Source organism: Psychromarinibacter halotolerans (assembly GCF_029168315.1).
In the GTDB taxonomy this organism is placed as follows: Bacteria; Pseudomonadota; Alphaproteobacteria; order Rhodobacterales; family Rhodobacteraceae; genus Psychromarinibacter; species Psychromarinibacter halotolerans.
In genome coordinates this window covers 55467-110748 of sequence record NZ_JARGYD010000007.1, presented here as the reverse complement: position 1 = coordinate 110748, position 55282 = coordinate 55467, and the positions used below count along the sequence as shown (strand labels likewise).

At 64.9% G+C, this 55282-nt stretch carries 55 protein-coding genes and 1 tRNA gene (1 of these 56 running past the window's edge); 25 read left to right on the top strand and 31 right to left on the bottom strand.

The window, feature by feature from the left end; translation table 11 throughout:
• The first annotated feature begins 519 nt into the window (after positions 1 to 519).
• Complete coding sequence (locus tag P1K30_RS17275) at positions 520 to 1782, top strand: Hint domain-containing protein (RefSeq protein ID WP_275634013.1); 1263 nt, start codon at positions 520 to 522, stop codon at positions 1780 to 1782.
• Positions 1783 to 1896: 114 nt separating this feature from the next.
• On the opposite strand, the gene P1K30_RS17270 is transcribed toward P1K30_RS17275, so the two are convergent.
• On the bottom strand, positions 1897 to 2253 hold the full coding sequence (locus P1K30_RS17270; RefSeq protein WP_275634012.1) for a hypothetical protein: 357 nt from the start codon (positions 2251 to 2253) through the stop codon (positions 1897 to 1899).
• Entirely contained in the window at positions 2250 to 2948 is a 699-nt protein-coding gene (locus tag P1K30_RS17265) for a DUF599 domain-containing protein (RefSeq protein WP_275634011.1), read from the bottom strand. The genes P1K30_RS17270 and P1K30_RS17265 overlap by 4 nt, the downstream gene beginning before the upstream one ends.
• An 87-nt stretch (positions 2949 to 3035) precedes the next feature.
• On the opposite strand from P1K30_RS17265, the gene P1K30_RS17260 reads away from it, so the two are divergent.
• The 6 genes from P1K30_RS17260 to P1K30_RS17235 all read left to right on the top strand — a co-directional run bounded on the left by P1K30_RS17260 (position 3036) and on the right by P1K30_RS17235 (position 9423).
• Positions 3036 to 4469, top strand: coding sequence for an FAD-linked oxidase C-terminal domain-containing protein (locus tag P1K30_RS17260; RefSeq protein ID WP_275634010.1), 1434 nt, complete (start codon positions 3036 to 3038; stop codon positions 4467 to 4469).
• A gap of 91 nt (positions 4470 to 4560) precedes the next feature.
• Complete coding sequence (glcE, locus tag P1K30_RS17255; RefSeq protein ID WP_275634143.1) at positions 4561 to 5679, top strand: glycolate oxidase subunit GlcE; 1119 nt, start codon at positions 4561 to 4563, stop codon at positions 5677 to 5679.
• A 74-nt stretch (positions 5680 to 5753) separates the two neighbouring features.
• Positions 5754 to 7052: a glycolate oxidase subunit GlcF gene (glcF, locus tag P1K30_RS17250; RefSeq protein ID WP_275634009.1), complete on the top strand. Its 1299-nt coding sequence runs from the start codon at positions 5754 to 5756 to the stop codon at positions 7050 to 7052.
• 63 nt (positions 7053 to 7115) lie between these two features.
• The gene (locus P1K30_RS17245) at positions 7116 to 7934 is read left to right on the top strand and encodes a trypsin-like serine peptidase (protein ID WP_275634008.1); all 819 of its coding nucleotides are present in this window, start codon (positions 7116 to 7118) and stop codon (positions 7932 to 7934) included.
• Positions 7931 to 8734 carry a trypsin-like serine peptidase gene (locus P1K30_RS17240; RefSeq protein WP_275634007.1) on the top strand — a complete coding sequence of 268 codons (804 nt, stop codon included), beginning with the start codon at positions 7931 to 7933 and terminating at the stop codon, positions 8732 to 8734. The genes P1K30_RS17245 and P1K30_RS17240 overlap by 4 nt, the downstream gene beginning before the upstream one ends.
• A 212-nt stretch (positions 8735 to 8946) precedes the next feature.
• Positions 8947 to 9423: an Hsp20 family protein gene (locus P1K30_RS17235; protein WP_275634006.1), complete on the top strand. Its 477-nt coding sequence runs from the start codon at positions 8947 to 8949 to the stop codon at positions 9421 to 9423.
• Between the two features lie 74 nt (positions 9424 to 9497).
• On the opposite strand, the gene P1K30_RS17230 is transcribed toward P1K30_RS17235, so the two are convergent.
• The 14 genes from P1K30_RS17230 to P1K30_RS17165 all read right to left on the bottom strand — a co-directional run bounded on the left by P1K30_RS17230 (position 9498) and on the right by P1K30_RS17165 (position 21741).
• Positions 9498 to 9893 carry an ester cyclase gene (locus P1K30_RS17230; protein ID WP_275634005.1) on the bottom strand — a complete coding sequence of 132 codons (396 nt, stop codon included), beginning with the start codon at positions 9891 to 9893 and terminating at the stop codon, positions 9498 to 9500.
• Between the two features lie 53 nt (positions 9894 to 9946).
• Positions 9947 to 10711 carry a metallophosphoesterase family protein gene (locus P1K30_RS17225; RefSeq protein WP_275634004.1) on the bottom strand — a complete coding sequence of 255 codons (765 nt, stop codon included), beginning with the start codon at positions 10709 to 10711 and terminating at the stop codon, positions 9947 to 9949.
• Positions 10712 to 10862: 151 nt separating this feature from the next.
• Entirely contained in the window at positions 10863 to 12812 is a 1950-nt protein-coding gene (locus tag P1K30_RS17220; RefSeq protein WP_275634003.1) for a vWA domain-containing protein, read from the bottom strand.
• Positions 12809 to 13348, bottom strand: a complete 540-nt coding sequence (locus P1K30_RS17215; RefSeq protein WP_275634002.1) for an RNA polymerase sigma factor — start codon at positions 13346 to 13348, stop codon at positions 12809 to 12811. The genes P1K30_RS17220 and P1K30_RS17215 overlap by 4 nt, the downstream gene beginning before the upstream one ends.
• 145 nt (positions 13349 to 13493) lie before the next feature.
• On the bottom strand, positions 13494 to 13931 hold the full coding sequence (locus tag P1K30_RS17210) for a molybdenum cofactor biosynthesis protein MoaE (RefSeq protein WP_275634001.1): 438 nt from the start codon (positions 13929 to 13931) through the stop codon (positions 13494 to 13496).
• A gap of 1 nt (position 13932) precedes the next feature.
• Positions 13933 to 14181 carry a molybdopterin converting factor subunit 1 gene (moaD, locus tag P1K30_RS17205; RefSeq protein WP_275634000.1) on the bottom strand — a complete coding sequence of 83 codons (249 nt, stop codon included), beginning with the start codon at positions 14179 to 14181 and terminating at the stop codon, positions 13933 to 13935.
• A complete protein-coding gene (gene pgsA / locus P1K30_RS17200; RefSeq protein ID WP_275633999.1) occupies positions 14178 to 14849 on the bottom strand; it encodes a CDP-diacylglycerol--glycerol-3-phosphate 3-phosphatidyltransferase in 672 nt (223 codons plus the stop codon). The genes moaD and pgsA overlap by 4 nt, the downstream gene beginning before the upstream one ends.
• 189 nt (positions 14850 to 15038) lie before the next feature.
• Entirely contained in the window at positions 15039 to 16919 is a 1881-nt protein-coding gene (gene uvrC / locus P1K30_RS17195; protein WP_275633998.1) for an excinuclease ABC subunit UvrC, read from the bottom strand.
• Between the two features lie 309 nt (positions 16920 to 17228).
• Positions 17229 to 18011, bottom strand: a complete 783-nt coding sequence (locus P1K30_RS17190) for an SDR family oxidoreductase (RefSeq protein WP_275633997.1) — start codon at positions 18009 to 18011, stop codon at positions 17229 to 17231.
• Positions 18012 to 18024: 13 nt separating this feature from the next.
• Positions 18025 to 18981 carry a calcium/sodium antiporter gene (locus P1K30_RS17185; protein ID WP_275633996.1) on the bottom strand — a complete coding sequence of 319 codons (957 nt, stop codon included), beginning with the start codon at positions 18979 to 18981 and terminating at the stop codon, positions 18025 to 18027.
• A gap of 6 nt (positions 18982 to 18987) precedes the next feature.
• Positions 18988 to 19149, bottom strand: coding sequence for a hypothetical protein (locus P1K30_RS17180; protein WP_275633995.1), 162 nt, complete (start codon positions 19147 to 19149; stop codon positions 18988 to 18990).
• A complete protein-coding gene (locus P1K30_RS17175; protein ID WP_275633994.1) occupies positions 19146 to 19946 on the bottom strand; it encodes a S49 family peptidase in 801 nt (266 codons plus the stop codon). Before P1K30_RS17175 ends, P1K30_RS17180 begins: the two co-directional genes overlap by 4 nt.
• Positions 19947 to 20050: 104 nt before the next feature.
• Entirely contained in the window at positions 20051 to 20812 is a 762-nt protein-coding gene (locus P1K30_RS17170; RefSeq protein WP_275633993.1) for an ABC transporter permease, read from the bottom strand.
• Positions 20809 to 21741: an ABC transporter ATP-binding protein gene (locus tag P1K30_RS17165; protein ID WP_275633992.1), complete on the bottom strand. Its 933-nt coding sequence runs from the start codon at positions 21739 to 21741 to the stop codon at positions 20809 to 20811. The genes P1K30_RS17170 and P1K30_RS17165 overlap by 4 nt, the downstream gene beginning before the upstream one ends.
• 200 nt (positions 21742 to 21941) lie before the next feature.
• Between P1K30_RS17165 and P1K30_RS17160 the strand changes: the two genes are divergently transcribed.
• Positions 21942 to 22781: a sulfotransferase family protein gene (locus P1K30_RS17160; RefSeq protein ID WP_275633991.1), complete on the top strand. Its 840-nt coding sequence runs from the start codon at positions 21942 to 21944 to the stop codon at positions 22779 to 22781.
• A 4-nt stretch (positions 22782 to 22785) separates the two neighbouring features.
• Here P1K30_RS17160 and P1K30_RS17155 read toward each other — a convergent pair whose 3' ends face one another.
• Entirely contained in the window at positions 22786 to 23412 is a 627-nt protein-coding gene (locus P1K30_RS17155) for a hypothetical protein (protein ID WP_275633990.1), read from the bottom strand.
• Positions 23413 to 23465: 53 nt separating this feature from the next.
• A complete protein-coding gene (deoD, locus tag P1K30_RS17150; protein WP_275633989.1) occupies positions 23466 to 24170 on the bottom strand; it encodes a purine-nucleoside phosphorylase in 705 nt (234 codons plus the stop codon).
• A gap of 82 nt (positions 24171 to 24252) precedes the next feature.
• On the opposite strand from deoD, the gene P1K30_RS17145 reads away from it, so the two are divergent.
• Together P1K30_RS17145 and P1K30_RS23940 are read left to right on the top strand one after the other, a co-directional pair.
• A complete protein-coding gene (locus tag P1K30_RS17145) occupies positions 24253 to 24729 on the top strand; it encodes an excalibur calcium-binding domain-containing protein (protein WP_275633988.1) in 477 nt (158 codons plus the stop codon).
• A 72-nt stretch (positions 24730 to 24801) separates the two neighbouring features.
• A complete protein-coding gene (locus P1K30_RS23940; RefSeq protein WP_338052383.1) occupies positions 24802 to 25233 on the top strand; it encodes a TFIIB-type zinc ribbon-containing protein in 432 nt (143 codons plus the stop codon).
• Between the two features lie 10 nt (positions 25234 to 25243).
• On the opposite strand, the gene P1K30_RS17135 is transcribed toward P1K30_RS23940, so the two are convergent.
• A complete protein-coding gene (locus tag P1K30_RS17135; protein WP_275633987.1) occupies positions 25244 to 25576 on the bottom strand; it encodes an EamA family transporter in 333 nt (110 codons plus the stop codon).
• Between the two features lie 160 nt (positions 25577 to 25736).
• Between P1K30_RS17135 and P1K30_RS17130 the strand changes: the two genes are divergently transcribed.
• Positions 25737 to 26009 carry a GlsB/YeaQ/YmgE family stress response membrane protein gene (locus P1K30_RS17130; RefSeq protein WP_275633986.1) on the top strand — a complete coding sequence of 91 codons (273 nt, stop codon included), beginning with the start codon at positions 25737 to 25739 and terminating at the stop codon, positions 26007 to 26009.
• A 7-nt stretch (positions 26010 to 26016) separates the two neighbouring features.
• Here P1K30_RS17130 and P1K30_RS17125 read toward each other — a convergent pair whose 3' ends face one another.
• The 3 genes from P1K30_RS17125 to uvrB all read right to left on the bottom strand — a co-directional run bounded on the left by P1K30_RS17125 (position 26017) and on the right by uvrB (position 30330).
• On the bottom strand, positions 26017 to 26415 hold the full coding sequence (locus P1K30_RS17125; protein ID WP_275633985.1) for a GFA family protein: 399 nt from the start codon (positions 26413 to 26415) through the stop codon (positions 26017 to 26019).
• 315 nt (positions 26416 to 26730) lie between these two features.
• Positions 26731 to 28119 (bottom strand): calcium-binding protein, encoded by a 1389-nt coding sequence (locus P1K30_RS17120; protein WP_275633984.1) that lies wholly within the window; start codon positions 28117 to 28119, stop codon positions 26731 to 26733.
• A gap of 42 nt (positions 28120 to 28161) precedes the next feature.
• Complete coding sequence (gene uvrB / locus P1K30_RS17115; RefSeq protein ID WP_275633983.1) at positions 28162 to 30330, bottom strand: excinuclease ABC subunit UvrB; 2169 nt, start codon at positions 30328 to 30330, stop codon at positions 28162 to 28164.
• Between the two features lie 560 nt (positions 30331 to 30890).
• On the opposite strand from uvrB, the gene P1K30_RS17110 reads away from it, so the two are divergent.
• From P1K30_RS17110 to P1K30_RS17095, 4 genes are all read left to right on the top strand, one after another.
• Positions 30891 to 31202 (top strand): ETC complex I subunit, encoded by a 312-nt coding sequence (locus tag P1K30_RS17110; RefSeq protein ID WP_275633982.1) that lies wholly within the window; start codon positions 30891 to 30893, stop codon positions 31200 to 31202.
• Between the two features lie 107 nt (positions 31203 to 31309).
• Positions 31310 to 31386 (top strand) — tRNA-Arg (locus P1K30_RS17105).
• A gap of 262 nt (positions 31387 to 31648) precedes the next feature.
• Complete coding sequence (locus tag P1K30_RS17100) at positions 31649 to 32305, top strand: DUF1007 family protein (RefSeq protein ID WP_275633981.1); 657 nt, start codon at positions 31649 to 31651, stop codon at positions 32303 to 32305.
• Positions 32296 to 33192, top strand: a complete 897-nt coding sequence (locus P1K30_RS17095; RefSeq protein ID WP_275633980.1) for a nickel/cobalt transporter — start codon at positions 32296 to 32298, stop codon at positions 33190 to 33192. Before P1K30_RS17100 ends, P1K30_RS17095 begins: the two co-directional genes overlap by 10 nt.
• 33 nt (positions 33193 to 33225) lie before the next feature.
• On the opposite strand, the gene P1K30_RS17090 is transcribed toward P1K30_RS17095, so the two are convergent.
• The 3 genes from P1K30_RS17090 to P1K30_RS17080 form a co-directional block, all read right to left on the bottom strand.
• Positions 33226 to 34521 carry an O-antigen ligase domain-containing protein gene (locus P1K30_RS17090; protein ID WP_275633979.1) on the bottom strand — a complete coding sequence of 432 codons (1296 nt, stop codon included), beginning with the start codon at positions 34519 to 34521 and terminating at the stop codon, positions 33226 to 33228.
• Positions 34518 to 35987, bottom strand: coding sequence for a GumC domain-containing protein (locus tag P1K30_RS17085; protein WP_275633978.1), 1470 nt, complete (start codon positions 35985 to 35987; stop codon positions 34518 to 34520). The genes P1K30_RS17090 and P1K30_RS17085 overlap by 4 nt, the downstream gene beginning before the upstream one ends.
• Positions 35988 to 36096: 109 nt before the next feature.
• Positions 36097 to 36708, bottom strand: a complete 612-nt coding sequence (locus P1K30_RS17080; RefSeq protein WP_275633977.1) for a response regulator transcription factor — start codon at positions 36706 to 36708, stop codon at positions 36097 to 36099.
• A 352-nt stretch (positions 36709 to 37060) separates the two neighbouring features.
• Here P1K30_RS17080 and P1K30_RS17075 point away from each other — a divergent pair, with 352 nt between their 5' ends.
• From P1K30_RS17075 to P1K30_RS17060, 4 genes are all read left to right on the top strand, one after another.
• Positions 37061 to 38467 (top strand): WecB/TagA/CpsF family glycosyltransferase, encoded by a 1407-nt coding sequence (locus P1K30_RS17075; RefSeq protein ID WP_275633976.1) that lies wholly within the window; start codon positions 37061 to 37063, stop codon positions 38465 to 38467.
• 23 nt (positions 38468 to 38490) lie between these two features.
• The gene (locus P1K30_RS17070; RefSeq protein WP_275633975.1) at positions 38491 to 39381 is read left to right on the top strand and encodes a UTP--glucose-1-phosphate uridylyltransferase; all 891 of its coding nucleotides are present in this window, start codon (positions 38491 to 38493) and stop codon (positions 39379 to 39381) included.
• Positions 39382 to 39489: 108 nt separating this feature from the next.
• Positions 39490 to 39999, top strand: a complete 510-nt coding sequence (locus P1K30_RS17065) for a putative pterin-binding protein (protein ID WP_275633974.1) — start codon at positions 39490 to 39492, stop codon at positions 39997 to 39999.
• Between the two features lie 42 nt (positions 40000 to 40041).
• Positions 40042 to 42600 carry a hybrid sensor histidine kinase/response regulator gene (locus P1K30_RS17060; protein WP_275633973.1) on the top strand — a complete coding sequence of 853 codons (2559 nt, stop codon included), beginning with the start codon at positions 40042 to 40044 and terminating at the stop codon, positions 42598 to 42600.
• On the opposite strand, the gene P1K30_RS17055 is transcribed toward P1K30_RS17060, so the two are convergent.
• Positions 42597 to 43826 (bottom strand): polysaccharide biosynthesis/export family protein, encoded by a 1230-nt coding sequence (locus P1K30_RS17055; protein ID WP_275633972.1) that lies wholly within the window; start codon positions 43824 to 43826, stop codon positions 42597 to 42599. The genes P1K30_RS17060 and P1K30_RS17055 overlap by 4 nt on opposite strands.
• 219 nt (positions 43827 to 44045) lie before the next feature.
• Between P1K30_RS17055 and P1K30_RS17050 the strand changes: the two genes are divergently transcribed.
• Genes P1K30_RS17050 through P1K30_RS17035 form a run of 4 tightly spaced genes read left to right on the top strand, consistent with a single transcriptional unit; the run spans position 44046 to position 48217 of the window.
• The gene (locus P1K30_RS17050; RefSeq protein ID WP_275633971.1) at positions 44046 to 45281 is read left to right on the top strand and encodes an oligosaccharide flippase family protein; all 1236 of its coding nucleotides are present in this window, start codon (positions 44046 to 44048) and stop codon (positions 45279 to 45281) included.
• A gap of 1 nt (position 45282) precedes the next feature.
• Positions 45283 to 46194 carry a glycosyltransferase family 2 protein gene (locus P1K30_RS17045; protein ID WP_275633970.1) on the top strand — a complete coding sequence of 304 codons (912 nt, stop codon included), beginning with the start codon at positions 45283 to 45285 and terminating at the stop codon, positions 46192 to 46194.
• A gap of 11 nt (positions 46195 to 46205) precedes the next feature.
• Positions 46206 to 47189 (top strand): glycosyltransferase family 2 protein, encoded by a 984-nt coding sequence (locus tag P1K30_RS17040; protein WP_275633969.1) that lies wholly within the window; start codon positions 46206 to 46208, stop codon positions 47187 to 47189.
• A gap of 23 nt (positions 47190 to 47212) precedes the next feature.
• Positions 47213 to 48217, top strand: a complete 1005-nt coding sequence (locus tag P1K30_RS17035; RefSeq protein ID WP_275633968.1) for a glycosyltransferase family 4 protein — start codon at positions 47213 to 47215, stop codon at positions 48215 to 48217.
• An 18-nt stretch (positions 48218 to 48235) separates the two neighbouring features.
• Here P1K30_RS17035 and P1K30_RS17030 read toward each other — a convergent pair whose 3' ends face one another.
• From P1K30_RS17030 to cyoA, 5 genes are read right to left on the bottom strand one after another with little or no spacing between them, the layout of a single operon-like run.
• A complete protein-coding gene (locus P1K30_RS17030) occupies positions 48236 to 48964 on the bottom strand; it encodes an SURF1 family protein (protein ID WP_275633967.1) in 729 nt (242 codons plus the stop codon).
• Complete coding sequence (gene cyoD / locus P1K30_RS17025; RefSeq protein ID WP_275633966.1) at positions 48961 to 49317, bottom strand: cytochrome o ubiquinol oxidase subunit IV; 357 nt, start codon at positions 49315 to 49317, stop codon at positions 48961 to 48963. The genes P1K30_RS17030 and cyoD overlap by 4 nt, the downstream gene beginning before the upstream one ends.
• A complete protein-coding gene (cyoC, locus tag P1K30_RS17020) occupies positions 49314 to 49961 on the bottom strand; it encodes a cytochrome o ubiquinol oxidase subunit III (protein ID WP_275633965.1) in 648 nt (215 codons plus the stop codon). Before cyoC ends, cyoD begins: the two co-directional genes overlap by 4 nt.
• A 4-nt stretch (positions 49962 to 49965) precedes the next feature.
• Positions 49966 to 51999, bottom strand: a complete 2034-nt coding sequence (cyoB, locus tag P1K30_RS17015) for a cytochrome o ubiquinol oxidase subunit I (protein ID WP_275633964.1) — start codon at positions 51997 to 51999, stop codon at positions 49966 to 49968.
• Positions 52000 to 52002: 3 nt separating this feature from the next.
• Positions 52003 to 53079, bottom strand: coding sequence for a ubiquinol oxidase subunit II (gene cyoA, locus P1K30_RS17010; RefSeq protein WP_275633963.1), 1077 nt, complete (start codon positions 53077 to 53079; stop codon positions 52003 to 52005).
• 195 nt (positions 53080 to 53274) lie between these two features.
• Between cyoA and P1K30_RS17005 the strand changes: the two genes are divergently transcribed.
• Both P1K30_RS17005 and P1K30_RS17000 read left to right on the top strand, forming a co-directional pair.
• Positions 53275 to 54552 (top strand): MFS transporter, encoded by a 1278-nt coding sequence (locus P1K30_RS17005; protein ID WP_275633962.1) that lies wholly within the window; start codon positions 53275 to 53277, stop codon positions 54550 to 54552.
• A gap of 480 nt (positions 54553 to 55032) precedes the next feature.
• Positions 55033 to 55282, top strand: partial view of a helix-turn-helix domain-containing protein gene (locus P1K30_RS17000; protein WP_275633961.1) — the start only. 842 nt of this gene lie beyond the right edge of the window; the window shows 250 of its 1092 coding nt (coding positions 1-250); it begins with the start codon at positions 55033 to 55035; its stop codon lies off the right edge, out of view.

Genomic DNA, 55282 nt, shown 5'->3' with positions numbered 1-55282 from the left:
CGGCTTTCGCCGGTGACAGGTTACCTTTGTATTTCGATAGACGCGGGCCGCCTAGGTGGCCCGCATGATGCGTATACTTGCGGCTTTTCCGTATGGACCGCCGTGATCTGAAGGCGTCAGTGCGGTGCTTGCGGTGACATTCTGATGTCGCAGGGTCATTAAATATATTGACAGAAGATTAATTCGTTAATCTGCGCGGCATAAATATCCGCAATCGGCGATCTATCACCTAGATAATCATTGAGTTTGAAACTAATTGATTCGTCTTCCGTATATCTTAATGAAAAATAAATCACGTCGGTTTGTTGATTGATTGTCGACAAAAATCCAAAGCATAGCGTTTTGGTATTCGCCTATTGCGTGTTTGGGCGGATACCCTGCGATTTTCCCGTGCATTTCCCGAAATTCATGGCCGATCCGGGGTCAGGCACGTTTTAATCCCATTAAGGCGAACAGCCGGCGACAGCGGCTTAGTTGGTTATGCAGAACCCGAAGTCCTTAGATGGGGGAGCGCGGTAAATGGTTACGATAAACGTCGATCTGGGATCCTCGGACCGGAAAATCGATCGTGGATGTGCGTCTGACGGCGATGTCGTCGTCATAAACTCTCTTGGGTCGCACACGCTTACCGTCGACGCGGTCCATGTCGAGATCCGCGCCATTTCGGGGGCGAAACCCGGCGCCCACCCCACCTTTGCAGCGACGCAAGGTGCCTGCCTTTCGATGGATCATGGCCTGCTGGATGGCGGGGTGTTGTCGGGCGTCACCTATGCCTTGTCGGGCGGCGCGAACATCGCGCTGGACGGCGGCTTGGTCGATGTGGACCGCCCGCTTTTGCGGCATGCGATGGTCTCTTTCGCGGGCGACGAGGATGCGAACTTCAGCTACGACCCTGCGACCGGACCCGGTCTGCCGCCGATGGTGTTCGAGGCCTTCGGCCTGCCGTCCGCGCATCAGGTGGTGTTCGTCGGGCGCTGCGACCTGCAGTTCGCCTATGACCCGTCCAACTGCATCGGTGTCCTGCGGTCGGCCCCGCCGGTGGGACAGGCCGTGCAGTGCCGGATCGAGGACATGCCACAGGCCGAGGCCGACATGATCGCGGCGGACATCGCCGACCTGCAGCTAGAGGTCGCGGCAGAGCCCCAGCCCGTCGACCCGACGTTCGGAATGCCTGCCTGCCTTGCAGTCGGAACGCGCGTTCTGACGCCCACGGGCGACCGTGCGGTCGAGACGCTGAAAGCCGGTGACCCGGTCGTCACGATGGATCGCGGCGTCCAGCCGCTGCGCTGGGTCGGCCTGCGCCGGTGCGCCGTGTCGGACCCGAAAACTCGGCCCATTCGCATTAACGCTGGCGCACTTGGCGACGGCGCCCCGGTGCGGTCCTTGATCGTGTCACCCGGGCACCGCGTCATGCTGTCCTCTGGCATCGCCCGCAGCATGTTCGGCACCGAAGAGATGCTGATCCCCGCGTGGCGCCTGCTGGAGCTTCCCGGCATCGAGATCGCCCACGACGTGGCAGAAGTGCAGTATGTCCACCTTGTGTTCGACCGCCACGAACTGATTTTCGCCCAGCATGCTCCTGTCGAGAGTGTGCCCGCCACCGCATGTATCACTGGCGACATGTCGCCCGAGCAGGTGGCAGAGCTGATGGACGTCTTTCCAGAGATGTTCGAACTGGCTGCGTCGGCCCCCAGCACGGCACGGCCCGTGCCCGAAGGGCTTCGGCAAGAGCGGCTGGTCCAGCGGCACCGGGCGTATGGAAAGATGCCCCTGGCATCCTAGAGAAAGGCCCCCGCAAAAGAGGCCTTTACCAAGGGCGCCATCCCCATGGCGTCTGCTTCGAAACGGTCATCCCCATGGCCGTAAGACCCACCCCTCGGACCTGGGCCGCTTATTTCAGCGGTCCAGGTCCAACCGGTAGGGATCGTTCGCCCAGCCATCGACCGAACACCGCGGCCGGATCAGGACGTGGTCGATCCCGTCCGGGATCTCGACACCGGACAGCGACCGGGTGAACGGTTGTTCATCGACATGCGGATGCAGAAGCTCGCGAAACCCAAGCCGCGTGCCGTCGGGGGTAAGAACCTCCCACCCGTCAGCGTAATGGTCCCACCCGGTGTCCGGATGCGACAGCGTCACCGAGACGGTCCAAGTCCCGCCCGCATCCCTTAGCGTCGCGTTTTCGACGAGGGGGGTATCGGCCAGGACCGGGGTTCCAGTCACCAGCAAAAGCGGTAGAAAAAGCCGTCTCATTCTGGGGACTTCTGCATCAGGACAAGGCGGGATTGCGAGGCGAATTCGCGGCGCAGAAGCATCGCCACCGTCAGAACCGTCGCGCCGATCAGCGCCTCGGGGCCCAGCAGCCACGCGGCGGCGGCAAGGGCGAAATAGACCGCGCGCAGGCCGCGGTTGAAGCTGCGGGCCGCCGAGTTGGCGATATGCGCGGCCTGATCGGCGCGGTGGTAGGCGGCTTTGCCTTCGTCGTTCGGGGCGGCGCCCATGACGATCAGGCAATAGCCGAACAGCCGATACGACCAGATGAACTTGAACAGCGCGTTCGCAAGGAACAGCAGGATCAGCAGGATCTTCGCGTCCCAGATGATGTCGGGCGCATCTTCCAGCGACAGGTCTTCCGCGATGCCCAGAAGCTGTTCGCGGTTGCCGATCAGCGCCATGCCACCCCCGATGGCGATCAGGCAGGTCGAGGCGAAAAAGCTGGCGCCTTGCCGCAGGTTGCCCATGACCATTGAATCGAACACGCGGGGTGCGCGGGTGATGTAGTTTTGCAGCCAGATCTCGCGGTAGCGTTCCATCAGGATCGCGGTCGACGGACGGCTGGCGGGCGGTTTCTCGATCGCCCAAGCACATCCGTACCACGTCAGCAGGATCAAAAGGACGGCGGTGGCGTCGAGCAGATTGAAGAATTGGAGGCGGTCGATGAGTGTCATCCCGCGAACTTATCCTGTGGCCGTGTCCCTTGCCATAGTTGCCGCATGGGGAGTATCCCGGATACCGTCCCAGGGGAGGGTTTCGTCATGGAGATGCCACAGCCGCGCGCCGACATTCTTGCGAAGAAATCCCGCGTGGTGGACCGCCTGCTGGCGGTGCTGCCGGAAGACGCGGTGATCTTCGAAGAGCACGAGGTGCGCGCCTATGAATGCGACGCGCTGACCGCCTATCGGTGCCCGCCCCTTGCGGCCGTGCTGCCATCGTCGACGGCCGAGGTCTCGGCGGTGCTGAAGGTCTGCCACGAGGAGGACGTGCCGGTCGTGCCGCGCGGGTCGGGGACGTCGCTGGCCGGGGGCGCGCTGCCGACGGCGGACAGCGTGATCCTTGGCGTGGCACGCCTGAGCGAGGTGCTGGAGACCGACCTCGACAACCGGTTCATCCGGGTCCAGACCGGACGTACGAACCTTAGCGTGTCCGGTGCCGTGGCCGAGGATGATTTCTTCTACGCGCCCGATCCGTCGTCGCAGCTGGCCTGCGCCATCGCGGGCAACATCGCGATGAACTCGGGCGGGGCGCATTGCCTGAAATACGGGGTGACGACGAACAACCTGCTGGGCGTGACGGCGGTGCTGATGGACGGCACCGTGGTCGAGATCGGCGGCGGGCATCTGGACGCGGGCGGCTTGGACCTGCTGGGCGTGATCTGCGGGTCCGAAGGGCAGCTTGCCGTGGTGACCGAGGCGACGCTGCGCATCCTGCGCAAGCCCGAGGGCGCGCGTCCGGTGCTGCTGGGCTATGACAGTTCGGAAGTGGCGGGACAGGTCGTCAGCGACATCATCAAGGCGGGCATCCTGCCGGTCGCGATCGAATTCATGGACCGCCCTTGCATCCGCGCGACCGAGGATTTCGCCCACGCCGGCTATCCCGACTGCGAGGCGCTGCTGATCGTCGAGGTCGAAGGCTCTGACGCCGAGATCGACGACCAGTTGGGCGTCATCCTGCAAATCGCCCGCGCCTATGACCCGGTCGCGATCCGCGAAAGCCAGTCCGCCGAGGAAAGCGCCCGCATCTGGCTGGGCCGAAAGTCGGCCTTTGGCGCGATGGGGCAGATCAACGATTACATGTGCCTCGACGGGACCATCCCCGTCGACAAGCTGTCGCAGGTTTTGCACCGCATCGGGGAAATGTCGGCAGGCTACGGGCTGGAGGTCGCCAACGTGTTCCATGCGGGCGACGGCAACATGCACCCGCTGATCCTGTTCAACGCCAACCAGCCGGGGCAGCTGGAAAAGTGCGAGGCGCTGGGCGCCGATATCCTGCGCCTGTGCGTCGAGGTCGGCGGCTGTCTGACCGGGGAACACGGCGTGGGCATCGAAAAGCGCGACCTGATGGGGGTGCAATATGCCCCCGACGATCTGGAAGCGCAGATGCGGGTGAAGGACGTGTTCGATCCCGGCTGGCTTCTGAACCCCGCGAAGGTGTTCCCGCTGAAGGTCAGCGCGGCACGGCGGGCGGCCTGACGGCGCGGGTCTTCGGCTAGGACATTGCCCAGCCCCCGGGGCTGTGGCACATCGAACCATCACGCATATCCCGGAGGAGGGGACAGGCATGTTGCAGCCCGCGACCGAAGCGGATCTGGCAGAGGCGGTGAAAACCGCCACCGGCCCCCTGCGCGTGGTTGGCGGCGGCACCCGAGACATCGGCCGGCCCGTGGTGGGAACGGCGCTGTCGGTGACGGGACTGCACGGAATCGATCTATACGAGCCGGGTGCGCTGACCGTCGTCGTGCGGGCGGGAACGCCGCTGGACGACCTTGAACGCGCGCTCGCCGCCGAGAACCAGCGCCTGCCGTTCGAACCGATGGACCATCGTCCGTTGCTGGGCACCACGGGCACGCCGACGATCGGGGGCGTGGTCGCCGCCAACGTGTCCGGCCCGCGCCGGGTTCAGGGCGGCGCCTGCCGCGATTTCCTGCTTGGTGTCCGGTTCGTCGACGGCACCGGCACCGTCGTGAAGAACGGCGGTCGCGTGATGAAGAACGTCACGGGCTACGACCTTGTGAAGCTGATGGCGGGAAGTTGGGGCACCCTGGGCGTGCTGACAGAGCTGTCGTTCAAGGTGCTCGCCCGCCCCGAAACCGAAACGACCTTGGTGGCCGAGGGGCTGACCGCAGAGCAGGGCGTGGCGGCGCTGAGCCGGGCGCTGGGTTCGCCTTTCGACGTCAGCGGCGCGGCGCATGTCGGTGGCGGTCAGACACTGGTGCGGGTCGAGGGGCTGGACGGCTCGGTCCGGTATCGTGCCGGTCGGCTGGCCGAGCTTTTGCCGGGGTTCGAGACGGTCAGCGGCGACCAAAGCGCCGCCCTGTGGCGCGATGTGCGGGACGTGAACGTCTTCGCGGGGCGCGAGGGCGCGGTGTGGCGTGTCTCGGTCAAGCCGACGGACGGGCCGGTCCTTTCGGCTGCGCTGACGTCTGCGGGTGTGCCGCACGAGGCGCTGTTCGACTGGGGCGGCGGGCTTGTGTGGCTGCTGATGCCGTCGGTGTCGGCGGACACGGTGCGGCGCGAGGTGGCGGCGCTGGGCGGCCACGCGACGCTGGTGCGCGCCACGCAGGCGGACCGCGCGGCGGTGCCGGTGTTCCAGCCCGAGCCCGCCCCATTGGCGGCGATCACCACGGGGCTGCGGCAGCGGTTCGACCCGCGCGGCCTGCTGAACCCCGGCTTGATGGGATGAGCGCGGCAGCGGCCCCGCCACGGGACCGGACGTGACATTGGCCCCGGCGGCTGGCCGGGATGCGGAGTGCGAAGATGCAGACGACGTTTAGCGAAGACCAACTGAAGGATCCGGGCACGGCCCGCGCGAACGAGATCCTGCGCGCCTGCGTCCATTGCGGGTTCTGCACCGCGACCTGTCCGACCTATCAGGTGCTTGGCGACGAACTCGACAGCCCGCGCGGGCGGATCTACCTGATCAAGGACATGCTGGAAAGCGGCCGCCCCGCCGACGAGAAGACCGTCAAGCATATCGACCGCTGCCTGTCCTGCCTTGCCTGCATGACGACTTGTCCCTCGGGCGTGCATTACATGCACCTTGTGGATCACGCCCGCGCGCATATCGAGAAGACCTATCGCCGTCCGTGGCGCGACCGTGCGCTGCGCTGGGTGCTTAGCCGCGTGCTGCCTTATCCCGGACGATTCCGGCTGGCGCTGCTGGGGGCCAAGATCGGGCGGCCGTTCCGCCGCTTGCTGCCCGACCCGCGCCTGCGCGCGATGCTAGACATGGCGCCGAAGCAGGTCCCGCCCGTCAGCCGCAACGACGACCCGCAAAGTTTTCCGGCCCGGTCCGAGCGCACGCTGCGCGTGGCGCTGATGACCGGCTGCGCGCAGAAGGCGCTGAACACCGACATCAACGACGCGACCATCCGCCTGCTGACGCGATTGGGCTGCGAGGTCGTCGTGGCCAAGGGCATGGGCTGTTGCGGCGCGCTGGTGCACCACATGGGCCTCGAGGATGAAAGCCACGCGGCGGCAGCGGCCAACATCGGCGCATGGATGGCCGAGGATCGCGGCGCGGGGCTGGACGCCATCGTCATCAACACCTCGGGCTGCGGCACGACGGTGAAAGACTATGGCCACATGTTCCGCAACGATCCGGGGATGGCCGCCGACGCGGCGCGGGTGTCCGAGCTTGCGACCGACATCACCGAGCTTCTGGTGCGCATCGGGATTCCCGAGGGCGCGCCGAAGGACCTGCGCGTCGCCTATCACGCCGCCTGTTCCCTGCAACATGGCCAGAAAGTGACGACCGCGCCAAAGGATCTGCTGCGGAAGGCCGGATTCGAGGTCGTCGAACCCGCCGATCCGCACCTGTGCTGCGGCAGCGCGGGCACCTACAACCTGATGCAGCCCGAGATTTCCGGCAAGCTGAAGGCCCGCAAAATAAGGACGCTCGAGGCGAAGAAACCGAATCTCATCGCCGCCGGGAACATCGGCTGCATGATGCAGATCGGATCGGGCACCGATGTGCCGGTCGCCCACACCGTCGAACTTCTCGACTGGGCAACAGGTGGCCCGAAACCGCCATCATTGTTCACCACATCGACCTAATCGAGTCCGAAAACGGCCCTTAGCGGCGCTTACCCCTTAGCTTAACGAGCAAGGGGAAGCCCAATGAAACGCGGACTTATCTTTCTGATCCTGCTGGCCATCTGGGGTCACGACCTGAAGGCCGGGACCGAGTCGGAACTGCGCACTTTGCTGACCGGTGACGACAGCCGCGGCTGGAGCGGCGTTGGCCGTCTGAACTTTGCCGACGGCAGCTTCTGCACCGGCGCGCTGATCGCCCCCGATCTGGTGCTGACCGCCGCGCACTGCATGTACGATGGCGCCACCGGCCACCGCATCCCCGATGCCAACGTTGAATTTCTGGCCGACTGGCGCGGCGGTCGCGCCTCGGCCTATCGCGGTGTCAGCCGGTCTTTCGTGCACCCGTCGTTCAACCCCTCGGGCGAGGACTTCGTGGCCCGCGTGGCGCATGACCTTGCGCTGCTGGAACTGGACCAGCCGATCCGCAACACCACCGTCACGCCGTTCGACACCAACACGTCGCCCCACGCGGGCGAAGAGGTCGGCATCGTCAGCTACGCCTACGACCGCGCCGACAGCCCGTCGCTGCAAGAAGTCTGCAACGTGCTGGGCGAACAGGGTGCCTCGCTGATCCTGAGCTGCGACATCGACTTCGGCTCGTCGGGGTCGCCGGTCTTCGTGCTGCGCAACGGCGTGCCGCAGATCGTGTCGGTCGTGTCGTCCAAGGCCGAGATGAGCGGCCAGAAGGTCGCGCTGGGCATGAACCTGCAGGCGCCGCTGTCCGAGCTGATGGCGATGCGCGGTGCTGGCGACGGCGTGTTCGGCAATGCCGAGCCGGTCGTCCGCCGCCTGACCATGACCGAAACCCGCAACGACACGGGGGCAAAGTTCATCCGGCCATGATCTTGTTTCGACAGATTGCGATCGCCTTGGCGCTGGTTCTTTGCGGAACCGGCGCTTTCGCGCAGAACAGCGGCCTGATCCGCCTGACCGAACGCGACGACCTGTTCGGCTACGAAGCGGTGGGAAAGCTGCAACTGGACGACGGCTATTGCACCGGCGTTCTGATCGCACCGGACCTTGTCCTGACAGCGGCCCACTGCGTGATGGAACGCGATGGCACCCGCCGGACCGGTATGGTGTTCCGCGCGGGTCTGCGCGACGGTGTCGCCGTGGCCGAAGTGGCTGCCGAAAGTTCGGTTGTGCCGCCGGAATACGATCCGGGCGACCTGACCGCCCGCCGCATCGTCTATGACGCCGCTCTGGTGAAGCTTGAGACCGCGATCCCGGCGGCCTTCGCGGCGCCCTTCCTTGTCGACACGCCGTCCGGCCCCCGGGGAGAGGTCAGCGTCGTGTCCTACGCGCGGGGCCGTGACGACGCGCTGTCTCGGCAGGCGACCTGCCGGTTGCTGGGGCGGCAGACGGGGCTGATGGCTTTTGACTGCGACGTGACCTTCGGCGCCTCTGGCGCGCCGGTGTTCGAGAGGGTCGGGAACCGGGGGCGCATCGTGTCGCTGATTTCGTCCGGTATGCGGCTGAACGGCGAGACGGTCGCCTACGGGATGGACCTGCCGGTGCTGGTCGCACAGCTGAAACGGCAGCTTGCCAGCGGCGAGGGCGTCTGGCCAAAGCCGGGCTTTACATCGCGGCGCATCACGGTTGGCACGGACTCGGGCGGCGGGGCAAAGTTCGTCCGGCCCTAGACCGTCCGCGCGGGCATGATCTGACTTGCCGCGCGAAAAAATCTTCAACTGTCTATATATTTCAGGTGTTTGGGCGCCTGTCTGCGACCCTTGAAATGGCATTCTGCCCTAACCACATGTCTAGTGCCGGACGCCCAAAAGGGGCCGGCAGACAGGTCCGTCCCGTCGGGAGGACCACCCACATACAGTTATCGCTCAATGGAGGATGACCCATGCGTAACTTTGATCTTGCACCGCTTTACCGTGCAACCGTCGGCTTTGACCGCATCGCCGACCTTATGGACCGTGTCGTGGCCAGTGACGTGGCCCAACAGCCCGGCTACCCGCCCTACAACATCGAAAAGACCGCTGACGATGCCTATCGCATCTCGCTTGCCGTGGCGGGCTTCACCGACGCCGAACTGTCGGTCGAGGTCCGCGAAAACGCGCTGATCGTTGCTGCCAAGAAAGCGGACGAAGCGACCGACCGCACCTATCTGCATCGCGGCATCGCGACCCGTGCGTTCGAGCGCAAGTTCCAGCTGGCCGACCATATCCGCGTGAACGGCGCCGTGCATGAGAACGGCATGCTGCATATCGACCTTGTGCGCGAAGTGCCCGAGGCGCTGAAGCCGCGTCGCATCGCGATTGCGTCGTCCGCAGCCGTCGACGGCAAAGCGGTCGAGACTGAAGAGGTCTCGGTCAACTAAGCCGACACCAAGCTTTCGTGTGGAGAGGGGCGTGCCTTTCGGGGCGCGTCCCTTTTTCATTGGACCGCTGGCGACTAGTGCGTCTGAAGCTGCGCGGCGATGGCGTGGACATCGACGGTCGACCAGCCGCGCGTGATGCGGCCATCGTCGTAGTTGTAGAAGCCATTGGCGCTGAACAGCACCCGGCGCCCGTTGACCGGCAGGCCGTAGATCTTGCCGCAGGGCGTGCAGTTGAAGCACAACCGCACCGCGACCATCGGCGGCTCGACCACCATGAAATCGATTTCGTATTTCAAGTCGGGAACGTGTTCTAGGCGTTCGATGAACTTCGCTTGCATCTCGGCCATACTAAGAAGGCGCCCGTTGTACAGGACACTTTCGTGAAGGTGCTGACCAAGCGAGGTCCAGTCCTTCGCGTTGACGCACGCGATAAAGTCGCGAAAACGCCTGGCTAGGTCTTTCTGGGCCATTGTATTGTTCATTTATCCTGAGAAATTTGCAGCCGACGCCAATGATTTACACGTTAGACTGCAAGCCATCCTGTTTCTAGGGTCGTGGCCCAGTCTTCGCGGTTTTCAGCGCGCGCGGTGGCGGCCATGCGCGCCGGGTCGTAGGGAACGGCGTGCAGGGTGACCTGCCATTCGCCGTTCTTGTCCCGTGTAAGCTCTGCATAGCTTGCGTCGGGTGTCCCGGTTTGCATGACGTGCGGGACAGGGGTGTCGTCGTCATAGGCGGGCAGACCGACGCTGCCCGGGTTTACGATCAGCGGGCCGCCCGGAAGGCGGACGATCCGGGGCAGGTGGGTATGCCCGCACAGGACAAGCGACACGTCGATGTCCCCGGCAAGGGTGCGGATCCCGTCCAGCGGGCGCGGGCCCGTGGTGCCGTCGGCGCGGACCTCGTCCAGCCAATAGGTCTGGTCGTCGTGCGGCGTGGCGTGGCACAGCAGAATGTCGTCGCCCAACCGCGCGGTGGGGGGCAGCGTGCCAAGCCAGTCAAGGTGCCGAGGCTGAAGTTGCCGGTAGGCCACGGCGTCCGAGACGTGCATCTGTTCCGGCGACTGGTCCAGCAGATACCTGTCGTGGTTGCCGCGCACCGACAGCATCGGCCGCGCCAGCAGGATCTCGGCGGTTTCCGCCGCCGCCAGCGGGCCGCTGAAATGGTCGCCAAGGTTCACCACCGTCCCGATCCCGCGCCGGTCGATATCGGCCAGCACCGCCGACAAGGCGTCGGCGTTGCCGTGGATATCGGCGATGGCTGCAAAGCGGGTGGGTACAGGATCAAGCATGGCCGCCGATCTAAGCGCGGCGGCCCGATCCATTCAACTGGTGGAATACCTGACCTTCAAATGATCGTGGCCCCCTTTCCGGGACAGCGGAAAGGGGGCCGGCGAGGGCCGGGGGAGAGACGGCGACAAAGGGGCCCTCGCGATCAAAGGCCTATTGCGAAAGGCTTTCTGCAAGCCGCATGAGGTTGATCGCCTCGCGGCGATAGCCGAAGGGGTCGTCGCCCTGCGCCGAGGCCGCCAGCGCGATCGCGTCGTCATAGTCCCAAGTTCCGACGTAACGTCCTTCGCGCAAAAGCTGGCCAAACCCGGCGATGGCGGCGGCCCAGTTGGCGTCTTGGCTGGCGCTGGCCATGCCTTCGGTCACCGGAACCTCGATCAGGGTCGAGGCGGCTTCGCCCGGATCCTTGTAGCGCACCCGCAGGAACGCCAGTTCGTCGTTGCCGTCCGTTGCGGTGTCGGCGGCGCTGTCGTTCGCATAGCGCAGCGGGTCGTTCAGGATGGCCGGAGAGCCGACCGGCGTGATCTCGTACAAAGCGGTGACCGCATGACCGGCCCCGACCTCGCCCGCGTCGACGCTGTCGTTGTTGAAGTCCTCGCGCCGCAGGGCGCGGGTCTCGTAGCCGATCAGCCGGTATTCCGCGATCTGGGCCGGGTTGAACTCGACCTGTATCTTCACATCGTCCGCGATGGGGAACAGCGCGCCGGTCAGCTGATCCACCAGCACCTTCTGTGCCTCGTTCAGCGTGTCGATATAGGCGGCGGTGCCGTTGCCGGTCTGGGCCAGCGCCTGCATCGTCGCGTCCTGCAGATTGCCCCGCCCGAAGCCCAGCACCGACAGGTAGGTGCCGCTGTCGCGCTTGTCGGCGATGTAGTCTTCCAGCGCGTCGGGGTCGCTGAGACCGACGTTGAAATCGCCATCGGTGGCCAGCAGCACGCGGCCGACCTCGTCGTCCCCGGTCATCGCCTCTGCCACGGCATAGGCCTGTTCCAGCCCGGCCTGCCCGGCAGTCGAGCCGCCGGCCTCTAGCCGGTCCAGCGCCGCGAGGATCGTGTCACGCTCCGAGGCGGGCGTCGCCTCTAGCGCCAGCCCGGCAGACCCGGCGTAGGTGACAATCGCGACTTCGTCCTCGGGGCGCAGTTCGCTCAGCATCAGGCGAAAGCTTTGCTTCAGCAGCGGCAGCTTGTCGGGGTCCTGCATCGAACCGGACGTGTCGATCAGAAAGACGAGGTTCAGCGGCGGCCGGTCTTCGAGCGCGGGAAGCTGACCCTGCAGGCCGACGGTCATCAGCCGGGTGTCCGGGTTCCACGGCGTGTCGGCCAGCGTCACCGTCGGGCGGAAGGCAGTGCCGTCGGGGCCCGGAGCCGCGTAGTCGTAGGTGAAGTAGTTCACCATCTCTTCGATCCGCACGGCATCCGCCGGGGGCAATTGGCCGTTCATCAGAAAGTCGCGGATCACGGCATAGCTGGCGGTGTCGACATCGACCGAGAAGGTCGAAACAGGGTCCTCGGCCACGACCTTGACCGGGTTGGAGTCGGCGTTGGCGAAGGTTTCGGTGTCCGGCATCTCGGGCGCCACCCGGTCCATCGGGGCCGGTGCGATCAGCCCGCCGACCGGGGCCATGTCGGGCGCGATGGACGGGGCGGGCATCGGTTCCGCGACGATCTCGGCGGGGGCGGCGAAGGTCTCTGCTTCGGCCTCTTCCTGAAAAGTCTCGGTCAGCGACCGCCCCGAGGCGGCCGTGTCATCGGCTTCGCGCCGGGTCTCGACAGCCGGGGCAGGGGCAACCTCGGGCTGGGCAAGGTCGCCAAGGTCGGGGCCATCCTGCAGCATCGGGATCAGGGCGACGAGGCCCACGGCGACAAGGGCGGTAGAGGCGGTCAGACCCGCGCGGGATGTCAAAGCGGTCAGCATGTTTCGAACTCCTGCAACAAGACCCGCCCATCGTGGACGGTCAGGAGTAGGACGCGCCGCGCCCGCCGATCCTTGGGCGCGGTCGAAAATTTCTTGCGCACGGGCAAGGTCGCGGGCTTTCCGATCCGCGTCGGGATCGGGGGTCGCGTCCTGAAAGGCGCGTTTCAGGTCGTCGAGCGGATCGGTCATGCACTCAGCTCCTCATCCCGCATCGCCTTCAGGCGCTTGCGGATTTCCGAGAGCCGCCAGCTGACGGTTCCCTCGGATATGCCGAGGGCCTCGGCGGCTTCGGCATGTGTCATCTCGTCCCCCATCGTCAGCGCGGCGGTGTCGCGCAGGTCTTCGGGCAGGGCGCGCATCGCGGTCTGCAGCCAGTCGAGCCCCTCGGCCGTTTCGGCGTCGGCGGCGCGGCGGGCGATTTCCCAGTCGCCCCAGCCGTCGGCGGCCTTCGCCCGCGTCGCCGCGCGGCGGCGGGCATCATGGGCGGCGTTCACCGCGACGCGATACAGCCACGTCGTGAACTTCGCCTCGGCGCGGTATCCCCGCAGCTTGGCCGGAAGCGCAAGGCAGATGTCCTGCGTGAGGTCCTCGGCCAGCGGGCGGCTGCCGGACAGGCGGAAACAGACGCGGAACAGGCTGTCGTAGTGCCGCGCGAGCAGCGCCGAGAACGCGTCCCGGTCGCCGCCCGCGGCGGCGTTGGCCAGCTCGGTGTCTGTCGTCTTCATGCGCATCACGTTTGGTGAGACGTGTGCCGCCGGTCAATCCTTGGCGGGCTTGGTTGGAAAATTTAGCCCAAAGGGGGCGCTGCCCCCCGTCGCCTGCGGCGACGTCCCCCGAGGTATTTGGAAAGAGAAGAAGCAGGCGGCGCGATTACCAGCGCCGCAGCGCGTCCTCGTCCGCATCCTTCGCGGCGACCCAGTCGGCGCCGGTCTGGGTGACCTCGCGCTTCCAGAAGGGGGCGCGGGACTTGAGGTAGTCCATCAGGAATTCCGCGGCCTCGAAGGCGGCGGCGCGGTGCCCGGCGGCGGTGGCGACCATCATGATCTGTTCGCCCGGGGCCAGCGTTCCGAAGCGGTGGATCACCAGCGTCGCTTTCAGGTCCCAGCGGGTGGTGGCCTGTTCCACGATCCCGGCGATCGCCTTCTCGGTCATGCCGGGGTAGTGCTCGATCTCCATGTGGCGCAGGCCGCCGTCGTCGCGCACGAGGCCGGTGAAGCTGACCTGTGCGCCGATGTCGGTCCGCCCGGACGCGAACCCGGCAAGTTCCGCGCCAAGGTCGAAGGGGTCGGACTGGACCCGGACGGTCATGTCAGCCCCCCGTCATCGGCGGGAAGAACGCGACCTCGCGCACGCCGTCCAGCGGGGCGTCGAAGTCGGACAGTTCCTGATCCAGCGCGACGCGCAGGGCGGAGATGTCGGCGAAGGCGGCCTCGTACCGGGCCTCGCGGGCCTTCAGTTCCTCGACAAGCGCGGCGACGGTGGTGGCCGAGGTGTCGATCCGTTCCTTCGGCAGGCCGATGCGTTCGCGCACCCATGCGAAATAGAGCACGTCGATCATTTCGGCGCCCCTTCGCGGAAGAAGGGCAGCGATTTGCGGAAGTAGTCCCAGCCGGTCAGCAGCGTCAGCACCGCGGCGATCCACAGCAGGACGACGCCGCCCCACCAGCTGTACCACGCGGCGGCGACGTTCCATTGCAGGCCCACTGCATCGGGGATCGCGCCGGACATGATGCCGTCGATGGTGGCCGCGTCCATCCCGACGGTGCGGGCGATCATGTGGTGTTCGAAGATGCCTTTGGCGAACAGCACCGCGATGGCGACCATCTGCGCCATCGTCTTCCACTTCGCCAGCTTGGTGACCTTCAGCGTCGACGCCTGCGCGCCGAGGAATTCCCGCAGGCCCGAAACGAAAACCTCGCGGAACAGGATCATCGTGGCGGGCAGCAGAATCCACGGGTCCATACCCGAAAAGCCGGTGATCACCAGAAGCGCGATGACGACCATCGCCTTGTCCGCGATCGGGTCCAGCATCGCGCCGAAGCGGCTTTCCTGTTTCCAGAGCCGGGCAAGGTAGCCGTCGAACCAGTCGGTGACCGCTGCGCTGATGAACAGCAGCATCGCGAACCAGTCCGCCCACGGGCGCACGAAGTAGAGGAACATGATCGCCACACCCGGCGCTGCCAGCAGCCGGAGTACGGTCAGGATATTGGGGATCGTCCAAGCCATGACGACTTACCTAGCTCCTTCCGGGGGGGCTGGAAAGGTGTCTGCGGTGTCGAGTGACGTGGAATTGTGGACGGGCCCGGTGTGGTGCCGGGACCGTTCGTCGCATCTGCGGGATTATTCCGCGTTCAGGCGGACGCCACTGGCTCGCGTTGCCGGTGAGACGTCCGCATTGCGGCACGCGGCCCCGGTTTACGATTTCTCGTGGAAGAAGTCGTAGATCGCCTCTGCCAGTTGGCCCGAGATGCCGTCGACCGCCTTCAGGTCCGACAGATTGGCGCGGCTGACGGCCTTGGCCGAGCCGAAATGCGCCAGAAGCGCGCGCTTGCGCGTTGCGCCGACGCCGGGCACTTCGTCCAGCGGGTTTGCCATCTGGGCCTTGGCGCGTTTCGCCCGGTGGGTGCCGATGGCGAAGCGGTGCGCCTCGTCCCGCAGGCGCTGGACGAAGTACAGCACCGGGTCGTTGTGGCGCAGGGCGAAGGGTCGGGTGCCGATGCGGTGGAATTCCTCTTTGCCCGCGTCGCGGTCGATCCCCTTGGCGACACCGACCATCGCGATGTCCTCGACCCCCATCTCGGTCATGATCGAGTGCACCGCCGACACCTGCCCGGCGCCGCCGTCGATCAGCAAAAGGTCCGGCCACATGCCGCGGTCGCGATCGGGGTCTTCTTTCAGCAGGCGCTTGAACCGGCGGGTCAGGACCTCTTTCATCATGCCGAAGTCATCGCCCGGGGTCAGGTCGTCGCCCTTGATGTTGAACTTGCGGTACTGGTTCTTCATCAGCCCCTCGGGCCCCGCGACGACCATCGCGCCGACCGCGTTGGTGCCCTGGATGTGCGAGTTGTCGTAGACCTCGATCCGCTGCGGCGGGCCATCCAGCCCGAAGCTTTCGGCGATGCCGTCCAGCAGCTTCGCCTGCGTCGCGGTTTCGGACATCTTGCGGGCAAGGCTTTCGCGCGCGTTGCGCAGGGCGCCGGCCACAAGCTCGGCCTTTTCGCCGCGCTGGGGCACGAGGATCTCGACCTTGTGGCCCGCCTTCTCGGCCAGCGCCTCGGACATCAGGTCGCTGTCCTCGATGTCATCCGACAGGATCAGCTGACGCGGCGGTTCCTTGTTGTCGTAGAACTGGCCGATGAAGGCCTGCAGGACCTCTGCCGCACTTTCGGTGCCGCCCAGCCGGGGGTAGTAATCGCGGTTGCCCCAGTTCTGGTTGGCGCGGATGAAGAACACCTGCACGCAGGCCTGCCCGCTTTCCATGTGCAGTGCGATCACGTCCGCCTCGGCCACGCCGCGCGGGTTGATGCCCTGACTGGACTGGACCTGCGTCAGCGCGCGGATTCGGTCGCGCAGGGCAGCGGCGCGCTCGAACTCCATATCGTCGGACGCCTTCTGCATCTCGGCGGCCAGTTCTGACTGCACTTTGGTGGACTTGCCCTGCAGGAAGCGTTCGGCGTCGGACACCAAGGCGGCATACCCCGCTTCGTCGATATGGCCGACGCAGGGGGCGCTGCACCGTTTGATCTGGTACAGCAGGCAGGGCCGCGTGCGGCTTTCGAACACCGAGTCCGTGCAGTTGCGCAGCAGGAAAACCTTCTGAAGCTGGTTCAGGGTCCGGTTCACGGCACCGGCGCTGGCGAAGGGGCCGTAGTAGGCGCCTTTTTCCTTCTTCGCGCCGCGATGCTTGGTGATCTGCGGAAAGGCATGGTCCTTCGTCACGAGGATGTTCGGGAAGGATTTGTCGTCGCGAAGCAGCACGTTGTAGCGCGGCTTGAGCTGCTTGATCAGGTTCTGTTCCAGCAGCAGCGCCTCGGTCTCGGTGCGCGTGGTGAGGAACATCATCGAGGCCGTCAGCTGGATCATCCGCCAGATGCGCGGGCTGTGGCCGGACCCGCGAGCATAGTTCGAAACCCGCGCCTTTAGGTTGCGCGCCTTGCCGACGTACAGGACTGCCCCCTTGGCATCCAGCATCCGGTAGACCCCCGGCGACGCGTCGAGAGTCTTCAGGTACGACTGGATGACAGAGGCGCCCGTGGGCTTGGTTTCCGGCTGGGTCTGGCTGGTCTGGTCGGTCATGGATCCAAGATCGTGATTCTGGGCGCTGGCTGCAATCTCCGCATGGCGAGAACAAGGGGAATTGTGTCCACGGAATCTGGGGATAAGTCTGAAGAGAACTCTGCGACAGCGCGATTTTTTCTTTGTTTTTATACGGTTTCCACGGTCTGCCTTATTTTTGGTCACTTTTGCAAGGCATTGTTATTATTGATAAAATTTATGAACGAATTGTAAATGGCCGTGATTTATTAAGAAAATGCTTCGATTTCATGACATTGGCCGGGGCAGTGCACAAGTTTCGCGGCGGGCGCCGCGACGGGGCACCCGCTGCTAGAGTTCGGTGTCGATGTCTGCGGTCTTCCAGGCAAGGTGCTGGCCGCCGTCGATGCAAAGCAGCTGACCCGTCACAGCGGGGGCGTTCAGGAAGTAGCGAAGCGCGCCGACGATGTCCTCGGGGTTCGAGCCGCGCTCTAGCACGGTGGTCTCGCGCTGCTTGCGGAAATGCTCTTCTGGTTGATTTGCGCCCTGAAGGGTGGGGCCCGGGCCGATGGCGTTCACCCGCACTTTCGGGGCCATCGCCATCGATGCAGTCTGGGTGAAGGCCCACAGACCCATCTTCGCGATGGTGTAGGACATGAAGTGCGGCGTCAGCTTGCGGACCCGCTGGTCGATCATGTTCACCACCAGCGCCTCGGCGCGGGGTTCGTCCATGCTGTCGGTCGAAGGGTCCGGCGCCTGAGCGAACAGCGCCTGCGTCAGCACGAAGGGCGCCCGCAGGTTGGATTCCATGTGGCGGTCCCAGCTGTCGCGGGTCGCGGACTTCAACGAGTCGTACTCGAAGATCGACGCGTTGTTCACCAGCAGGCTGATCGGCCCCAGCGCCTGTGCCGCGCGCGGCAGAAGCGCCTGCGCCGCGTCTTCATCGGTGAGGTCCGCCTGTAGCGCGACGGCGCGGCGGCCCATTGCCGTGATCTCGGCCACAAGTTCGTTCGCGGCGTCCTCGGACCCGGCATAGTGCACAGCCACGTCGAAGCCGTCTTCGGCAAGGGCCAGCGCCATCGCGCGGCCCAGACGTTTGGCGGCGCCGGTGACAAGGGCGTTTCGGATCTGCATGGCGGGCTCCGGTTCAGTTCATCACAAGGATCAGGACCAAGTACGCCACGTACAGCAGCGACAGGACGATACCAGCCATACGGCCCATGTCCTTGCGCCGGATCACAGTTGGCGCGAGCACCACGCTGGCGGCCAGCATGACCCACAGGTCGAGCCGCAGGAAAGACGCGTCGACCGGGATGTCGCCGAACAGCGAGGCGACGCCGAGGATGAACAGCAAGTTGAACAGGTTCGACCCAATGACGTTGCCCAGCGCGACGTCCGCCTGACGGCGCAGGGCGGCGGCGACTGTCGTGGCGAGTTCCGGCAGCGACGTCCCGATCGCGACAAGGGTCAGGCCGATGACGGTCTCGCTGACGCCCCACGCGGTCGCGATGTTGACCGCGCTGTCGACCAGCAGCTGCGCGCCCAACGGAAGCCCGACAAGGCCAAGGGCCAGGAACACGCCGATCTTCCAGCCCGCAAGGTTCGGGTCGGCGCCTTCGGGGGCTTCGTCGTCGTCTGCGGCCAGCTTCGCCTCGCGCCGGTCTTTCAGCGCCGAGTAAATCTGTTCGCCGATCACGGCGGCGAATACGGCCAGCAGAACAAGCCCGTCCAGCCATGTGATCGGGCCAAGGAACGCGAGGCCGATGAAGACCACGGTGGCGAGCATCATGGTCCAGTAGGATTTTTTGGTGTCGTGGCTGCCGGTGGCAAGGCCGGTCATCAGCGCGGGCACACCCAGTACCAGCAGAACGTTCGCGGTGTTCGATCCGACCACGTTGCCCAGCGCAAGGCCCGGTGCACCGTCAAGGATGGATCCGACCGAGATCACCAGTTCCGGCGCAGAGGTGCCGAACGCCACCACCGTCAGGCTGACGATCAGGGCGGGAATGCCAAGGCGCAGGGCAAGGTTGACCGCGCCCCGGACCAGCAGGTCCCCGGCAACCAGCAGAATGACAAGACCGGCAGCAGCTAACAGATAATCCAAGGGTTCCTATCCCTTACCGCAGTCGCACCGGCCCTTGCCGATGCGGTAGCGACCGCACCGGGGGCATTTCTTGTTCGCAAGGAACTTCTGGCCCGGAAACCGCAGGCGGCCGAACATCGCCAGTACGCCCATCGCGACAAGGAAAAGAACGACGACCTTGACGATCACAGGCCGAACCTCGCGTAGGCGTCGCGCTCTTCGATGGCGGCGATGGCGTCGTCGGCCAGCGTCATGCCGAACCGGGACAGCAGCCCGCGTTTCGGGCCGTAGGCCTGTAGCCGCACCTTGTCGCCGAAGATTTCCTTCATCTTCGGCACGACGTGGCCGATGCCGTCGGCAAGCCCGACCTCGACCGCCTTGCGCCCGATCCAGATGTTGCCGGTGAACAGGTCGGGGTGGTCGCCCAGCCGCGCGCCGCGCCGGTCCTTCACATAGTCGATGAAGGTCTCGTGAATCTCTTCCTGCCAGCCCTTCAGCCGTTCGACGTCATCCGGGTTCTCGGGCCGGAACGGATCAAGCATCGACTTGGACCGCCCCGAGGTATGCACGCGCCGTTCGACACCGTGGCGGGCGATGAACTCGTGCAGGCCAAAGCTGGCCGAGATCACGCCGATCGAACCGACGACCGACGACGGGTCGATCCAGATCTCGTCCCCCGCGCAGGCCAGCCAGTACCCGCCAGAGGCGGCGACATCCTCGGTGAAGGCGTAGACCTTCACGGATTTCTCTTTCGCAAGCCGACGGATGCGGGCGGCGATCAGCGAGCTTTGCACCGGCGACCCGCCGGGAGAGTTGATCACCAGCGCCACCGCGTCCGGTTTCCCGCGCGAGAAGGCGCGTTCGATCGTCTGGGCGGTGCCCGCGTCGTTCAGCGCGCCGCGCCGGTTGCCCGAAGCGATCATGCCGTTCAGGCGGACGACGGCCACGGTGGGATGCGATTTTACGAAGGGAAGCCAGCGTTTCATGCCAAGGCATGTAGCTTCGGGGGGGCGACGCAACAAGGTCGCCTCCCCGGTTTATTAGGGCATTGTGGGGCTGTTGCCCGCTGGATGGGCGCCCTTGGCACGGATCAGGTCTTGATCCGCCAGCCAGTGCGGAAGATCCACCAGATCACGGTCAGGCACAGGCAGGTGAACCCAAGGATCGCCAGCAGCGACCAGCCAAGCGCCACGTCCGCGACCCCGAAGAACGACCAGCGAAAGCCCGAGACAAGGTAGACCACCGGGTTGAACAGGGTCACCGTCTGCCACGCCGGCGGCAGCATCGAGATCGAGTAGAAGGAGCCGCCAAGGAACACCAGCGGCGTGACCACCAGAAGCGGCACCAGCTGCAACTGTTCGAAGTTCTTCGCCCAGATGCCGATGATGAAGCCGAACAGCGCGAAGCTAAGACAGGTCAGCAGCAGGAAGGCGATCATCGCAAATGGATGCTCAATCCGCAGGTCCACAAAGAAATGCGCGGTGATCAGGATGATGACCCCGATCATCAGCGCCTTCGTGGCGGCCGCGCCGACGTATCCGATGACGATTTCGATGAAGTTCACCGGTGCTGACAGAACCTCGTAGATCGTGCCGACGAACTTCGGGAAGTAGATCCCGAAACTGCCGTTCGAGATCGATTGGGTGATCGCCGATAGCATGATCAGCCCCGGCACGATGAACGCGCCATAGCTGACGCCCTCGACCTCGTCGATGCGGCTGCCGATGGCGGTGCCGAAGACCACGAAGTACAGCGAGGTCGACAGCACCGGCGATACGACGGATTGCCAGATGGTGCGGAAGGTCCGCGTCATCTCGAACAGGTAGATGGCTCGGATCGCGTGCCAGTTCATGCCGCGTCCTCCTTGTGTACGAGGCCCACGAAGATTTCTTCCAGGCTGGACTGTCGGGTCGTCAGGTCCCGAAGGGTCAGACCGGCGGTTTTCAGGTCCGCGAACAGGCGGTTGATGCCGGTGCGTTCCGACTGGGCGTCGTAGGTGTAGATCAGTTCGTTCGGGGCGTCGCCGATTTCCAGCGACCAGTGGGACAGGCCCTCCGGGATCGTTTCGACCGGATCGGTCAGTTCAAGGATCATCTGCTTTTTGCCCATGCGCTTCATCAGCGCGCCGGTTTCTTCGACCAGCAGGATCTCGCCTTTGTTGATGACGCCGATGCGGTCGGCGATGGCTTCGGCCTCTTCGATGTAGTGGGTGGTCAGGATGATCGTGACGCCCTGCGATTGCAGGTCCCGCACGATGTCCCACATGTCCTTGCGCAGTTCGACGTCGACGCCTGCGGTCGGTTCGTCAAGGAACAGCACGCGCGGTTCATGCGCCAGCGCCTTTGCGATCAACACGCGCCGCTTCATGCCGCCCGACAGCGACCGGATCGGTTCGTTACGCTTGTCCCACAGGGACAGGCGGCGCAGCACCTCTTCGATCTTGCCGTCCTTCGCCGGAAGCCCGAACAGCCCCCGCGACAGGCGCACCGTATTCTGAACCCGCTCGAACGGTTCCAGCGCGATCTCTTGCGGGACCAGCCCGATCAGCCGCCGCGCGGCGCGAAAGTCGCGGATCACGTCGTGGCCGCCGACGGTGACAGAGCCGCCGGTCATGGTGGACAGGCCGCAGATGATCGAGATCAGCGTCGTCTTACCGGCGCCGTTCGGGCCAAGCAGGGCTAGGATCTCGCCCTCGGGGATGTCGAGTGACACGCCCTTCAAGGCATCGCCGCCGCCTTCGTAGGTCTTTCGGACGTCCTTGACGGACAACATTGTACTCATGGTCACCTCCTGGGGCGCCGCTTACATAGCGCCGGACCGTGACGGGACAACGAAAAAGTGGCGTCTGGCCGCGATTGCCCGCCCGCCCCGGTTGCGGCAGGATGACGTCACGGTCGCGCCGCAGTCGCGGGGCAGGACGGCGGACAGCCGCAGATGGGCCATCGTGTCCGGGCGGGCAGGAACAGGCGGAGATCGGGCGAATGGCCGAGGCAGGGCAGGGGCGCAAACGCGCGACACGGTACAATTTCATCGTGGGATTGCCGCGCTCGGGGTCGACCATGCTGGCCGCGCTGCTGAACCAGAACCCCCGGTTCCGCGCCTCGGGGACCAGCGCGGCGCAGATCATCTTCCAGATGCTGTACAACCAGTTCTCGGGCGACAGCGAGTTGTCGGCGCTGTTGGACGACGACCAGCGCCGCGCGGTCATGCACGGTGTGATCGACGCGGTCCATCACGACAGGGGCGACGCCGATGTCGTGTTCGACACCAACCGGCGCTGGCTGTTGCGGGCCGAGCAGTTGGTCGCGCTGTACCCGCTGTGCCGTTTCATCATCACCGTGCGCGATCCGGCGCGGGTTGTCAGTTCGCTCGAGCGCGCGCGGCGGTCGCTAACGTTTCGGCAGTCAAAGCTGTTCGACCCCGACACGACGCTGGCGCAGCGGGTGAACCGGCTGATGTCGGACGACGGCATCGTCGGGCAGTCGCTGAACCTTGTGCAGGACGCTCTGATGGGGCCGCTGTCGGAACGGATGATCGTGATCGACTACGACCGGCTTCTGGCGGCGCCGGCCGAGACGATGGACCTGCTGTACACATTCCTGCGCGAACCGACCTTTGCGCACGACTTTCAGGATTTCAGCTTCGACCTGCCGCGGCTGGATACCTTCCTGAACACGCCCGGCCTGCACAGCATACGCGGTCCGCTTCGACCCGCGACGACCGAGATGCTGCTGCCCGAGAAAATGGCCGAGCGGCTGAGCGAGCGCGCGGTCTGGACGGACGTACCCGGCACGCAGGCCGTGCGGCTGCTGGCAGGCTAGGCGGTCACAGCCCGGCCCAGCGGTTCGGTTTCTTCAGTTCCGGCACCTTCGCGGCGGCCATCGCCCATGCCAGCTTGAACCGGCGGCGCGACAGCGATGTGCCGATACGGGCGCGGGCGATCTCGCGGGTCAGAAGTTCTCCGGACTCGGCCATCGACAGGATCGTGCGGGCGCCGTCGATCAGTTCCTTGTCCTCGGTCAGGTCGTCCTTCACCTCTTCCGCCAGATAGCCGATGGACGACTGGAAGGTGTTGGTGGTGATCACCACCGGCAGGTTCAGGAACGGCCCGTAGCGCGCCACCAGCGTGTCCGTGTCCGGCAGGTCGCCGTGTTCGTCCAGCATGTCGCTGGACCCGACGGTCCCCACCTGAATGTTGACGTGTTCGTTCGACAGGCTGGTCGGGTCGGCCCACATCACGACGTCTTTCGACACCGACACGGCGGTGCCGTCCGGTGCGGTCACCGCCAGCTTGGCCGAGGCCTCGCACACGTCCCAGACGGTCACCGCAAGGATGCTGCGCAGGCTGCCCTGACCCTTGCCGATCTTGTTCTCGGCCTTCAGCGACTGCAGCCGCCGGAACACGTTGCCGGTGACCTCGCCCAGGGGGATCCAGCCTTCTTCGAAGAACATCGCCTACCTCGTCTGTCCGCTTTGCACCCTTTCTGCCGCGTCAGAACGGAGGGTCAAGCGAAAGCGGCCTCTAGCGCGATCTCGACCATGTCGCCGAACGACCGTTCGCGGTCCGAGGACGGCAGGTCCTCGCCCGTCAGCAGGTGATCCGAGATGGTCAGCACCGACAGGGCACGGCAGGCGTGGCGGGCCGCAAGGATGTACAGCTCGGCGGTCTCCATCTCGACGGCCAGCACGCCGTGGCGGGTCATCGCCTCGTTCAGGTCGGGACGTTCGTCGTAGAAGACATCCGACGAATAGATGTTGCCGACATGGGGCGACAGGCCGCGACCGCGCGCGGCCGCGACGGCGGATTCCAGCAGGTCGTAATCGGCGCAGGGGGCGAAGTTCAACTCGCGCAGGATGCCAGCCGAGGGGGTGGACAGGGTGGTCGAGGTCATCGCGACCACGATATCTCGCAGCGCCACGCTTTCCTGCATCGCCCCGGCGGACCCGATGCGGATCAGCGTCTTCGCCCCATAGTCGCGGATCAGCTCGTTGACGTAGATCGACAGCGACGGCATGCCCATCCCGGTGCCGTGGATCGTCACACGGTTGCCCTTCCATGTGCCGGTATAGCCCAGCATGCCCCGCACCTCGTTCACGCAGACAGGGTCGTCGAGGAAGGTCTTCGCCGCCCATTCCGCCCGGCGCGGATCGCCCGGAAGCAGGACCGTCTCGGCGATGTCGCCCGGTCTCGCGCCGATGTGAATGGTCATGTGGCTGTCTCCCTCTGCCTGCGTCGCGGCAGCTTAGCCCGCCCGCCCCACCTGCGCCATAATCGATGGATACCCCGGGCGCATGGACGCCACGACACCTCGTCAGCAGCGGCGCGCCCGCAGGGTGGAACGCCGGATGGCCCGCGCCGATGCGCTGCGTCGTCGCGCGTTCGCGCCGCTGCGCATCGCGGGGCTGATCGCGGGCGTTCCGCTGGTCGCGACAGGGCTGACGGTGTCGATCTTCATCCGCACCTCGGGGTTTTCGCATACGGACGCGGCGCTGCACCTGTACGCGCTGGCCGGTTGCGAACACGCGCGAAGGGTCGGGCTTGCCCCGGCAGCCGAGGGGTTCCCGGGCTATCACAAGCGGTATGATCGGGATGGCAACGGCATCTCGTGCGAGGACGGCGGGCGCGATCTTGGGCCGCGGCTGGTCCGCTTTCCCGCGCCAGAGGTCGTGACAGAGGCTGGTCCAGAAACCGCGCCCGACGCCGCACCCTTGCCAGAGGCTGATCCCCCGCGCCAGATGGATGGCGGGGCCAAGTTCCTGCGTCCCTGAACTTTCCGTGTGGGCGCATTGCGTCGCACGGCGCAGGCCCCATGTGTCGCCGGACTCGGAGGAGACCTGCGAATGAAATGCCCAACTTGCGACGTTGATCTGCTGATGACCGAACGCCACGGCGTCGAGATCGACTATTGCCCGAAATGCCGCGGTGTCTGGCTGGATCGCGGAGAACTGGACAAGATCATCGAGAAGGCCACCGGCCCTCTGGTCCAGCCGGAACCCGACCGCGAGCCCGACCCGGATCAACGCCCCACCGCGCCGCAGCACCGCGCGCCTGATCCGCAGGTCTGGCAGGAACCCTACCGCGAGCCGCCGCGCGAGCATCACGAGCGTCGCGACCCGCGCGATGGGGACCGGTACGCGGCGCGCGGTGTCCGTGATCACGACAGATACCGGGATGATGACGACGATCGGTGGGATGACCGGTATCGCGGTGGCAAATCCTATAAGAAGCGCCGCCGCAAATCGATCTTGGCAGAGATCTTCGACTTCGACTGACGAGGGCCCGCTAGCGGACCATCAGGAAGATGGCCGCGACAGCGCAGCCGATTCCGGCGAATTCTCTCCAAGTGATCCGCTCGCCGAAGAACAGGTTACCGATCACGCACAGGGCCAGAAGGCTGAACATCGCATAGGCCACACCGGCCTGTGCCAAAGAGATATGGCGCATCGCAAGAAACCACGCGATCGCGGAGACCGCATAAAGCGCGCAGCCGACGGCAAGGGGGGCAGAGGCCAGCCCGTGGCCCTTGTCTGCCGCGAGTTTCAAAAGCGCGTCGCCAAGAATGACGATGCCCGCACACGCCAGGGTAAGAATGTAACCTGTTGTAAAATTTGTCATTAATTGTACCCGAAAAAATATATTCCCGACGCCGGCAGAAAGCCTGCGGGCCGGACCTTAACTTGGTACGGATTTATCGCTTGCCGCTTCGAACCGGCAAAGTCTGGTATTCCACCGTATCGCCCTACCTTTCCCGTCAGGAACAAGGACGGAGACGAAAATGGAAGGTGTACTTGGCACGATGGGCGTGATGGCGCTTGTCATCATGGCGGTGATCGGCTTGCTGGCGGGCTGGATCGCCGGGACGGTCGCGGGCCGGAACAAGGGCATGTATATGCTGTTGGGCGTCGTCGGCGCGTGCGCGGCCCCGTTCCTGTTCGCGGCGCTGGGCATCGGCCTTCTGGCCGCGTGGGGCGTGTTCGCGATCATCGTCTTTGCGCTGATCGGGTCGGTTATCGTGCTGCTGCTTGGGAAAATGCTGTTCGACCGCTGACTGCGGATCAGAACCACATGTCGTGGACGGTACGCCCGTCCATCGGCAGGTCTTCGAAACGGACGAGCCCGTCGAAATGCCGGATGGGCAGATGCGCCACGGTTTCGGGTTCCGACAGGCGCACGTTGACCGCGATGCGGGTGCGGCCGTCGGGGTTCGGGCCAAGCCCTTGCCAATGGCTGACGCATCCGCAGGTCGGGCAGAAATGGAACCCCAGTACAGCGTCGCCGCCCGGTCGCACGTAGGACTGCGTGGTGCCCGTCACCGCGATACGCCCGCCGACCCAATCGTAGATCCACAGCGTCGCATAGCGCCGGCAGGCAGTGCAGTTGCAAGCGGTGGCAGTGCCGGGATGTCCGTCGAAGGTCCATCCGACGTCGCCGCAAAGGCAGGTTCCGGTCAGCATGGCGCGTGTCCTCCGATGTCTGAGGCGAAGCTCACATTTGACGCCTAGCCTGTCACCTAGCTTTTCGGTGGCTCACAGGCCACGCCATCGCCGTCCCTGTGCAACCTGTAGACCCGGTCGACGACACGAAACCGCCGTGGAGAGTGGCACGGCGGTTCCGCAGAAGCTTCTCGGCGCGCATTCGACAGGACATTTCCGAGGATGAGGCGCTGTAGACTCGCTTCGTGGAACGATCCTATCAGAAAAGTGGGTGCGGCGCGACGGTGTCCTTTGCGTGTGCGGTGCGTTGAAAACGCACCCTACGAGGCCAATCAGTCATACGATGAAGTCATCCAAGCTCAGGCCGACTGTTCCATCCAAAATGATCCGCATGTCCGAACTGCCGTTCCCGTCGAAGTCGATATAGATTGCCGTATCGCTATCAACCTCCGCCGTGCGGGCACTCGGGCCGCTTCCGGTTAGACCGCCGTTCAAAGAGACGGTCAACTCCGGCACCAGTGTGGAAAAATCGATCTGGTCCGAGCCGGTTTCAAAATCAGTTATTATGTCCTCTCCGGGTCCGATCAGGGAGTCTTCCAATGAGTTGAACACGAAAAGATCCGCACCTGAGCCGCCCGTCAGGTAATCACCCTCTCCACCACCGATCATCGAGTCGCTACCGTCGCCGCCGATCAACTCGTCGTAGCCATCGCCGCCGAACATAAGATCAGCGCCGCCGCCACCGAATATCAGGTCGCTGCCTGCGTCTCCTGACAGCACGTCGGTTCCGGCGCCTCCGTCGATGGTGTCGCCGCCAGATCCACCCAGAACGCTGTCTTTTCCAGCATTTCCTTCGATCAGGTCGGCGCCGGAGCCGCCCTCCATCGTGTCGTTGCCCACGTCTCCGACAAGGTAATCGGTGCCGTGGCGGCCCTTAAGAACGTCGTTGCCGATGCCGCCGAAAAGCTGATCCTTGTCGTAGTTTCCGATTAGGACGTCGTCGCCGAACCCCCCGATCAGGATGTCGTTGTCCGTGCCGCCGTAAAGCCAGTCGCTTCCGCGCCCGCCAATAAGTTCGTCGTGGCCGTCTTCGCCGCGTAGCGTGTCGTGTCCAGCTCCGCCGGAGGCAAAATCGTTTCCGTCGCCACCGATGAACTCGTTGCTTAAGCTATTGCCCACGAAGGACAGATCCATAACTATGGAAAAACTGTCGCCCGTTCCGAAGGCCAGGCCGTCGACGTTGATGTATACTGCGTCGCCAGTGTGAAAAACATTGTCTCTCGGTAAGCTAAGGGAATTGGCCGCGTCCAAAAGACGGGCTTCCATTATGGTCAGCATCGAATTGTCGGTTAGTGCGTCGAAACTCAGCTCGTATCCGTTAAATCCGGTTTCGTCAGGAACATTAATAAAAATGCCTGATTGAAGCGTAGTGTAGTTGATTGAGTTTCCGGATATATCTATCGACGCTGGAACGACTTCACCCGAGTCGCCGTCAATGTCAAATACTTCAACATTGTAGAACTCTATTAAATCTTCAGAAACGGCGGAGGAGGTCGCCCATGAAACTTTATCTTCTAAAGTAGGGCTGAACATATTTAGGTTTACATTGGTTCCGGAAAGCATATTCAAAAGCTCCCATGCAAAAAGGAAATTCTGCCGGCAAATGTAAAGCTTGCAATTTGACTGGTCAAATTTTTCTTTAACAAGATATGCGTTTCGAGCCATAACTGTTTTAGCGCAAGATACAAAGAATTTGGGTTGACTAGACTACTTCTTCCTCCTCTTTACGTTGCCGCCACGCTGCCCCGGCCTCCCCGCCGTGCTGCGCCCCCTCGTGCTGACAGCGGCGTCCGCGGCGGCCTCTACCGCCGACTGCCGCGCCAGCGGGTCGTCATGGATGGCAAGATCGACGGCCTCCAGCCGCTTGATCTCGTCGCGCAGGCGCGCCGCCTCTTCGAATTCGAGGTTCTCGGCTGCCTTGCGCATGTCCTCGCGCAGGCCGTCGAGGTGGGCCTGCAGGTTGCCGCCCGCCGCCTTGTCGACCTTGGCGGTCACGCGGTTCATGTCGGTGTCGCCCTGATACAGCCCGGCCAGAACATCCTCGACGTTCTTGCGCACGGTCTCGGGGGTGATCCCGTGCTCTTCGTTGTAGGCCATCTGCTTTTCCCGGCGACGCTCGGTTTCCCCTAGCGCGCGTTCCATCGAACCGGTGATGCGGTCGGCGTACATGATCACGCGTCCGTCGGCGTTCCGCGCCGCGCGGCCGATGGTCTGGATCAGCGAGGTTTCCGAGCGCAGGAAGCCTTCCTTGTCGGCGTCGAGGATCGCCACCAGTCCGCATTCGGGAATATCCAGCCCCTCGCGCAGCAGGTTGATCCCGATCAGCACGTCGAACGCACCCAGCCGCAGATCGCGCAGGATCTCGATCCGTTCGATCGTGTCGATGTCCGAGTGCATGTACCGCACGCGGATGCCCTGTTCGTGCATGTATTCGGTCAGGTCTTCGGCCATGCGCTTGGTCAGGGTCGTGACAAGCGTGCGATAGCCCGCGGCGGATACCTTGCGCACCTCGTCCAGCAGGTCATCGACCTGCGTTTCGACCGGCCGGATTTCGACCTGCGGGTCCAGCAGCCCGGTGGGGCGAATGACCTGTTCGGTGAACACGCCGCCGGTTTGTTCCAGTTCCCACGATCCGGGGGTCGCCGAGACATAGACCGACTGGGGCCGCATCGCGTCCCATTCCTCGAACTTCAGCGGGCGGTTGTCCATGCAGGACGGCAGACGGAACCCATGTTCGGCCAGCGTGAACTTGCGGCGATAGTCGCCCTTGTACATGCCGCCGATTTGGGGAACCGAGACGTGGCTTTCGTCGCAAAACACCAGCGCGTTGTCGGGGATGAACTCGAACAGGGTAGGGGGCGGCTCTCCGGGGGCGCGGCCGGTCAGGTAGCGGGAATAGTTCTCGATCCCGTTACAGACGCCGGTCGCCTCCAGCATCTCGATGTCGAAATTGGTGCGCTGTTCCAGCCGCTGCGCTTCAAGCAGCTTGCCCTCTCCCACCAGCTGATCCAGCCGCTGGCGCAGCTCTTTCTTGATGCCGATCACCGCCTGATTCATCGTCGGGCGGGGCGTGACGTAGTGGCTGTTGGCGTAGACTCGGATGCGGTCGAACGTATCGGTTTTTTCGCCCGTCAGCGGGTCGAACTCGGTGATCGCCTCCAGTTCCTCGCCGAAGAAGGACAGACGCCACGCCCGATCCTCAAGGTGAGCGGGGAAAATCTCCAGCACGTCGCCGCGCACGCGGAAGCTGCCGCGCTGGAACGCCTGATCGTTGCGGCGGTACTGCTGCGCCACAAGGTCCGCCATCACCTGCCGCTGGTCGTATTCCTTGCCGACGTGCAGGTCCTGGGTCATCGCGCCATAGGTCTCGACCGAGCCGATGCCGTAGATGCACGACACCGACGCCACGATGATCACGTCGTCGCGTTCCAGAAGCGCCCGGGTGGCCGAGTGGCGCATCCGGTCGATCTGTTCGTTGATCTGGCTTTCCTTCTCGATGAAGGTATCGGTGCGCGGCACATAGGCTTCGGGCTGGTAGTAGTCGTAGTAGGACACGAAATACTCGACCGCGTTGTCCGGGAAGAAGCCCTTGAACTCGCCGTACAGCTGGGCCGCCAGCGTCTTGTTCGGCGCAAGGATGATCGCCGGACGCTGCGTTTCCGCGATGACCTTGGCCATCGTGTAGGTCTTGCCGGTGCCCGTCGCGCCCAGCAGCACCTGATCGCGCTCGCCATCGCCGACACCTTGGCTCAGTTCCGCGATCGCCGTCGGCTGGTCGCCGGCGGGCTGGAACTCGGTCTGCATGACGATCTGCTTGCCGCCTTCCAGCTTCTCGCGCGTGCGCACGTCCGCGGCGGCGGCATGAAGGATCGGCATCTGGTCAGGACGGTTATTGTGCATCAGGTGATTCCGGCTGGGATGGAGTCACAATTGTGTCTGCGGTGCCCGGCTTCAACCCCTGCCACTGACAGCGTTGTGTCAGGAACTGGCAGCCAGAGTCAGCCGACGCTGGCCGCGATCCGGTCCGGTGCCCCAGTTCCGCCCGAATTTGTCGGCAGTGTTCGAATCGTGCAGTTCTTGGCCCGCTGGGCCGTCGCACCCGGGCGCGATCCGCATATCCTTTCAAAACGACGGCCAAAAGATGCCAGCGGATCAGCAAGAACCCGCTCAACCTATGGTTTAAAACTTGTTGATCTTAACCCTGATGACGGTTACGTTTGTCAGGCAAGCAGCAGCACGCTGTCGGACGCCCCGCTGCACCCACCCCACCCCTCAAAGACTGCGAGGGCGTCCGACAGCACCTAATCTCCCCGAAATCGAACATGTCGCGACCGTCGCAGACAACGACCTGCGAACGCGAGCAATGCGCCGCATTGCGCGGTTGCGATCGGAACGCTATCTCTGCCATACCGTCGTCAGACGCTAGGAGATCGCCCATGCCCGCCCGCATCTACAAGCCCGCCCGAAACGCGATGCAGTCCGGAACCGCCAAGACCCGCGAATGGGTTCTGGATTTCGCGGCCGACACGGCGCGCGAGGTCGATCCGCTGATGGGCTGGACGTCTTCGAACGACACCCAGGCTCAGGTTCGGCTGCGGTTTTCGAGCAAGGAAGCGGCGCTGGAATATGCCGAGGAACATGGCATCGAGGCGCAAGTGACTGAGCCGCAGACGCGCAAGCCCAACATCCGCGCGCGCGGCTATGGCGAGAACTTCGCCACCGACCGGCGCGGTCCCTGGACCCACTGATCGGCCAGAGCCGGCATCAGCCCTCTGCAACGCCCCGCCATCTTCGACCGTCCCCCCGCGCAAGGCGGCTTGATCTGCCGCGCCCCGTGTCGCAGAACGTGGTCAGCGGTCCCTTAGCTCAACTGGATAGAGCAGCTGACTTCTAATCAGCAGGTTCGGGGTTCGAGTCCTCGAGGGATCGCCAGATTTGGGGTTTGCGACGCAAAGAATTGGATTGCGCGGCGCATGACGGGCGGCCCCTTAGGCGCGCGGTATTCTCGACATAAGTTATTGCGTTGTCGAACGGCCTGCCTTGCATCCTCGCCGTACCCACTTGCACACCAATCACGTTGCGTGGCACCCCCTTGCCAAAGATCCCACGGGCCGGACTGTTGCACGGGTCGCCCAAGGTCGAGGACAGCGATGCTTCTGCTGGGGCACGACCCGGAGGACGAGGTTTGACGTCAATGTTCCGCAGGCAGACGTTTCACGCAGCGACGGGGTTGGCGTGCCTTCTTCTGGCGGGGCAGGCGGCTGCGCACCCGCATGTGTTCATCGACGGCGGCGTTGATTTCCGGTTCGGCCCCGATGCGACGCTGGAGGCGCTGGAGGTCACGTGGCGCTATGACGAATTCGAAACGCTCTACATGCTGTCGGCGCAGGGCCTTGAGCTGAACGACGCGGGTGAGCTTGACGAGGAAGACCGGCTGGCGCTTGTGCAGCAGCTAAGCGAATGGCCCGCCGATTTTGACGGCTCGGCGCATCCGGTCATGGATGGGGCGGCGATACCGCTTGAATGGCCCAGCGATCTTGACGCGCATATGCTGGATGGACGCCTGCAATTGACCTTCGTCCGCAGGCTGTCGACGCCGCTGGACATGCAGGGGCGCGAGATCGACGTCTCGTTCCACGAATCCACCTATTTCTTCGCCTTCTCACTCACGGACCCGCCCGAGCTTATCGGGGATGCGGATGCCTGCTCGGCGCAGGTCGTGGATTTCGATCCGGATAGTGAATCCGAAGACCTTGCGGAGACGCTGGCAAGCCTCGGTCGCGAGGAAACGCCCGAACTGGCCAACGTCGGTGCGTTGTTCGCCGACCGGATCGTGGTGCGATGCGACTAGCCCTTGTCATCGGTGTCTGCGGTCTGATCGTTCTGGCGTTGCTGATGGTGCCGGACCTGTCGGGGCTCGCACATTGGGCGGTCGAACAGCAACGGGCTTTCCAGAACGAGATGGCCGGCGCGGTGCGCGGGCTGCGGGCCGGAAACCCCGGCGCGACGGCGGCCCTTTTGACGGCGGCAGGCGCCTATGGGTTCGTTCACGCGGCGGGGCCCGGGCACGGCAAATACCTGATCGGAGGCGTGGGCGTCGGGTCGCGCGTGTCGATGGCGCGCCTGCTGGTCATCGCTGTTCTGTCCAGCCTTGCGCAGGCGGCGTGGGCGATCCTTCTGGTGTACGGCGGCTTCGCGCTGCTGGAGGTGTCCGCGCAAAGCGTGACGACGCTGGCGGAAGATTACCTTGCCCCCGCAAGCTATCTAGTGATCGGGCTGATCGGCGTCGTTCTGGTCTGGCGCGGACTGCGCGGCCTTGCCCGGCAGAGAACGTCGGGCCACGACCACGGGCATGATCACGATCACGACGGCGCGTGCTGCGGCCACGCGCACGGCCCGACGCCGGACGAGGTCGCCGCGCTGGGCTCGGTGCGCGAAACGCTGGCGCTTGTCGGCAGCATCGCGGTCCGCCCCTGCACCGGCGCGATCTTCTTGCTGGTGATCGCGTGGCAGATGGACATCCGCGCCGCGGGCGCCGCCGCCGTGATCGTCATGGGGCTTGGCACCGCGACGCTGACCGGCCTTGTCGCCGTGTCCAGCATCGCAGCCCGTGGCATGGGGCAGGCGTCGGCCAGCCGGTTCGGGGCGGCTGCACGGATCGGACCCGCGCTTCAGATCCTGGCTGGCGGCTTCGTCATCTGGATGAGCGTCCTGTTTCTTGGCGGCGGGGTCTGGTAGCCGCGCCGGGGCCCTGACGTCGGCGCGCCTTGGTCAGGCGGGCCCTTGCGCTTGGCGATCTGACGCAACCTCGGACGCGTGAATGCCAAGGATCATCAGCCCGGGCCAAAGCATGTAGGCCTCGATCTCGATGTTCTCGCCGAACGACAGCAGCACCATCGTCATCACGATCCCCAGCGGCAGATGCCCGCGTTTCGACCGAGTGGCATCGACCAGCGCGATCAGCGTCTGCCACAGCAACGGCACCAGCAGCGCAAGCATCCCGACCAAGCCTTTCACGAACAACAGCCCCCACCACGTGTGGTGACTGCCAATGGGCATATATTCGACAAGGTGCGGCCCGGGGTGCACGGTGCCGTGGCCGAACCAGAACGCCTCGTTCCGCCACCGCTCTCCGGCGATCCGCTGCAGCGTCTCGCGCACGCGGGTGCTGTCGGCGCGCGCGCCTTTGAAGGTGGCGACCGCATCCTTGCCGGCCTGCGCCAGCGCCGCGCCGAACACCGCCAGAGATGCTGTCGCCGCCGCCAGTGCCGTCCATGCCCAGCCGCGCAGCATCAACGGAAGCAAGCGCGGTCCGACGGTGCAGGCGACAAGGCCCACCAGCCCCATGCGCGATTTCGAGAACAGGATCATGGCGGCGCCTGCGGCAAGCCCGATGGTCCGCCAGCGGATGTTCTTTTCCTCTAGCGCGAAGCAGACCTGCACCACGCCCAGCAGTGCCGCGAAGGGCGACCAAGGGGCGTAGAACTGCCAGCGCGGGGTCCAGCTTGCCGGGTCCCAGGTGAAGAAATAGACTGAGAAATATTCCGGTCCCGGCCCTCCGACGGCTTTCAGCGGCGAGGTGAAGATACGCTCCGGAAGCCCGGCGTAGGGGGCGGCGATCAGGATGGGCAGCAGCACCAGCGTCCACAGCCCGATATGGCACTGTCCCCGGATCAGGATCTCGCGCCGGATCGGCAGCACCGCGCCCACGAACGGGAACAGCGCCAGCAGTGCCCAGCCTTTCGCCCATCCGATCGAGGACTTGATCGTCTGTTTCAGCCCAAGCCCCCAGTCCAAGTGCCCCACCCACAGTGCGACCAGCATCACCGCCATCCCTGCGATCCAAGCCCAAACGACCGGCGGGATCGGCCCGCGCGGGCGCAGGTCGGGGCGGATCGCAAGGCCAAGGTAAAGCGACAGGGCGGCCAGCCCGCCCAGCACCCATGCCAGAACGGGCCCGACGACGTACAGAGCGCCGACGAAGTAAAAGGGCCACGTCAGGCGCAGCGTCTTCAGCACCAGCGCCTCTGCCGGGTTTTGGGGCAGGATGTCGGGCGCGCGGCTCATTCCGCGGGGACCATCACGAGGTCATGGTCATCCTTGGCCAGCAGCCGGTCAATCAGCGGGCGGCGGATCCAGCCAAGCGTCAGACCGATCAGCAGGAACACCGTGGCCGCGATCCCGGCGGCGGCGGCCAGCTTGCGCTTGGGCGAGGTCGGGTCGACCGGCAGGCTTGGGTCTTCCAGCACCTGAACCAGCGGGTACGACGCATAAAGGTCGGTCTTGGTGGTCTGCGACCGCGCCATCGCCGAGGCGAAGACGGCTTCGGCCACCGCGAAATCACGCTGAAGATCTTCCAGCCGGGCCGCGGGCTCGATCAGTTCGACACGCCGCGCTTCGGCAGTCCGAAGCCGTTCGGTCAAGGCCCCAAGCTCTGCGGCCAGACCGGCGCGTTGTGCTTCGTAGGTGACAAGATCGCTGAGCAGGGCGGCGCGGTTGCCGACGTGGGACAGGTCCAGCGCCGACAGTTCCGCATCGGTCAGGCCGGTCAGCATCGTGGCACGGCGGCGTGCCTCGGCGCTGGCGGCCTCGTGGCCCTCGCGCGCGGTCAGGACCTCTGGATGGGCCTCGCCGTATTTCGAGCGGGCCTGCGACAGGTCGGCGGCGCGTTCGGACATCTCTTTGACCAACGCCGCGAATTCGATGTCCGCGTGCAGGCGCAGTGCGGCGGCGGCCAGGCGCGGGGTCAGGCCCAAAGAGCTTTCCAGCGCCCGCACCGCGTTGGTGCGGTCCTGCAGCGTCGCATCAAGGTCGCGCACGCGCTGGGCCAGCGCGTCGGTCTCGGCGACAAGCGCCTCGTACTGGCTGGTCGAGATCAGGCCGTTGTCGCGTTGCAGGCGGGAAATCTCTTCGCGGGTGGCAAGGACCGAGTTGCGATATTCCTCGATCGCGGCACCGGCGCTGATTTCGCGGGTCGTCGCCTCGTCGGCGCGCAACGCTTCGATCTCGGCGAAGAAGGACGCCAGCAGCGCCTCGCCCCGTGCGCGGGCATCCTCGGGCGCGCCGCCGACGATGGAAACGTGGATCAGGCCGGTCTGGTCGACAAGCTCGACCCTTGGCTGGCCGAAATCGCGCCGCTGCATCGACATCGTCTGGGCGGCGGCGACGACGATGCGTTCGGCGGCCAGCAGGCGCTTGTAGGTCTCGGTCGGGCTGACCGAGGAACTGGCGAATGGAGAGTTCGCGAAGGACGACGCCTGACCGATGCTGTCGAGGTTGACCGAGGCGGACGCCCCAGAGCCCGGCAGGATCAGCGAAAACGACGAGGTGTATCGCAGCGGTGCGGTCGACAGATAGCCGTAGATCGGTGCCCAGATGCACACCGCGCCGACCGCGAAGATCCCGGCGTACCGGGGCAGACGGCCAAGGTCGCCCAGCCGTCCGCCGCGCAGCAGGCGGGCGAAGGACAGCTGGCGCAGGGGCAGCCGCATGAGGGCGGGAACTTTAAGGGGGGTCTTGGCAATCTGGGGCATGGGCAAATCTCCTTGCCCGTGTCCTATCTGTCCCTGCATCCGAAGGCTTGCGCGCGGCGGGATCGCCGCCGGTCGCATCGGTGCAGATCGGCCTATCCGGACGGATAGGTCAGAACAGCCCCTCGTCCTTGGCGATCATCGCGGCCTGCGTCCGGTTGGCGGCGCCGATCTTGCGGTACAGCGTCTTGACGTGCAGCTTGACCGTCGGCTCGCGGATGTCGAGATCGCGGGCGATTTCCTTGTTGGACTTGCCCTCGGTCAGGCCCTTCAGAACCTCGTGCTCGCGCCGCGACAGCTTCTCGGCCAGCGGGTGCGTCGGTTCTTCCTCGGCGGCGCGCATGAAGTCGAGCGGGGCATATTGTTCGCCCATCGCCATGAACCGGATCGCATTGACCAGCGAACGCGCGGACAGCGTCTTGGGCAGGAACCCGGCAGCCCCGGCGGCAAGCGCGGCCTCGGCCACCTCGCGGCTGGCCGTGCCAGAGATCAGCGCGGCACGGTGGCCGCCGTCCATGCCCAGCACCCGCTCAAGACCCTCCAGCCCGTTCATGCCGGGCATGGTGTAGTCCAGCAGCACAAGATCGTAGGGCGCCGCGGTGACCTTGCCGACCGCCTCTTCAAGGTTGGTGGCGGTGTCGGTTTCGATGCCCTCTTCGGACTCGAAGAACATCGAGAGAGTGTCGCGCAGCAGATCATGGTCGTCGGCGATGAGTATGCGCATGGTCCCTCCAAACTCGTCCAAACCGGCGGTGAGGACACCTTCATGCAAGTCTTACCAGAAAAGCCCGGCACGCATAATCTTCAGGGTGTCCGCATCCGAAATCATTCCGGAAATCGGACAGAACCTACACCACGCCAATGCGGCGAATGAAGGGCAATACCGGTTAACGCACCCATCCGTTCGGATAGTGCCGCGCTGTCCGGGCGGGGCGGGGATGTGCCGGTTGGGCAGCGGATTCCTCTGAAAGAACAATGGCTAATACCACCGAGGGCGGGACCTGTCCGGCCGTTTCGTTGCCCGGAAAGGGCCGCGTCGGGCAAGCCGGGGGCAGACAAATTGAAGGACTGCGCCGATGACTTTCGCCCACCACGCCCTTGCCGGTTTCACCGACCGCCCCGCCCCGACCGTACCCGCCGCCCTGGCGCGCGGTATCGACAGGATCACCCTGTTCGGCCTTGATGTCGTGTCCGCCGACACGCAGGCCGTCATCGACGAACTGCTGATCCCCGGCCGCCGCAGCCGCGTGGCCTTTCTGAACGCGCATTGCGCGAACGTGGCCCGCCGCGACACCGCTTACCACGATGCGCTTGCGACGGCGGACATGGTCCTGCCGGACGGGATCGGCGTAGAGCTTGCGGGCAAGATGCAGGGCCGCCGGTTCGTCGCGAACCTGAACGGCACCGATTTCACCCCGGCGCTGCTGCGGCAGGCTGCGGCCCGCGGTCTGACCGTGTTCCTGCTGGGTGGCCAGCCCGGTGTCGCCGACGGGGCCGCCGATGCGCTTTGCCTCAAGATCCCCGGCCTGCGCGTCGTCGGCACCCGGGACGGGTTCGGCGGCATGGTGGATGAGCGTGCCGCGATCTCCGCGATCAACGCAGCCCGGCCGGATATCCTGTTGGTCGCGATGGGCGTTCCGAAGCAGGACCTTTGGCTTGCCCGCAACGCGCACCGTCTGGATGCCCGCATCACCTTGGGCGTCGGGGCGCTGTTCGATTTCCTCTCGGGCCGGGTGGCGCGCGCGCCGCTCGCCGTGCGCAAGGTCAAGTGTGAATGGATCTGGCGGCTGGCGATGGAACCGCGCCGCATGGCCGGGCGCTACATCGTCGGCAATGCCACCTTTCTTGCCCATGCCGCGAAAGCCGCGGCCGGCAAGGCAGACCGCGACACGGTCCTACGGCGGATGCTTGACCTTGGTTTCGCCGGCTCTGCCCTTGTGATGCTTGCACCGTTGCTGCTGTTGCTGGGCCTTGCCATCAAGCTGGACAGCCGCGGCCCGGTGCTGTTCCGCCAAACCCGCGTCGGCAAGGACGGTGTCCCGTTCACGATGTTCAAGTTCCGCTCGATGCAGATCGACGCCGAGCTGCGCCGCGCCGCGCTTCTGGCGCAGTCGGATCGCGCAGGCGTCTGTTTCAAGTCGCGCAAGGATCCGCGCGTCACCCGCGTCGGCCGCCTGCTGCGCCGCTTTTCGATCGACGAACTGCCGCAGATCCTCAACGTGCTGCGCGGCGAGATGTCCATCGTCGGCCCGCGCCCCGCGCTGCCGGAAGAGGTCGCGGCCTATCCCGCGCGTGCGCTGGGCCGTCTGGCCGTGCGGCCGGGCCTGACCGGTGTCTGGCAGGTGTCCGGCCGGGCCGAGATAGGGTTCGACAAGATGATCGACATGGATCTTGCCTATGCCCGCTCGCGCACCGTCCTGTTGGACCTGCTTCTGATCACCATGACCTTCCGCGCCGTCCTTGGCGGCCGCGGCGCCTATTGACCCAAAGTTCAAGGAGTTTTGAAATGACCCATGTAAAAGTCGCCGTCTTCCCCGTCGCGGGCCTTGGCACCCGCTTTCTGCCCGCGACCAAGTCGGTCCCGAAAGAGATGCTGCCGCTCGTTGACCGTCCGCTGATCGAGTACGCCGTCGACGAGGCGCGCGACGCCGGGATCGAGGAATTCGTGTTCATCTCTTCGGACGGCAAGGCGGCGCTGGAACGCCATTTCGATCCCGTGCCAGAGCTAGAGGCCCGGCTGCAACAGGCCGGCAAGACGGGACCGCTGAACGCGATCCGCCACGGCTGTCTGCCGCGCCGTGCCCGCAGCTTCATCCGCCAGCACGCCCCGCTGGGTCTGGGCCATGCGGTCGGTCTTGCGGCCAGTGCGGTCGGCAACCGTCCCTTCGCGGTGCTGCTGCCCGACGACGTGATCCGTGCGCCGAAAGGGTGCCTGTCGCAGATGGTCGAGGCGCATGCGCACACCGGCGGCCACCTTGTCGCCGCGATGGAAGTCGCGCCGCAGGCGGTAAGCTCTTACGGCATCCTCGACGTGTCGTCCCGGCAGGGCCGTATCGCCCGGGCGCGCGGACTGGTCGAGAAACCCGCGCCCGAGGATGCGCCGTCGCGTCTTGCCGTTGTGGGCCGCTACATCCTTGATCCGGTCGTGTTCGACCGGCTGCGCGTGCAGGCGCCCGGCGCCGGAGGAGAGGTCCAACTGACCGACGCGATCACCGCCGACGCAGGCCGTCTGCCGGTCTCTGGCTTCCGGTTCGACGGCGAACGCTTCGATTGCGGGTCGGTTGCCGGGTTCCTGCAGGCGAACATCGCCTATGCGCAGGACCGCCCGGACCTGCGGGCAGAGATTGACGCCGCCCTGCACCAATCCACCGCGGTTCCCCTGCGCAGCGTCGCCTGATCCCACGCCCCTATCCGTTCGGATAGGGGTGTACTTCCGATGCCCAAGTGTGCCGCAATGCGTCTTGTGGCACATATTGGGCATCAGCCAGCCCCAAGGAGGAACCTCATGCTTTCCTTTCTGACCCGCGCGATCTTTTCCGTGACCCTTCTTCTGCCAGTTGCGGCATCTGCTCAGGACCTGTCCGCGCCGGAGGGCGAGGTGATCCTGACCGTCTCCGGCGCCATCGCGATCACCAACGACGGCGATACCGCCACCTTCGACCTTGCCATGCTTGAAGCGATGGACACCGTGACCGTCGAGACCACGACCATCTGGACCGAGGGCACGCAGTCTTTCACCGGCGTTCCGCTGGGGGTGCTTATGGATGCCGTCGGGGCCAATGGAGCGATGCTGAACGCGACGGCGATCAACGATTACTCGGTCGAGATCCCGGCGGATGATTGGGTCGAAGGCGGCGCGATCGTTGCCTACCAGAACAACGGCAAGGCGATGTCCGTGCGCGACAAGGGCCCGCTTTGGGTGATTTACCCCTACGACGACGACCCGGATTACCAGACCGAGGTCATATACTCTCGCAGCATCTGGCAACTCGACCGGATCGTGGTTGCAGAGTAATCCCGACAGAATGGCCACCTCGTTTCGGAGCGCCAAGTGGTAGTGACAGGCACGACAGAGCAGTTGGGGAAGCCGTGGCGCCGCAGAGGCGCCACGGTCTTTGCGCTTGTCTGCTGCGTCGGCATGATCGCCTTCATGGCGTGGGTGCTGTTGCGTGAACTCGAGGATGTCTCGACCGCGAACTCCGACAACCTGCAATGGAGCCTTGCGCAAGCCGACGTGGAATTCCTGCGTTTCGAACTGGCGATGCAGCGCGCGCTGGACGATCCGCTTCAGGTCGATCAGGTGCGGCGGCGGTTCGACATTTTCTACAGCCGGGTGGACACCATCGAAAACGGGCTGGTGTTCCGCGAGCTGCGCCGCGATCCGACCTATGACGAACCGCGCGCGGTGGTCCGCACCTTCCTGCAGGACACGATCCCGCTGATCGACGGTGACGACGCAACCCTGATCGCGGCTCTGCCGGACCTTTCCGAACGGGCGCTGGCGGTGTCCGACGAGGTGCGGCGGTTCTCGCTTGGTGGCCTTGCCGCCTTCGCAGAGGTGTCCGATGCGCGGCGCGAGGATCTGGTTCGCACGCTGATCCTGCTGGCCATCGTTTTGGCGGCGCTGCTTGGCGGGCTGGTGCTTGTCGCCCTTGCGATGTTCCGGCTGTCGCAACTGGCGATCCGCCGCTCGGACGAGGTGCGGCGAACCTCGGCGCGGATGCGCACGATTGTGGAAACGTCGCAGGACGCGATCATCGTAGCCAACAGGCGCGGCGAGATCCTAGAGTTCAACCCGGCCGCCGAGAAGATATTCGAGGTCTCGCGCGCCGATGCACTGGGCCAGCGCGTGGCCGAGCTGGTCCTGCCGGAGCGGTCCCGCACCAAGGCGCGCGACACGTATTTCCGCTTCATGAACGACGGCGCGCGCGATAGCGGCGAGGCGCTTCATCTGGAAGTGACGGCCAAGACGCAGGGCGGGCGCGAGTTCCCCGCCGAGGTCGCCGTCAACCATGCCGAGGACGCCAGCGGCGGGCAGGTGCATGTCATCTATATGCGCGACATCTCGCGCCGCCGTGCTGCCGAGAACGACCTGACCGAAGCGCGAGACCGTGCGCTGGCGGGCGAACGGGCGAAAGCGGAATTCCTTGCCGTCATGAGCCACGAGATGCGGACGCCGCTGAACGGGCTGCTGGGCTCGATGCAGCTGATGCGGGACCAGTCGGTGTCGGACCGGCAGCAAGAACTGCTGAACCGTATGGAATTCTCGGGACGGCTTTTGCTGTCGCTGGTGAATGACGTGCTGGATCTGGCCAAGTACGAGGCGGGGCGCATCGACATCGTCCGCAAGCCGTTCTCTGTCCCTCGGCTGCTGGACGGCGTGATCGAGACGACCGCACCGCTGGCGACGAAGAACGGCAACGCGCTGGACTGGCGCTGGGAAGGCACACCGGTCGATGGCGCCGTGGGCGATCCGCGCCGCCTGCGCCAGGTTCTGCTGAACCTTGTTGGGAACGCGGTGAAGTTTACCCGCGCAGGCACGGTCGAGATCGAGGCCGAAGTGATTGGCGCCAGCGATCCGCAGTTGGAATTCCGCGTCATCGACAGCGGCGTCGGCATCGCACACGAAGACCTCGACCGGATTTTCCGCGACTTCGAGACGCTGGATTCCTCCTACGCTCGGCAAGCTGGCGGCACCGGCCTTGGCCTTGGGATCGCGCGGCGGTTTGCCATGCTGATGGGTGGCGAGATCGGCGTTGAAAGCGAGCCGGGAGAGGGCAGCCTGTTCTGGTTGCGCCTGCCGTTCGCGCCTGCGGATCTGTCCGAGGGGACGCCGTCGGATGCCGAAACCGCGCCATCCCCCGCGATCCGCCCGTTGGATATTCTTCTGGTCGAGGATAACGAGATCAACCGGCTGGTCGCCCGCGAATTCCTAGAGGCGGACGGCCACACCGTGACCGAGGCGGTGAACGGGCGCGCCGGAGTAGAGTGGGCGAACGCCAGACGCTTCGACGCGATCCTGATGGACGTATCCATGCCGGTGATGGACGGGCCGGAGGCGGCGCGAACGATCCGGTCGGGCGACGGACCGTCCAAGACCGCGCCGATCATCGCGGTCACGGCACACGCGCTTCCCGAGGAAATCGCCGCGTTCCGGCAGGCAGGCATGCCGCATTGCGTCAGCAAACCGCTGGACCGGAACGCATTGCAAAAGACGCTGGCCGAGGTTGCCGGGGGCGCCCCGGTTGCGGCCGACGCCGCCGTCCCTTTGGCGGACAAGCCATCGGACGCGCCGCTGATCGAAGCTGAAAACCTTGAACGGTTTCGGGACGGTTCAGCGGTGGCGCTGCTTGATCGCAGCGTCGCCGAAATCAACTGGGACATCGACCGCATTGCCGAGGGCACGCTTGCGCCCGCCGACCTGCAACAAGTGGTGCACAAATGCGCGGGAACCTGCGGCGTGTTTGGCTTTAGCGCGTTGCGCCGGGCATTGGCCGCGGTCGAGACGGACCTGAAACGGGGTGCTCCGGTCGCGCCGGAAAGGCTGCACGCGCTGTCCGTGTTGTGGGACAAGACCCGTGACACGCTGGAGGATTGGCGGGTGGCGCAGCCCTAGGGGATCGCAACCGCCAAGCCGACCAGACCCACGACCCGTGCGATTTCGGACAGGTTGGTCACGCCGCTGTCGTAGCAGGCGATAGAGTCGCCCGGCAGCAGGTAGGGGTCATAATCGTCACGGTCCGCGCGCTGGCGCATCACCTCGACCTTGCGTTCGATCACCACCGACACGTCCGTCATCGGGTTTCGCGAGAACAGCGCCGCCGAGCGGTCGGCGCTGGTGGCCCGCGCGCCGCCGACGCAGTTTGCGTCGATCACGGCTTGGGTGAACCGGGTGCCATAGGGCACCTCGCGCACGGTCTGTCCGATGGCCGACGGCGCATTGCCGGTGGCGGGCACGGTCAGGTTCGACAGGTACAAAGAGATACCCGGCGGGCTGATCGGGCTGGGGATCATCAGATCGTCCTGGAAACAGCCGCGCGACGGGACGTGCAGCTCGTCCCCGCCGATCATCAGCACGTCGTCAAAGCCAAAGCCCTTCAACGCGGCGCGCAGGTCCAGCGTGTAGGTCACGCCGTTCCGCGTCAGTTGCACCGCCGACAGATCGGCGTCGGGCCGGATGCCGCCAGCATTGCGCAGCGCCACCGTTAGGTTGCGGGATTCCGTCGACGCGCCAAGCGCGGCCTGCCGCAGGGTGTCGACCTGATCGCCGGGGACGCCGCCGATCGTGACGGTCTGCGGTTCGAATACCGCGCCGGCCACGGCCACACGCACCGGCGCGAAGTCCTTGACCAGCAGCGAAACCGCGGGCGTCGTCGCATAGTAACCGCCGGAAATCAGCGCCGAGACGGCATCGTTGATCACCTGTTGCGTGCTGCGCCCCTGTGCCGGGATCGGCGCAATGAACGGCAGCTTCAACGTGCCGTCCCGCGAAATCACGTAGTCGCCGGAAAAGGTGTCGTCGCCGGGCAGCAGCAGTTCGACCAGATCGCCACGCGACAGAACCTCGCCCCGCAATGCATCCGGCAGATAGCCGCCGTAGCTGCCCTTCGTGCCCGTGGGGGTGTCTCCGCCGTAGGGTTTGCACTTGGCCGCGTTCATCCGTGGCGACACAAGAACGGTCGATACGGCGTCGCGGGTGGTGTCGATGTCGCGGTATTGCGCTTGGTACGCGCCGCCGACCGAGGCCGGTTCGATGTTGGACGCGTCGCGCGGCGTCGCGCAGGCGGACGCCATCAACAGCGACATGACACCCAGTCCAAGCTGGCCTTTGCGGGTCCTCATTACACGCGCCCCGGCGGTTTACGACTACGTCGGTCCTGCATAGCGCGGCGCAGAGTCGCGGGTCCATCCCCTCGCCGGGATCGTGACCCAATCCGAACGGATAGGTTGCATATCAAACGCACCGTTTGGCTGTCCGGCGGGGGCTGGGACGTGGACCGCGCGGGCCGGGTACACCTGTTTTCAATGCCAGCGCGGCAGCCCCACTCACGGAACCCGATCATGCGTCACATTCTGAAACGAGCCCCCTTCGCGCGGAACCTGCTCGCCTATTGCTTGTCCGAAGTGGCAGCGAAGGCGTCACGGCTTATCGTCGTGGTTGCGGTCGCGCGGACGATGGATGTGGCGGCGATCGGTGTTGCAGCAGCCGCGCTGGCAGCCTCTGACATCCTGAAGGCCCTGACCGAGAACGGTGTCGGGCAGCGGATCATCGCCGCCTCGGACGCCGATCTGGACGCAACCTGCCGCACCGCGCGGCGGCTGTTCTGGGCGTGGTGCCTTGGCCTGTTCACGCTGCAGCTTTCTGTTGGCGGGGTGATCCTTGCCGTCGGCGGCGACCTTGGCCTGTTCATCCTGATCGCGATCCTCGCGGGGGAATACCTGTTCATGCCCGCCGGGTTGGTCCAATGCGCGCTGGCGATGCGGGCGGGCCGAATGCAGCAGACCGCCGCCATCGCGGGCGGGCAGGTCGTGGGCGCCAACATGCTGTCCGCGCTGCTGGCCGTCGTCTTTCCGTCGCCGCTTGCGCTGGTTCTGCCGCGCTTGCTGGCCGCGCCGATCTGGCTGGTCGCGATGCGCCGTCTGCACCCCTGGGCGCCAACGCCCGGCCCCCGCGCGCCGCTTGCGCCCTTCGTCCGTTATGGATGGGCCGTGCTGGGCGTCGAGGTCGTGAAGGCGCTGCGGCTTCAGGCCGACAAGCTGGTGATCGGCCTCATGCTGGGGGCCGAGATGCTGGGCCTGTATTTCATGGCCTTCAACGCGGGCCTTGGCCTTGCCACGTCCTTCTCGCAGGCCCTTTCGGTCGCGCTTTTCCCGCACCTGTGCAGCGCCAAGGACCGCACCGCCGCCCTGCGACAGGCGCTGATGCTAAGCGTCGCGCTGATCGCGCCGGTGGTCGTGCTGCAGGCGCTTGCCGCGCCCTACTATGTGCCGGTGCTGTTCGGGGACGGGTGGGGCGGCATCGACGATGTCGTGTCGATCCTCTGCCTTGCCGCGATCCCCTCGGTGATCTGGTCCGCCGCGGCGCAATGGCTGCGCAGCAACGAACGCCCGCAAGCCGAGTTCTGGGTCACCGTCCTGCTGACGGCGTCGCTGATCGCCAATACCGCGCTGCTGGCCCCCTATGGGCTGACGGCCATCGCAACCGGATATCTCGTGATCGCCACGGTGGTGCAGGTCGGCGCGGCGCTGCCCACGTTCGTTCCCCCGTTCCGCCGTCCCTTGCAGAAGGTCGCCTGACATGCCCCGTTTCTCTATCGTGATCCCCTGCTTCAATGCGGCCGCCACCCTTGCCGAAACGCTGCGCAGCATCGAGGCGCAGACCGTCCGCGACTGGGAGTGTCTGCTGGTCGACGATGGCTCGACCGACGCGACGCCCGAACTGGCCGCCGCCTTCGCCGCGCGCGATCAGCGGTTTCGACTGCTGTGCAACCCGGGCAAGGGCCCCAGTGCCGCGCGCAACTTCGGCGCCAAGCAGGGAAGGGGCGGCATCCTGTCGTTCTGCGATGCGGACGACCTGTGGCTGCCCGCCAAGCTTGCCGAAACGGGCCGGGCGATCCGCACCGGGGCCGACGCATGTTTCGGTCGGATCGTTTTCTTCGACGGTGACACCGGGCGCACGCAGTCGACCGTGCCGCTTGAAGACGTCACTGTGCCGATGCTGCTGGCCGAGAACCCGGTGTGCACGATGTCGAACCTGTCCGTCGTGCGCCACGCCTTCCTGTCCACCGGCGGTTTCGACACCGGCGTCGTGCACAACGAGGACCTGGAGTGGCTGATCCGGCTGGTCGGCACGGGCGCTTCGCTGCGCGGCATCGATAGCCTTCAGGTCTGTTATCGCACCAGCCCGTCCGGCCTGTCCTCGGACCTTGCTGCGATGCGCGCTGGCCGGGCCGCGGCTGTCGCCACTGCCGCGCGGCTTGGGCACCGCCCGGACGCCCGCGCCGAAGCGATCCACCTGCGGTACCTGTCCCGCCGCGCGCTGCGGGTCGACGCCCCGCGCACCGAGGCGCTGCGCTTTGCGCTTGCCGGCATTCGCACCAGCCCGCGCGGCTTCCTATCCGATGTGCGCCGCGGCGGGCTGACGCTGGCCGGGGCGATCTCTGCGCCCGTCTTGCCGCGCGTCCTGCGCCAGCGCCTGTTTGCGTCCTGAAAGGATTTCCCATGCCCAAAGCTTCCATCGTCGTCCCCGCCTTCAACGCCGCGCGGACCCTGCCCGAGACGCTGCACAGTCTGCTTGCGCAGACCTTCACGGATTTCGAGATCGTGGTGGTCGATGACGGTTCGACCGACCGCACCGTCGCCGTGACCCGCAGCTTTGCCGACAGGCGCATCCGCATCGTGCAACAGCCGAACCGTGGCCTGCCGGGCGCGCGCAACTCTGGCATCGACGCGGCGCGCGGCGACATCATCGGGTTCTGCGACGCGGACGACCTGTGGCGCCCGACCAAGCTGGCGGAGCATGTCGCCCATCTGGACGCGAACCCGCAGGTCGGCCTCAGCTATTCCGGCTCGGAACTGATCGACATGGACAGCAGGCCGTTGAAGGTCGCGATGCGCCCGCGCCTGCGCAACGTGACCGCCGCGCAGGTGTTTCTGCGCAACCCGGTCGGGAACGGTTCCGCGCCGGTGTTCCGCCGCGCCGCGCTGGACGCGATCCGCTGGCGCCCGGCGCATGAGACCGTGCGCGACTGGTGGTTCGACGAAAGCTTCCGTCAGTCCGAGGACATCGAATGCTGGCTGCGGTTCGCCCTGACCACCGACTGGGAGATCGAGGGCATCCCGGGCCTGCTGACCCGCTACCGCATCGCACCGGGCGGGCTGTCCGCCAGCCTGCACAAGCAACTTGCCGCGTGGGAGCGGGTGGTGGGAAAGTTGCAGCCGGTTGCGCCGACGTTCTTCGACCGCCATGCCCCGGCTGCGCGCGCGTACCAGCTGCGCTATCTCGCGCGGCGCGCCTTCAGCATGGGCGACGGGGCCGAGGCCGTGCGCCTTGTCCGCGCGTCTCTTGCCGCGTCTCGCCGCCCGCTTGTCGCGGAACCGGCGAAGACGCTGACCACGATCGGGGCTGCCTTTGCGCTGCACCTTGTCGGACGCGGCAGGGCATCCGCACTGCTGGCCCACCTGAAATCCACCCAACGCACCTGACCGACCCGAGCCGGAGAGACCCCATGCTGCGCATTGCCCACCTTGTCGACGACACGAACCCCGGCGGCGTAACCCGCTACCTTGATTTCCTTGCCCGCGATCCCGGAATGGCGGCACTGGCCCGGCACGAGATCGTCGAAGTCCCCCGCACGCGCGCTGCCAGTGCGCGGGTGCAGGCGGATGTCATCGTTTCGCACCTTACTGTCGCGTGGCGCGGGCTGCCGGGCCTGATGGCCTTGCGGGCCCGCCACGCCGGAACGCCGTTGATCCACGTCGAACACAGCTATTCCGCCGGGTTCGTCGCCGCCAATGTCAGTGCGCCACGGCGGTTCTTCACCCTTCTTCGAACGGCCTACGCCCTGTTCGACCGGGTGGTCGCCGTCAGCCATCCGCAGGCCAGCTGGCTTGCCGCGCGCGATCTGGTCCGGCCGGACGCGCTGACCGTGATACAGCCGCAGGTCGACCTGTCCCGCTTCCGCGCTTTGCCGCGTCCGACCGGGCCTGTTCGGTGTTTTGGTGCGGTCGGGCGTCTTGACGCTCAGAAAGGGTTCGATGTGCTGATCCGGGCGTTCCAAGCGGTGCAGGGCGACGATCTTTCGCTGAAGATCTTCGGCGATGGGCCGGAACGCGGCCGGCTGGAAGATTTGGCGGCTGGCGATCCCCGCATCCGGTTCCAAGGGTTCGCCGCCGATCCGGCGATGGCCTATGCCGCCTGCGATGCGGTGGTGATGCCGTCCCGGTGGGAGCCGTATGGATTGGTGGCGCAAGAGGCGCTTGCCGCTGGCCGACCGGTGCTGGTTTCGGGGGTGGATGGTCTGTCCGACCATCTGGCGTCTGGCGCCATTTCTACAAGCGGGCCGGGGGTCGAGGCACTGACCGAGGCGCTGCGCGGCATGTGCGGACGTATGGCCGCCGACTTGTTGCCTGCCTCACAACCCGCGACTGCAGATCTGGCGCAGGCGTGGCGAGTGCTTCTTGCGGGGCTTTTCCAAGATGACTGGGCCGTGGCGCCCGTCGCCGCCGCGTAAGGCCGTGGCGGCAGTGCCTTAGTCGGCCGAACCAGTCGTCCGGCGGCGGCTGCGCAGCCGGTCGCGGATGACATAAGCCATGCCCGCCAGCAAAAGCGCCGCCATCGCGTACCACGTCAGCGCGTAGCTCAGGTGCGAGTTGCGGAAGTTCAGGCGTGTCATGCCGCCGCGCGGCCAGTCCGTTGCGGCGCCCGCGTGATCGGCGTCGACGAAATAGTCCGCGGTCTGCAGGCCCGCGTTGTCCGACATCGCGGCAATGTCGGCAGATACCCAGCGGTCATCCGCGGGGGCGTTGTTTTCCAACAGGGTGCCGCCCGGCTGGCTAAGCCGGACAAGTCCCGTCACCGTGACGGGACCGTCGGGCCGCGTCAGCGTCACGGGGTCTGGGCCGCCGGGGACGAAGCCCCGGTTGATCCAGACCGTCTGTCCCGCACCTTCCAACGGCGTCATCAGCCAGTTGCCCGGTCCAAGCTCGGTCACTGCCTTGATCTCAAGGCTGTCCTCGTGCCGGTAAGTGCCGGTCAGGACGACCCGAAGGTATTCAAGATCCGTGGTCGCGATGGGGGCAGGGACCGGGTCGGCGTAGGCTCGCGCTTCGACCGTCTCGATTAGGTCAAGCTTCCACGCAAGCCGCCGCAGCTGCCAGTTGCCCAAGCCGATCAACGTGATGAAGACCACCATCGCCACGGCCAGCAGACCGAGGTCTACCGCCCGCGACCGGCCTGCGCGTTCCGGCGTGTCGGTCACGGCAGGTTTCTGACCCTGTCGATCTGCTCGTGCGCGGGCATCATGTTTTCATCCAGGTGGGTCATCACCCAAACGGACCCGGACAGCACGATGACCAGCAGAATTGCCGTGAAGGCCATCGACATCACCTGCCAGCCGGATTCGGCCTTGATCGTGACGTGCAGGAAGTAGTGGACATGCACCATGATCTGCACCGCGCCCAGCCCGAAGATAATGGCGATTGCGGCGGCGGTGCTGATCTCGACCTCGCCGAGCACAACCCAGAACGGGATGATCGTCAGGACAACGGACAGCGCGAAGCCGATAAGGTAGGACCGGTACGATCCGTGAGACGAGTGATTGTCGGCGCTCATAGCAGCACCCCCGTGAGGTAGACGAAGGAAAAGACCCCGATCCAGATCAGGTCCAGGAAGTGCCAGAACAGGCTAAGGCACAGGATGCGCCGCTTGTTGGCCTCGGTCAGTCCGTGCTGCCCGACTTGGATCAGCAGGATCACCAGCCAGATGCAGCCGACCGTGACGTGCAGGCCGTGTGTCCCGACAAGGAACCAGAAGGACGACAGGAACGCGCTGGCCCCCGGTCCGGCGCCGATGTGCCACAGGTGCTGGAACTCCAACAGTTCCATCACAAGGAACCCAAGGCCGAACAGCCCGGTCACGACCAGCCAGCCCATCATGCCGCGCTGGTTGCCCTGCTGCATGTTGATCACCGAGAAGCCGTAGGTGATCGACGATGCAAGCAGGAATGCCGTCGCAAGCAGGATCTTCTCGATCTCGAACAGGTCCGACGGCGACGGACCCGCCGCGTAAGAAGTGCCAAGCACGGCGTGGATCACGAAGAGGATGCCGAAGATCAGGCAGTCGCTCATCAGGTAGATCCAGAAACCAAGCATGGTTCCGGTTTCCGGAATGTGATGCCCGTGATCCGAGTCGCTCGGATCCTCTAGGACGTAGAACTCAATGCCCTGTGCGGGCTGGGATGCAGTCTGTGCTGTCATTGTCTCATTCCGCCGGAGTTGCGTTGGACCGGCCATTCTCGATCCCGTCGATCTCGTCGATCGGGATGTAGTAGTCGCGGTCATAGTCGAACGTGTGCGCGATCCCCATCGCCACCGAGGCGACGAAGGTCAGGGCCGCCAGCCACCAGACGTGCCAGATCAGCGCGAAGCCCATCACCGTCAGGAAGCCCGAGATGATGATGCCGGTGGACGTGGACCGCGGCATATGGATCGGCTGGTATCCCGAGGTGGGCCGTTGCGACTTGGCCGCCTTCATCTGGTGCCACGCGTCAAGGTCGTGCACCTGCAGACCATGCGCGAAGTTGTAGTAGGGCGGCGGCGACGTGGTGGACCATTCCAGCGTCCGCCCGTCCCACGGGTCGCCATCGACGGCAAGTTCCTTGCGTTTGATGATCGACACGACGATCTGGATGATGAAGGCCAGAAGCCCGACCGCGATCAGCAGCGCCCCGACAAGGGCGGTGATGAAGTAGGCGGCGTAGATCGTGTCCTCGAACTGGCTCAGGCGGCGAGTGACGCCCATCAGTCCCAGCAAGTACAGCGGCATGAACGCCAGCCAGAAGCCGACGACCCAGCCCCAGAAGCTGACCTTGCCCCAGAACGGGTCCATGTGGAACCCGAACGCCTTGGGCCACCAGTAGGTGATGCCGGCGAAGATGCCGTACACCACGCCGCCGATGATGACGTTGTGGAAGTGGGCCACAAGGAACAGCGAGTTGTGCAGCACATAGTCCGCCGGCGGCACCGCCAGCAGCACGCCGGTCATCCCGCCGACCACGAAGGTCAGCATGAACGCCACCGTCCACATCATCGGCAGGTCGAACCGGATGCGGCCCTTGTACATGGTGAACAACCAGTTAAAGAGCTTCGCCCCCGTCGGGATCGAGATGATCATCGTCGTGATCCCGAAGAACGAGTTCACGTCCGCGCCCGCACCCATCGTGAAGAAGTGGTGCAGCCACACGATGTAGCTAAGCACCATGATCACGCAGGTCGCGTAGACCATCGAGGTGTAGCCGAACAGGCGCTTGCCGCTGAAGGTCGACACGATCTCGGAGAAGATGCCGAAGATCGGCAGGATCAGGATGTAAACCTCCGGGTGGCCCCAGATCCAGATGAGGTTCACGTACATCATGGGATTGCCGCCCATGTCGTTCGTGAAGAAATGGGTGCCAAGGTATCGGTCGGCGGTCAGCAGGGCGAGCGTTGCGGTCAGGACCGGGAAGCTGGCGACGATCAGCACGTTGGTACACAGGGTCGTCCAGCAGAAGATCGGCATCTTCATCCAGCTCATGCCCGGTGCGCGCATCTTCACGAGCGTGACGATCAGGTTGATCCCGGACAGGGTTGTCCCGATGCCCGCGATGTTCAGCGACCACAGGTAATAATCCATCCCGACGCCCGGGCTGAACGTCAGCCCCGACAAGGGCGGATAGGCCAACCAGCCGGTGGCGGCGAACTCTCCGACGAACAGCGAGATCATGATCAGCACGGCGCCGGACACGGTCAGCCAGAAGCTGAAGTTGTTCAGGAACGGAAAGGCCACGTCCCGCGCGCCGATCTGCAGCGGCATAACATAGTTCATGAACCCGGTGACGAAGGGCATCGCCACGAAGAAGATCATGATCACGCCGTGGGCGGTGAACACCTGATCATAGTGATAGGCTGGCAAATAGCCGACGTACCCGGCCGAGGCCAACGCCTGATGACCCCGCATCAGCAGCGCGTCGGCAAAGCCTCGCACCAGCATGACGGTCGCCAGAACCATGTACATGATGCCGATCTTCTTGTGATCGACCGAGGTGAACCATTCCTTCCAGAGATACGGAAGCAGCCGGTAATACAGCAAAATCCCGACCACCGCGGCGCCCAGCAGGCAGGTGCCGATGAAGGTGCTGAAGATGATCGGGTCGTAGAACGGAAAGATGTCCCAGTTCAGCTTGCCCCAGAACCAGTGGGTCTCGGACAGCGCGTGGGTGGTGTGAGCGGACGTTTCGACTTGGGTGGGCGTCGCCATGGCTTAGTCTACCTGTGTGGAGGAGGACGGCAGGACCGCGTGCGGGTCGCGTGCCATCGCCTGCAAGATTTCCAGTTCCTGAAGCTGCAGGTCCGGCCGCATGATCGCGAACAGGGCTTCGGGATTATCGGCCGAGCAGAGACCGCGATACAGTTCGCGGTTCCACAGACCGTCGATGCCTCCTCCTCCGAGGGCATCGACCATCATCATGTCATTGTTGCACAGGTCGGTCGGCCCGGTGCACATGTTCAGAATGCGGTTCCACAGCCCGTCCTCGACGGCGCCGAAGTAGGTCACCTCGTGGTCGATGCTGGGCTGGCTGAGATCCTCGAACGCAGCAGTATCGAGGATCGGGGTGTCGGTGCGGACCTCTTCGGCCCACGCGTCGAATTCTTCCCCGGACATCGCATGCAGGTCGAACCGCATCTGCGAGAAGCCGTTGCCGCTGTAGTTCGACGAGAACCCCTCGAAGGTGCCGGGCGCGTTCATCACCGCGTTCAGCTCGGTTTCCATCCCGGCCATCGCATAGATCATGCCCGCCATCTCGGGGACGTAGAAGGCGTTCATCACCGTGTCCGAAGTGATCAGCCACTCGATCGGCCGATCCACGACAACCGCAGCCTCGTTGACCAGCGCGATGTCCTGCTCGGGGTAGATGAACAGCCATTTCCAATCCAGCGCGACGACCTGCACCTGCAGCGGCGTCACGTTGGGATCGATCGCGGTCTCGGCAGACACACGGGGAAGGTCGTTGTAGGGCTCCAGCCGGTGGGTCGCGACCCACGTCAGGCCCGCAAGGCAGACGATGATCGCCATCGGCACCGACCAGACCACGATCTCAAGGCTGACCGAATGATCCCACTCGGGGTCGTAGGCCGCGTCCTTGTTGCCCTGCCGGTACTTGAAGGCGAAGAACACCGTCAGCGCCATGACCGGAAGGATGACGATCAGCATCAGCACGGTCGCATAGACGATCAGGTCACCCTGTTGTGATGCGACGTCCCCCGACGGGTTGAGCAACACAAGATTGCATCCCGACAAGAGCATTGCGGAAGCGATAAGAAGTAAGAAACGGGCCATTGTGATGGGCTGCCTGACGTAACCTGTGTATGATGAGTGGTGGAGAGGAACGCCAAGGGGGGGACGGCGCGTCTCGCAGCTGCGGCATAACGCCGGTGGACAAAGTGGACAATGTGATCCACTGCGACATTTCCCCGCGCGAGTGCACAGATCCCCTTAAAACGCGGGTGCAGTAACAAAGGATTGAGGTTTCGTATGACGAGCGCAACGGCACACGATACTGTCACGATCGAAGACGTCGTGATCACCGTCGTCATGGCACGGGTCACCGACTTCTTCGGTTTCTTCGTCTATGCCATCGCGTCGGCGTTGGTGTTCCCCACCATCTTCTTCCCGCACCTTGACCAGGTGACCGGGACACTTTGGTCCTTCGCCTTGTTTTCTCTGGCCTTTCTGGCCCGTCCCATCGCCAGCCTCGCGGGCCGCAGCCTGCAGCAAAAGATCGGCCGTACCGGCAAGGTCACGCTTGCGCTGATGCTGCTTGGAACGTCCACCGTCGCAATTGGCCTGATGCCCGGATACGACGAGATCGGTATCATGGCGCCGGTTCTTCTGGGTGTTTTCCGCGTCATTCAGGGCCTTGGACTGGGCGGCGCATGGGACGGCATCACGTTGCAGTTGAAGGCCGCCGCACCCAAACATCGCGAAGGCATGTACGGCATGATTCCGCAGCTTGGCGGGCCCGTCGGTTTCTGCGTTGCAGCGGCGTTGTTCTTCGTGCTGACCGGCTTCCTGACCGAAGAGGAATTCTTCACCTACGGCTGGCGCTTTGCCTTCTTCGCGGTCATGGCCGTCAACGTGGTGTCTCTGTTCGCGCGCCTGCGGCTGCTTCAGACCACGCTGGGGGATGACGTCGACATCTCGTTCCGGTCCGCGCCCATCGCCGATCTGGTCCGGGCCGAATGGCGCACCATCCTGCTGTCGGCGCTGCTGCCTCTGGCCAGCTACGCGCTGTTCCATATGGTGACCGTGTTCCCGATCAGCTACGCGGTGCTGTTCACCGAACAGCCGGTCTCCCAGATCCTTGTGCTGCAGATGATCGGCGGAACACTGGCGATCTGCGCGGTGATCCTGTCGGGCGTCCTTGCCGACCGCATGTCGAAACGGGCGGTTCTGCTGCTGAGCGCGCTGCTGATCGTTGTGGTCTGCTTCACCATCGTGACGCTGAACACCGCGCCGTCGGTCTACATCCTGCTGGGCTTCGTCGCGCTGGGCCTGTCCTACGGTCAGTCCAGTTCGATCGTGCCGAACCGGTTCCGCCCCGAGTTCCGCTACTCCGGCTCTGCGATGGCGACCAACCTGTCGTGGATCCTTGGCGCCGCCTTCGCGCCGCTGCTGGGCCTGCTGCTAGCGTCGACCTTCGGCCTGTGGGCCGCAGCGCTTTACCTTCTGTCGGGCGTCGTGATGACGGTCCTTGCACTAAGCCTTCTTCAGCGCGGCATGACCCGCAAAGGCGAGGCCAAGGCCGACTAGACGCGGCTGGCAAGCGTCACCCAAACGCAAACCGCGCCGCCGCATCTCGCGCCGGCGCGGTTTTTCTTTGCGGCTTGGGCTGTCGATCTGCCCGCAGCGCCAGATGCGACAAGTCTGCCGATGCGCCAGCACCAAGCGACTGAGCCGCCCAGACACTTAGCCTGATCCTGCCGGATCGGCTTCGAAAGACGGTTTCAAATCTAAGGGATAATGGAGGCGAGTACCGGAATCGAACCGGTGTACACGGATTTGCAATCCGTCTGGAATCATTGAAATAAAAGGACTTTTCTGTAAACGGCCCCTTTTTGTTCACGACCAAAGATCAGCGACTTACCGGCCAAATGTAAACGGACTTCCAGCGTTCTGCAGACAAAGAAAAACCGCCGGGGAAGCTGCAACTTCCACCGACGGCAATTCAAAAGTAGGTCTCTCCATAGTGTATAGTGTCGTGCCCTCTCTCGCAAGCTTCGGGAGGACGGTATGAGCACGACGCTGACCCACTCCGGCCTGCCCGCGGGCTTAAAGCCGTTTGAGCTGCTCGATATACTCGCCAAGCTTCGCACGGACTTAGGCTTGCGTGACGAGGACCTGACCTATCTGCGCAGTCTGTTCAGGCTGTCCCGCGCAGAGGACTTCTTGCCTGGTCGTATCTGCGCCGTGTGGGAACGTGTGGCGGGATTGGCCGACCGCATGAACTTCCACATCCGCAGGGTCACTCGGATTGAGACCC

Bases quoted from the DNA above. Each gene is read 5' to 3' on its own strand.
- P1K30_RS17045 (WP_275633970.1), top strand. From the start codon at position 45,283: ATGCCCCGTTTCTCTATCGTGATCCCCTGCTTCAATGCGGCCGCCACC.
- P1K30_RS23940 (WP_338052383.1), top strand. From the start codon at position 24,802: ATGAAATGCCCAACTTGCGACGTTGATCTGCTGATGACCGAACGCCAC.
- uvrB (WP_275633983.1), bottom strand. From the start codon at position 30,330: ATGCCGATCCTTCATGCCGCCGCCGCGGACGTGCGCACGCGCGAGAAG.
- P1K30_RS17165 (WP_275633992.1), bottom strand. From the start codon at position 21,741: ATGAGTACAATGTTGTCCGTCAAGGACGTCCGAAAGACCTACGAAGGC.
- P1K30_RS17215 (WP_275634002.1), bottom strand. From the start codon at position 13,348: ATGAAGACGACAGACACCGAGCTGGCCAACGCCGCCGCGGGCGGCGAC.
- P1K30_RS17075 (WP_275633976.1), top strand. From the start codon at position 37,061: ATGACTTTCGCCCACCACGCCCTTGCCGGTTTCACCGACCGCCCCGCC.
- pgsA (WP_275633999.1), bottom strand. From the start codon at position 14,849: ATGGCTTGGACGATCCCCAATATCCTGACCGTACTCCGGCTGCTGGCA.
- P1K30_RS17175 (WP_275633994.1), bottom strand. From the start codon at position 19,946: ATGAAACGCTGGCTTCCCTTCGTAAAATCGCATCCCACCGTGGCCGTC.
- P1K30_RS17090 (WP_275633979.1), bottom strand. From the start codon at position 34,521: ATGAGCCGCGCGCCCGACATCCTGCCCCAAAACCCGGCAGAGGCGCTG.
- P1K30_RS17275 (WP_275634013.1), top strand. From the start codon at position 520: ATGGTTACGATAAACGTCGATCTGGGATCCTCGGACCGGAAAATCGAT.
- P1K30_RS17260 (WP_275634010.1), top strand. From the start codon at position 3,036: ATGGAGATGCCACAGCCGCGCGCCGACATTCTTGCGAAGAAATCCCGC.
- cyoD (WP_275633966.1), bottom strand. From the start codon at position 49,317: ATGAGCGCCGACAATCACTCGTCTCACGGATCGTACCGGTCCTACCTT.
- P1K30_RS17055 (WP_275633972.1), bottom strand. From the start codon at position 43,826: ATGAGGACCCGCAAAGGCCAGCTTGGACTGGGTGTCATGTCGCTGTTG.
- P1K30_RS17145 (WP_275633988.1), top strand. From the start codon at position 24,253: ATGGACGCCACGACACCTCGTCAGCAGCGGCGCGCCCGCAGGGTGGAA.
- P1K30_RS17265 (WP_275634011.1), bottom strand. From the start codon at position 2,948: ATGACACTCATCGACCGCCTCCAATTCTTCAATCTGCTCGACGCCACC.
- P1K30_RS17190 (WP_275633997.1), bottom strand. From the start codon at position 18,011: ATGCAGATCCGAAACGCCCTTGTCACCGGCGCCGCCAAACGTCTGGGC.
- P1K30_RS17035 (WP_275633968.1), top strand. From the start codon at position 47,213: ATGCTGCGCATTGCCCACCTTGTCGACGACACGAACCCCGGCGGCGTA.
- P1K30_RS17065 (WP_275633974.1), top strand. From the start codon at position 39,490: ATGCTTTCCTTTCTGACCCGCGCGATCTTTTCCGTGACCCTTCTTCTG.
- P1K30_RS17155 (WP_275633990.1), bottom strand. From the start codon at position 23,412: ATGTTCTTCGAAGAAGGCTGGATCCCCCTGGGCGAGGTCACCGGCAAC.
- P1K30_RS17220 (WP_275634003.1), bottom strand. From the start codon at position 12,812: ATGACCGATCCGCTCGACGACCTGAAACGCGCCTTTCAGGACGCGACC.
- P1K30_RS17070 (WP_275633975.1), top strand. From the start codon at position 38,491: ATGACCCATGTAAAAGTCGCCGTCTTCCCCGTCGCGGGCCTTGGCACC.
- P1K30_RS17225 (WP_275634004.1), bottom strand. From the start codon at position 10,711: ATGCTTGATCCTGTACCCACCCGCTTTGCAGCCATCGCCGATATCCAC.
- P1K30_RS17095 (WP_275633980.1), top strand. From the start codon at position 32,296: ATGCGACTAGCCCTTGTCATCGGTGTCTGCGGTCTGATCGTTCTGGCG.
- P1K30_RS17125 (WP_275633985.1), bottom strand. From the start codon at position 26,415: ATGCTGACCGGAACCTGCCTTTGCGGCGACGTCGGATGGACCTTCGAC.
- P1K30_RS17050 (WP_275633971.1), top strand. From the start codon at position 44,046: ATGCGTCACATTCTGAAACGAGCCCCCTTCGCGCGGAACCTGCTCGCC.
- P1K30_RS17245 (WP_275634008.1), top strand. From the start codon at position 7,116: ATGAAACGCGGACTTATCTTTCTGATCCTGCTGGCCATCTGGGGTCAC.
- P1K30_RS17040 (WP_275633969.1), top strand. From the start codon at position 46,206: ATGCCCAAAGCTTCCATCGTCGTCCCCGCCTTCAACGCCGCGCGGACC.
- P1K30_RS17100 (WP_275633981.1), top strand. From the start codon at position 31,649: ATGTTCCGCAGGCAGACGTTTCACGCAGCGACGGGGTTGGCGTGCCTT.
- P1K30_RS17080 (WP_275633977.1), bottom strand. From the start codon at position 36,708: ATGCGCATACTCATCGCCGACGACCATGATCTGCTGCGCGACACTCTC.
- P1K30_RS17135 (WP_275633987.1), bottom strand. From the start codon at position 25,576: ATGACAAATTTTACAACAGGTTACATTCTTACCCTGGCGTGTGCGGGC.
- deoD (WP_275633989.1), bottom strand. From the start codon at position 24,170: ATGACCATTCACATCGGCGCGAGACCGGGCGACATCGCCGAGACGGTC.
- P1K30_RS17235 (WP_275634006.1), top strand. From the start codon at position 8,947: ATGCGTAACTTTGATCTTGCACCGCTTTACCGTGCAACCGTCGGCTTT.
- glcF (WP_275634009.1), top strand. From the start codon at position 5,754: ATGCAGACGACGTTTAGCGAAGACCAACTGAAGGATCCGGGCACGGCC.
- cyoA (WP_275633963.1), bottom strand. From the start codon at position 53,079: ATGGCCCGTTTCTTACTTCTTATCGCTTCCGCAATGCTCTTGTCGGGA.
- P1K30_RS17240 (WP_275634007.1), top strand. From the start codon at position 7,931: ATGATCTTGTTTCGACAGATTGCGATCGCCTTGGCGCTGGTTCTTTGC.
- P1K30_RS17210 (WP_275634001.1), bottom strand. From the start codon at position 13,931: ATGACCGTCCGGGTCCAGTCCGACCCCTTCGACCTTGGCGCGGAACTT.
- P1K30_RS17130 (WP_275633986.1), top strand. From the start codon at position 25,737: ATGGAAGGTGTACTTGGCACGATGGGCGTGATGGCGCTTGTCATCATG.
- P1K30_RS17110 (WP_275633982.1), top strand. From the start codon at position 30,891: ATGCCCGCCCGCATCTACAAGCCCGCCCGAAACGCGATGCAGTCCGGA.
- uvrC (WP_275633998.1), bottom strand. From the start codon at position 16,919: ATGACCGACCAGACCAGCCAGACCCAGCCGGAAACCAAGCCCACGGGC.
- P1K30_RS17120 (WP_275633984.1), bottom strand. From the start codon at position 28,119: ATGGCTCGAAACGCATATCTTGTTAAAGAAAAATTTGACCAGTCAAAT.
- P1K30_RS17230 (WP_275634005.1), bottom strand. From the start codon at position 9,893: ATGGCCCAGAAAGACCTAGCCAGGCGTTTTCGCGACTTTATCGCGTGC.
- P1K30_RS17085 (WP_275633978.1), bottom strand. From the start codon at position 35,987: ATGCCCCAGATTGCCAAGACCCCCCTTAAAGTTCCCGCCCTCATGCGG.
- P1K30_RS17170 (WP_275633993.1), bottom strand. From the start codon at position 20,812: ATGAACTGGCACGCGATCCGAGCCATCTACCTGTTCGAGATGACGCGG.
- cyoB (WP_275633964.1), bottom strand. From the start codon at position 51,999: ATGGCGACGCCCACCCAAGTCGAAACGTCCGCTCACACCACCCACGCG.
- cyoC (WP_275633965.1), bottom strand. From the start codon at position 49,961: ATGACAGCACAGACTGCATCCCAGCCCGCACAGGGCATTGAGTTCTAC.
- P1K30_RS17270 (WP_275634012.1), bottom strand. From the start codon at position 2,253: ATGAGACGGCTTTTTCTACCGCTTTTGCTGGTGACTGGAACCCCGGTC.
- moaD (WP_275634000.1), bottom strand. From the start codon at position 14,181: ATGATCGACGTGCTCTATTTCGCATGGGTGCGCGAACGCATCGGCCTG.
- P1K30_RS17005 (WP_275633962.1), top strand. From the start codon at position 53,275: ATGACGAGCGCAACGGCACACGATACTGTCACGATCGAAGACGTCGTG.
- P1K30_RS17160 (WP_275633991.1), top strand. From the start codon at position 21,942: ATGGCCGAGGCAGGGCAGGGGCGCAAACGCGCGACACGGTACAATTTC.